The sequence below is a fragment of the Caldithrix sp. genome (genome assembly GCF_056497305.1).
The window spans coordinates 1-49,966 of sequence record NZ_JBSMDE010000023.1; the positions used below are offsets into that span (position 1 = coordinate 1).

General features: G+C 44.8%; 37 protein-coding genes. 32 read left to right on the top strand and 5 right to left on the bottom strand.

Annotated elements, in window-relative coordinates; translation table 11 throughout:
* The first annotated feature begins 477 nt into the window (after window positions 1–477).
* From ACWB0I_RS02115 to ACWB0I_RS02125, 3 genes are all read left to right on the top strand, one after another.
* Entirely contained in the window at window positions 478–1,584 is a 1,107-nt protein-coding gene (locus ACWB0I_RS02115; RefSeq protein WP_479386380.1) for a hypothetical protein, read from the top strand.
* A 369-nt stretch (window positions 1,585–1,953) separates the two neighbouring features.
* Window positions 1,954–2,805, top strand: a complete 852-nt coding sequence (locus tag ACWB0I_RS02120) for a metallophosphoesterase family protein (protein WP_479386381.1) — start codon at window positions 1,954–1,956, stop codon at window positions 2,803–2,805.
* Window positions 2,806–2,964: 159 nt separating this feature from the next.
* Window positions 2,965–3,195, top strand: a complete 231-nt coding sequence (locus ACWB0I_RS02125; RefSeq protein ID WP_479386382.1) for a hypothetical protein — start codon at window positions 2,965–2,967, stop codon at window positions 3,193–3,195.
* 707 nt (window positions 3,196–3,902) lie between these two features.
* Here ACWB0I_RS02125 and ACWB0I_RS02130 read toward each other — a convergent pair.
* A complete protein-coding gene (locus ACWB0I_RS02130; protein WP_479386383.1) occupies window positions 3,903–6,089 on the bottom strand; it encodes a glutamine synthetase III family protein in 2,187 nt (728 codons plus the stop codon).
* 438 nt (window positions 6,090–6,527) lie between these two features.
* On the opposite strand from ACWB0I_RS02130, the gene ACWB0I_RS02135 reads away from it, so the two are divergent.
* Both ACWB0I_RS02135 and ACWB0I_RS02140 read left to right on the top strand, forming a co-directional pair.
* The gene (locus tag ACWB0I_RS02135) at window positions 6,528–8,081 is read left to right on the top strand and encodes a sigma-54-dependent Fis family transcriptional regulator (RefSeq protein WP_479386384.1); all 1,554 of its coding nucleotides are present in this window, start codon (window positions 6,528–6,530) and stop codon (window positions 8,079–8,081) included.
* A 307-nt stretch (window positions 8,082–8,388) separates the two neighbouring features.
* Window positions 8,389–8,982 carry a hypothetical protein gene (locus tag ACWB0I_RS02140; RefSeq protein WP_479386385.1) on the top strand — a complete coding sequence of 198 codons (594 nt, stop codon included), beginning with the start codon at window positions 8,389–8,391 and terminating at the stop codon, window positions 8,980–8,982.
* A gap of 123 nt (window positions 8,983–9,105) precedes the next feature.
* On the opposite strand, the gene ACWB0I_RS02145 is transcribed toward ACWB0I_RS02140, so the two are convergent.
* Window positions 9,106–9,243, bottom strand: coding sequence for a hypothetical protein (locus ACWB0I_RS02145; protein WP_479386386.1), 138 nt, complete (start codon window positions 9,241–9,243; stop codon window positions 9,106–9,108).
* Window positions 9,244–9,592: 349 nt separating this feature from the next.
* Between ACWB0I_RS02145 and ACWB0I_RS02150 the strand changes: the two genes are divergently transcribed.
* The 8 genes from ACWB0I_RS02150 (at window position 9,593) to ACWB0I_RS02185 (ending at window position 17,467) form a co-directional block, all read left to right on the top strand.
* A complete protein-coding gene (locus tag ACWB0I_RS02150; RefSeq protein ID WP_479386387.1) occupies window positions 9,593–10,660 on the top strand; it encodes an N-acetylmuramoyl-L-alanine amidase in 1,068 nt (355 codons plus the stop codon).
* Window positions 10,653–11,198, top strand: coding sequence for a hypothetical protein (locus ACWB0I_RS02155; RefSeq protein WP_479386388.1), 546 nt, complete (start codon window positions 10,653–10,655; stop codon window positions 11,196–11,198). The genes ACWB0I_RS02150 and ACWB0I_RS02155 overlap by 8 nt, the downstream gene beginning before the upstream one ends.
* Window positions 11,199–11,280: 82 nt before the next feature.
* Window positions 11,281–12,693, top strand: coding sequence for a VanZ family protein (locus ACWB0I_RS02160; protein ID WP_479386389.1), 1,413 nt, complete (start codon window positions 11,281–11,283; stop codon window positions 12,691–12,693).
* A gap of 177 nt (window positions 12,694–12,870) precedes the next feature.
* Complete coding sequence (locus ACWB0I_RS02165) at window positions 12,871–13,227, top strand: LapA family protein (protein ID WP_479386390.1); 357 nt, start codon at window positions 12,871–12,873, stop codon at window positions 13,225–13,227.
* Complete coding sequence (locus ACWB0I_RS02170) at window positions 13,224–13,865, top strand: SPOR domain-containing protein (RefSeq protein ID WP_479386391.1); 642 nt, start codon at window positions 13,224–13,226, stop codon at window positions 13,863–13,865. The genes ACWB0I_RS02165 and ACWB0I_RS02170 overlap by 4 nt, the downstream gene beginning before the upstream one ends.
* A gap of 8 nt (window positions 13,866–13,873) precedes the next feature.
* The gene (locus ACWB0I_RS02175; RefSeq protein ID WP_479386392.1) at window positions 13,874–14,551 is read left to right on the top strand and encodes a Crp/Fnr family transcriptional regulator; all 678 of its coding nucleotides are present in this window, start codon (window positions 13,874–13,876) and stop codon (window positions 14,549–14,551) included.
* A 3-nt stretch (window positions 14,552–14,554) separates the two neighbouring features.
* Entirely contained in the window at window positions 14,555–16,633 is a 2,079-nt protein-coding gene (locus ACWB0I_RS02180; RefSeq protein WP_479386393.1) for an ATP-binding protein, read from the top strand.
* Window positions 16,634–16,687: 54 nt separating this feature from the next.
* Complete coding sequence (locus tag ACWB0I_RS02185) at window positions 16,688–17,467, top strand: sulfite exporter TauE/SafE family protein (RefSeq protein WP_479386394.1); 780 nt, start codon at window positions 16,688–16,690, stop codon at window positions 17,465–17,467.
* Here the strand turns inward: ACWB0I_RS02185 and ACWB0I_RS02190 are convergent.
* Window positions 17,438–18,373: a metallophosphoesterase gene (locus ACWB0I_RS02190; RefSeq protein WP_479386395.1), complete on the bottom strand. Its 936-nt coding sequence runs from the start codon at window positions 18,371–18,373 to the stop codon at window positions 17,438–17,440. The genes ACWB0I_RS02185 and ACWB0I_RS02190 overlap by 30 nt on opposite strands.
* Window positions 18,374–18,652: 279 nt before the next feature.
* On the opposite strand from ACWB0I_RS02190, the gene ACWB0I_RS02195 reads away from it, so the two are divergent.
* The 15 genes from ACWB0I_RS02195 to gcvH all read left to right on the top strand — a co-directional run bounded on the left by ACWB0I_RS02195 (window position 18,653) and on the right by gcvH (window position 34,706).
* Complete coding sequence (locus ACWB0I_RS02195) at window positions 18,653–20,686, top strand: OPT family oligopeptide transporter (protein WP_479386396.1); 2,034 nt, start codon at window positions 18,653–18,655, stop codon at window positions 20,684–20,686.
* A gap of 312 nt (window positions 20,687–20,998) precedes the next feature.
* Entirely contained in the window at window positions 20,999–22,105 is a 1,107-nt protein-coding gene (locus tag ACWB0I_RS02200) for a cyclic nucleotide-binding domain-containing protein (RefSeq protein ID WP_479386397.1), read from the top strand.
* Window positions 22,098–23,216 (top strand): cyclic nucleotide-binding domain-containing protein, encoded by a 1,119-nt coding sequence (locus tag ACWB0I_RS02205; protein WP_479386398.1) that lies wholly within the window; start codon window positions 22,098–22,100, stop codon window positions 23,214–23,216. The genes ACWB0I_RS02200 and ACWB0I_RS02205 overlap by 8 nt, the downstream gene beginning before the upstream one ends.
* Window positions 23,217–23,390: 174 nt before the next feature.
* Window positions 23,391–23,816 (top strand): arsenate reductase ArsC, encoded by a 426-nt coding sequence (locus ACWB0I_RS02210; RefSeq protein ID WP_479386399.1) that lies wholly within the window; start codon window positions 23,391–23,393, stop codon window positions 23,814–23,816.
* 72 nt (window positions 23,817–23,888) lie between these two features.
* Window positions 23,889–25,418, top strand: a complete 1,530-nt coding sequence (locus tag ACWB0I_RS02215; protein ID WP_479386400.1) for a sodium:proton antiporter — start codon at window positions 23,889–23,891, stop codon at window positions 25,416–25,418.
* A 548-nt stretch (window positions 25,419–25,966) separates the two neighbouring features.
* Window positions 25,967–26,260 carry a EutN/CcmL family microcompartment protein gene (locus ACWB0I_RS02220; protein ID WP_479386401.1) on the top strand — a complete coding sequence of 98 codons (294 nt, stop codon included), beginning with the start codon at window positions 25,967–25,969 and terminating at the stop codon, window positions 26,258–26,260.
* A 20-nt stretch (window positions 26,261–26,280) separates the two neighbouring features.
* Window positions 26,281–26,736, top strand: a complete 456-nt coding sequence (locus ACWB0I_RS02225) for an ACT domain-containing protein (protein WP_479386402.1) — start codon at window positions 26,281–26,283, stop codon at window positions 26,734–26,736.
* A gap of 2 nt (window positions 26,737–26,738) precedes the next feature.
* Window positions 26,739–28,103, top strand: coding sequence for a DUF711 family protein (locus ACWB0I_RS02230; protein ID WP_479386403.1), 1,365 nt, complete (start codon window positions 26,739–26,741; stop codon window positions 28,101–28,103).
* Between the two features lie 11 nt (window positions 28,104–28,114).
* On the top strand, window positions 28,115–28,975 hold the full coding sequence (locus ACWB0I_RS02235; RefSeq protein WP_479386404.1) for a nitrilase-related carbon-nitrogen hydrolase: 861 nt from the start codon (window positions 28,115–28,117) through the stop codon (window positions 28,973–28,975).
* A gap of 103 nt (window positions 28,976–29,078) precedes the next feature.
* Window positions 29,079–29,600 carry an acetyl-CoA carboxylase biotin carboxyl carrier protein gene (accB, locus tag ACWB0I_RS02240; protein ID WP_479386405.1) on the top strand — a complete coding sequence of 174 codons (522 nt, stop codon included), beginning with the start codon at window positions 29,079–29,081 and terminating at the stop codon, window positions 29,598–29,600.
* Window positions 29,601–29,935: 335 nt separating this feature from the next.
* Window positions 29,936–31,501 carry a sensor histidine kinase gene (locus ACWB0I_RS02245; protein ID WP_479386406.1) on the top strand — a complete coding sequence of 522 codons (1,566 nt, stop codon included), beginning with the start codon at window positions 29,936–29,938 and terminating at the stop codon, window positions 31,499–31,501.
* Window positions 31,494–32,429 carry a GGDEF domain-containing response regulator gene (locus ACWB0I_RS02250; RefSeq protein WP_479386407.1) on the top strand — a complete coding sequence of 312 codons (936 nt, stop codon included), beginning with the start codon at window positions 31,494–31,496 and terminating at the stop codon, window positions 32,427–32,429. The genes ACWB0I_RS02245 and ACWB0I_RS02250 overlap by 8 nt, the downstream gene beginning before the upstream one ends.
* Window positions 32,404–32,934: an outer membrane protein assembly factor BamD gene (gene bamD, locus ACWB0I_RS02255; RefSeq protein ID WP_479386408.1), complete on the top strand. Its 531-nt coding sequence runs from the start codon at window positions 32,404–32,406 to the stop codon at window positions 32,932–32,934. The genes ACWB0I_RS02250 and bamD overlap by 26 nt, the downstream gene beginning before the upstream one ends.
* 8 nt (window positions 32,935–32,942) lie before the next feature.
* A complete protein-coding gene (gene accC, locus ACWB0I_RS02260) occupies window positions 32,943–34,301 on the top strand; it encodes an acetyl-CoA carboxylase biotin carboxylase subunit (RefSeq protein WP_479386409.1) in 1,359 nt (452 codons plus the stop codon).
* 27 nt (window positions 34,302–34,328) lie between these two features.
* Entirely contained in the window at window positions 34,329–34,706 is a 378-nt protein-coding gene (gcvH, locus tag ACWB0I_RS02265) for a glycine cleavage system protein GcvH (protein ID WP_479386410.1), read from the top strand.
* 716 nt (window positions 34,707–35,422) lie between these two features.
* On the opposite strand, the gene ACWB0I_RS02270 is transcribed toward gcvH, so the two are convergent.
* Window positions 35,423–37,522, bottom strand: a complete 2,100-nt coding sequence (locus ACWB0I_RS02270; RefSeq protein ID WP_479386411.1) for a S8 family serine peptidase — start codon at window positions 37,520–37,522, stop codon at window positions 35,423–35,425.
* Between the two features lie 94 nt (window positions 37,523–37,616).
* Here ACWB0I_RS02270 and ACWB0I_RS02275 point away from each other — a divergent pair, with 94 nt between their 5' ends.
* Complete coding sequence (locus ACWB0I_RS02275) at window positions 37,617–39,344, top strand: sialate O-acetylesterase (RefSeq protein WP_479386412.1); 1,728 nt, start codon at window positions 37,617–37,619, stop codon at window positions 39,342–39,344.
* A complete protein-coding gene (locus ACWB0I_RS02280) occupies window positions 39,344–40,159 on the top strand; it encodes an HAD-IIB family hydrolase (protein ID WP_479386413.1) in 816 nt (271 codons plus the stop codon). Before ACWB0I_RS02275 ends, ACWB0I_RS02280 begins: the two co-directional genes overlap by 1 nt.
* Before the next feature lie 3 nt (window positions 40,160–40,162).
* Here ACWB0I_RS02280 and ACWB0I_RS02285 read toward each other — a convergent pair whose 3' ends face one another.
* The gene (locus ACWB0I_RS02285) at window positions 40,163–42,679 is read right to left on the bottom strand and encodes a choice-of-anchor B family protein (protein WP_479386414.1); all 2,517 of its coding nucleotides are present in this window, start codon (window positions 42,677–42,679) and stop codon (window positions 40,163–40,165) included.
* A gap of 667 nt (window positions 42,680–43,346) precedes the next feature.
* On the opposite strand from ACWB0I_RS02285, the gene ACWB0I_RS02290 reads away from it, so the two are divergent.
* The gene (locus ACWB0I_RS02290; RefSeq protein ID WP_479386415.1) at window positions 43,347–47,093 is read left to right on the top strand and encodes a PAS domain S-box protein; all 3,747 of its coding nucleotides are present in this window, start codon (window positions 43,347–43,349) and stop codon (window positions 47,091–47,093) included.
* A 12-nt stretch (window positions 47,094–47,105) separates the two neighbouring features.
* Window positions 47,106–49,916 carry a response regulator gene (locus ACWB0I_RS02295; protein ID WP_479386416.1) on the top strand — a complete coding sequence of 937 codons (2,811 nt, stop codon included), beginning with the start codon at window positions 47,106–47,108 and terminating at the stop codon, window positions 49,914–49,916.
* Window positions 49,917–49,966 lie beyond the last annotated feature (50 nt).

The window sequence follows — 49,966 nt, forward strand, 5'->3', positions numbered from 1 at the left end:
GCACAGGGAAGTATTTTTAAATTAAAAATTAAAAATTACGAATTACGAATTAATTTGCGAAGGGGCAACTTATGCCCAGGCGGTGAGGAACCGTGCCGGCATGTCATTCTGAGAATCCCTTACATTGGCAGACCCTTCGAAAGAGCAATGTAACTCGTACTTCAGTCCGCGACTTTGTACGGGCGAAGCATTTATGGCGAGCTTTTGTTTTAAAACCCATCCTCCCGGCCCTGTTCCCTTTAAAAAAGGGAAGGGGGAGTTATAATCTTTACAATGTAAAGATTGATTTTTAAATGTTCATCTACTTTAATTTTTGGGAGAGCTTAGTAAGAATGCAGCACAAAAATTTTCGCATCCCGCTAAGCGGGATGATAAGTTTTGAAGGAAGTATTCTAATGCCATCCTGTTTTTGGTAACTTTTGCTCACCATTTTCGTACCTGTGGAGAAAATACGCAAATAGATTGGAGGATTTCACGATGAAAAAATGGTTCTTCTTTTTGGTTGTGTTTTACCTGCCCTGGTTAGTCAACGCACAATCCATCGATTTTCCCAGCACTCATTTTGGTCTGAGTATCGGCAATTCCAAAAATTTTACCGGACTGCGCATTAACTTTAGCGATCAACAGGTTAAAAAAATCAACGGCATTAACATCACTTTGTGGAAAGCTAAACAAAACGAGCAGGCAGTGGTGAAGGGCCTTTCATTGGGATTCATTATGCCCCAGGCCGGCGAACTGTACGGCGTGCAGGCAGGCTTGCTGGGCGTTTCTGCAGAAAAAAAGATGGTTGGTGTAAACCTGGGCTTGATTGGTAGTGGATCTGGCGGGAGCATGGTCGGTCTTAATTTTGGCGGATTAGGGCTGGGTAGCGGAACCAGTATCACAGGGCTTTCCGTAGCCGGTTTTGGCCTGGCTGCCGGGCAGGACTTACAGGGTATTGCACTGGCAGGATTTGGCCTGGGCGCCGGAAAGACATTCTCCGGCCTTGGACTGGCCGCTTTCGGGATTGGAGCAGGGGAGACGCTAAGCGGCGTTACGCTGACAGGCTTTGGCACCGGGGCCGGGAAAAATCTAATTGGTCTGCACATTGCAGGATTTGGTGTGGGCGCCGGTGAGAATGTCAAAGGCATGAACATAGCCGGCTTTGGCGTAGGCGCCGGTAAAAATATGTACGGATTTCAGGCCGCTCTCTTTGGAGTCGGCGCCGGGAAGAGCATTGAGGGCGTGAGTCTGGCCGGCATCGGATTGGGGGCCGGCGAAAAACTGCGCTGGTTGAATGTAGCTGGAATCGCCCTCGGCGCTACACAAATTGAAGGCCTCAGTATGGCCGGTCTTTTTATGGGCGGAAAACGCGTAAGCGGCCTGGCCCTGGCTTCGGCGGCGATTAAAATTCCTCAGGATGGTGCGTTCAAAGGATTGAGTGTGTCTGCTGTGAACTGGAATAAAGGAGTTCACACCGGGATTGCCCTGGGCCTGTTCAATTATGCTCAAACCTTACACGGTGTGCAGTTGGGACTTTTGAATTACGCCGGAAATAATCCTGCCTGGTTACGAGTTCTGCCACTGTTCAATTTGAACCTGTAACATCGTAATAGGTGCTTTAAAACTTTTTGGGAGTGAGGGGATTCAAGGTTTTAGTCCTTCTCCCTCATCCCCTCTCCCGAAAATCGAGAAGAGGGGGCAATTTAGCCTGCCGGTGTAAGGGCTCCTTCTTCCCGATGAATCGGGATCAGAATGAAACGTGGGCACGGCCTATCGCCTGTCAGACACAACTTGCCGCTTCACAAAATAACTTATAATTCGTAATTGAAGATGGAGCGTCACATTACAGTTGCTATTACGTTCATTGAGCCCTTTTTGTCGTTCAAAAATTGCCTACGCTGAGCGGTTTTCAATCTTGTGTCTTTCTAAAAATTGAGTTGATTTGTTTTCTGCTGCCCTTTATTTTAAGGCATGCGTATTTGGATTCTTTCGGATATTCACGTTGATTTCAAAGAAAATCAACATTGGGTCGATCAAATTTCTGCCTTGGATTACCGGGAAGATGCGCTTATTCTGGCCGGCGATGTGACGCATCATTTTAATCGTTTTCAAACGGTTTTAAAAGACCTGCGACGTAAATTTAAACACCTGTTCTTTGTGCCCGGTAACCACGATCTGTGGATTCGGGACACGGCCTTCAGCCATTCATTGCAAAAATTTGAGGCTATTCTTGAATTTTGTCGGGATGCTGATATCCAATTTGAACCTTTTTTGTTGGACAATGAAACGCAAAAAATTGGGATTATTCCCCTATTTTCATGGTACCACTCCCGCGAAGAGATAGGCACGCTCTATTTGCCCAAACCCGGCGAGGAACCTGTGAACCGTTTGTGGAGCGATTACCATTTTGTCAGGTGGCCTGACCATAACTTTAAACCTGTTGAATATTTTGTGGAATTAAATTCCTGGCTGCCGGCTATGGCTGAGGCCCAGGTCATAATCACGTTCAGCCATTTTTTGCCCCGCCAGGAGACCATGTTTTCCAAAAACTACCAGCTGGACGGAGAGCGCTTGAAAAAGTATGACCGCCATCCACAGTTCAATTTCAGTCAGGTGGCTGGTTCCACATTGATCGAACAGAAATTACGCCAGTTTGGCTCTGAAATCCACGTCTATGGGCACCAGCATATTAATCGCGACCGAATGATCGAAGGCGTTCGATATGTGTCGCATTGTCTGGGCTATCCGGAAGAACGACGACGCGGTACCGTGCGGGGTATTGAACAGGGCCTGAAGTGCATCTGGCCTGATCATGCATCATGAGTAAAATTAAAATCCTTTTTCTTTCTGATACGCACATTGGCTGGACTGGCCTTTGCATCCAAGAATTAAACGTCCGCGGCGCGGCGATGATTTCTGGAATAATTATCTGAAAGCCCTCAAAACAGCCATGAACAGGGAAGTGCACCTGGCGGCGATTTGTTGTACCGCAGCAAAGTTGCGGATTGGCTAATACACAAAGCCTTTTCGCCCATCATTGAAATAGCGAAAAAAGGGGGCCTGGTTCACGTCGTGCCCGGAAATCATAAACGTTCTTATTTTAAGCGTTTCCTGTGTTTGAACGTCATGCCCGATTGTTCGTTTGTGAGCGCCCAGGAACCTTTCTCTTTGCCAAAAGATATTTGTTCGGCTAAACATCCGATCCAGGTTTAAAACAAAATTGTATGGAACAAACTGGCAAAAAGAACAGGCCGATATCCGAATTCTATGCCTGCATCAGACCTTTGAAGGCGGAAGTGGGCCTTCACCATTTTTAGTTTGGAAAGCGGAGTGATGCCATTAATCCGCACGACATCCCGGCCGCCATTCCACTCACTCTGGCCGGACATTTGCTTCGTTACCAAATTTTGCAAACACCGACTGGCGACAAAATTGTTTTTAGCGGATCGACTTAACGCACCTCCTTTGCCGAACGTCTGGAAACAAAGGGATATTGTGTACTTACCGTCGAACAACAAGGAGACGTTCGCGTACGGTTTAAATCGCTGCCCACACGTACCATGTTTCAATTTAAATTTGAACACCTGCCTTCTCAGCCCAAACTGGTCTCCATTTTAAAGAGCTTGCCTGCCCAGGCCCATGTTAAAATCCTGTTACCACAAATCCCTGAAAACTTCCGTGTTGCTGCAATGAGAAAAGAAGTATCCCCTTCAATGATCATTGAGATTCAACCTCTTAACCGATTGTCAGATAGTGGGCAAAGAGGGCAGGCCAATAAAAGATCGATTTGCTGAAGGTATTACAAACAATTTCAGTTGCAAACGGGCCTAAGGAAAAATTCAAAACGCTAAAAAAAACTGTCTGATGCGGATTAAAAAAAAGGCGGAAGCCGGGTTCCGCCTTTTAGTGAATGGCTTTGCTTAAAGCATGAACAGCATTTCAGAATATTTGGGCAATGGCCATAGTTCATCGGGGATTAAGCCCTCCAGCTGGTCGGCCGGCTGTCTGGTCTTTTCGATCTGATCCACAATATGATCGGCAAAAAAGCGGGCTTGCTTTTCGATGTTTTCAATGCTCAGCCCTTCCTTCATCAATGCCTCCAGCTTTTTACATTCTTCCTGCAGGGCTGAAAGGGCCGCATTCACCCGGGACAGACTTTCGATAATAGGTTCCAGGTTTAAGCCATTGGTAACACTGGCTACGGCGTGGGCTTCCCTAAGCGCGGTAGCCAATTGGGTCTGATATGTAAGGGCAGCCGGAATCACCTGTGTACGAATCAAATCGCAGAGCGTATCGGCTTCAATATCCAGGGTTTTGACGTATTGTTCCAGTTTGATGTGGTAACGCGCCTCGAGTTCTTCGCGGGAAAAGACCTTTTGCCTTTCCAACATGGCCACATTTTTGGGATCAATAAAAGCTGCCAGCGCATGTGCGGTTCTACGAATGTTAGGCAGGCCGCGCTTTTCGGCCTCTTTTTGCCACTCTTTACTGTAGTTGTTGCCTTCAAAGCGGATGCGTTCTGTTTCGATGATGAACTTGCGCAGTACATTTAAAACAGCTGCCTTGAATTCGGTGCCTTTTCCCAGTTCCTTTTGAATTTCTTTAACAATAATGTCAATGGAATCGGCTACCGCAGCGCTTAAAAAAGTGTTGGGCATGGAAATGGAAGCCGAGGAACCCACAGCGCGAAATTCAAACTTGTTTCCTGTGAAAGCAAAAGGAGAGGTGCGGTTACGGTCTGTGTTGTCCCTCAAGATGGAGGGCAGTTTGCTGATGCCCAGGTCGATGATGAACTCTTCGGTGCGCTTGATCTCTTTACCGGCCTTGATGTCTTCTAAAATTTCGGTCAGACGTTTGCCCAGGAAAACCGACATGATAGCCGGGGGCGCTTCGTTGGCCCCTAAACGATGGTCGTTGCTTGCGGAGGCGATGGCAGCGCGTAGCAGATCGCCATAATCGTTAACGGCCTTCAGCACGGCGACCAAAAAGACCAGAAATTGCAGATTTTCTTCGGGTGTTTTGCCGGGATCAAGCAAATTGTGGCCCTCTGAATCAGAAAGCGACCAGTTGTTGTGTTTACCGCTGCCATTGATGCCACTGAACGGTTTTTCATGTAACAGCAGAGCCAGCCCGTGGCGTTCGGCCGTTCGTTTTAAAACCTCCATGATTAGCTGATTGCGGTCGGCGCCCACGTTGAGTTCAGCAAAGATGGGGGCAATTTCAAACTGATGAGGGGCCACTTCGTTGTGCCTGGTCTTAGCCGGAACGCCCAGGCGATACAATTCATTTTCTGTATCTTGCATGAAGGCTAAAACACGTTCTTTAATCGAACCAAAATAGTGGTCTTCCATCTGCTGGCCCTTGGGCGGTTCAGCCCCCAACAGTGTTCTTCCGGCAATGCGCAGATCGGGGCGCTGATTGTAAAAGCGTTTGTCGATCAGGAAATACTCCTGCTCTGTGCCCACGGTAGGCAGCACGCGCTGGGCCGTTTTGTTGCCAAAAAGCTTAAGAAGAGAGAGCCCGGAGCGATTAATCGCTTCCATGGAACGCAGCAGAGGCGTTTTTTTGTCCAGCGCCTCGCCATTGTAACTGATAAAAACAGAGGGAATACAGAGGATGCCGCCGCCGTTTGGTCCTTCCATAATAAAAGCCGGACTGGAAGGGTCCCACATGGTATAGCCGCGAGCCTCAAACGTAGCGCGCATGCCGCCACTGGGAAAAGAGGAAGCGTCTGGCTCGCCCTGTACCAGCTGATCGCCCTTGAAGCGCTCAATGACCTGGCCATCCGATTCGATTTCAAAAAAAGAATCGTGTTTTTCGGCTGTTAAACCGGTTTGAGGTTGAAACCAGTGCGTGAAATGCGTAACGCCTTTGCTGATAGCCCACTCTTTCATGGCATGGGCTACGCTATTGGCAATACTTAAATCCAGCTTTTCACCGGCTTTAATGGTTTTAATTAATTTTTTGTACACATCTTTTGGCAATTTTTCGCGCATCACCTGATCGTTAAACGTGTTTTCGCCAAACTGAAAGGGAGGCAACTTCTCGTACGTTTTAGATGAAGGGGTGGTCAATTCAACAGAAATTTGTTTACGAATAGTGCTCATTATGAACGCTCCTTGTAATTGGTTTAACCATTTAATAGTTTGGATTTATTTTTGCATAAATCATGCCAGGAATCAACAGGAGAGCAAAATTGTTAGTAACTATTTAAATAATAACAGATTACGGCGATATGGGGAGGAGCGTGCGTAGACAGGGCGAAGGAAAAAAACTTCAAAAATGTAGTAAAAAATTTGTAATCTTACAAAAATGTAATTAAAATGGGATTGAGGTCGATAAAACGGTTGGGAATTAAGGGAAATAAATCGCTTTTTGTTGGGTAGGAGTTCAAAACCCAAACAAGACCCTTTTGACCGAAAGACCGTAAAAAACAAAGTCGGTTTTAAGCGCCTCTTTTGCCTGTCTGTTGCAAAAGGTCGGCGATCAAAAAATACAAGAATGTAGTTAGAAATGCAAAATAATACAAAAATGTAGGAAAAAATATGAGTCAGAACCATCTCAAAAAACAGCACGATACCCTGCTCCGTAAATTGTCCGTGCTTGAGGAGATCAATCAAACGGTCAGCCGGTCACTGAATTTAACCGATTCAATGAACGCGACTTTGAATATTCTGTTCAAACGCTCAAGAATCAAAGCCGGAGCCGTTTTGTTGGTGGATGACAGCGCTCCTGTGCTACGGATGGAGGCGCACATCGGTTACGACGTCAATCCAGAGCGTGTGGTTTATCAGTTTGGTGAAGGGTTAACGGGCAAGGTGGCCGATACCAAATCGCCCATTGTCGTTCCCCGGGTGAGTAAAGAGCCTCTGTTTTTAAATCGTTTAAAGGGATGGCAACCCAAAAAGGATCGGGAGCTGAGTTACCTGGGAGTGCCCATCATTAGTGATTATCAACTTTTGGGTGTGTTGAATGTTTTAATCAGCTACAGCGCTTCGCGGGATCTAAACACCACGCTCAAATTCTACAAATTGGTAGCCTCGGCTCTGGTGCAACCGATTCGCCTGTCCAAAATTTTACAAAATGAGCGCAAGGATTTACTCAATGAAAAGGTGCGGCTTGATACTCAGCTACGAAATGAATTCAATTTAAGTAACATTATTGGCAACAGTCACGGCATGCAAGAAGTTTTCGAAAAGGTATCGCAGGTGGCCCGCGCCGACACAACCGTGTTGATAAGAGGGGAGAGCGGCACGGGAAAAGAGTTGATAGCCCGAGCCATTCATTACAATTCCCTGCGTTCTCACAAACCTTTTGTTCGCGTAAATTGTGGGGCCATTCCGGAGACTTTGATCGAATCGGAATTTTTTGGCCATGAAAAAGGGGCATTTACCGGCGCTGTGGCTCGTAAAAAGGGAAAGTTTGAAATTGCCAATGGCGGAACTATTTTTCTCGATGAAATCGGCGAACTGAGTCCCATGACCCAGGTCAAGTTACTGCGTGTGCTACAGGAACAGGAATTTGAACGCGTAGGGGGCAATGAAACCCTCAAAGTCGATGTACGCATCATTGCGGCCACCAATGCTAATCTGGAAAAGAAGATGGAAACGGGGGCCTTCCGTGAAGACCTCTACTATCGTCTGAATGTGTTCACCATTTTTTTGCCCCCATTACGGGAGAGGAAGACTGATATCTTATTACTGGCCGATCATTTCTTGCTGAAGTACAACCGCAAGCACGGCAAGGCCATCCGCAGAATTTCCACACCAGCCATCGACATGTTGATGCGCTACCATTGGCCGGGTAATGTGCGGGAGCTGGAAAACTGCATTGAACGAGCCGTACTGGTATGTGAAGATCAGGTTATTCATGGCTACCACCTGCCGCCTACATTGCAGACTGCGGAGAGCAGCAATACGCTGCCACGACTCTCTTTGAAAGCGGCTGTAGAAAATTATGAAAAAGAATTGATCGTCGATGCCTTAAAGGCCAGCCGGGGTATTGTGGCCAAAGCGGCCCGCCTGCTGGATAGCACCGAACGCATCCTGAATTATAAGATCAAAAAATATGGGGTGGATACCAAACGGTTTAGGGGATGAGCCGGAGTTAACTACTGTAAAACCATTTCCGTCGTTATGGAGTTGAAAGTAAACGGATGATTTCGTTGCAGGCTACCAGGGGAGTGAAAGCTTGCCTTTCATATTTGCTGATTAAATCACCAGGTAGAATTTAATGCTCTTTAACCGTTTGCGCATGGCTTTGACCGAGTAAAAGAGAGTAAGAAAACGGCTACTGCGTATCCTGATTTTAAGGCCAGGTTTTCTGTTCTGTAACACCATTTAAATTTTGTACAGCCCGTCCGCTTTTATTAAATTTCGACATTGATAAGGAAAAGGATGAAAAGTCATGGATCTAAAATCATATATTAAAAAGAAAGAAATACAAAAATCAAAAAAGCGATACCTGCAGTTTAGTGAAAGCGAGCTGCAACAGTTGCGCCCTGATGAGATCGAAAGCATAATCGAACACTTTAGAGGGAATACGCTGGTCAAATTACCCCAGAGCGAAATCGCTTTTTTTGAATGGCTTAAGGAAAAAGATCGCCAGGTTTGGGACGATTTGTGGCAGGAAGAGGACGATGAAACTTACCTGGTCAGTATCGATTTTCTGCGGGAATTCATTCGTGAGACCCCTTCGTTTCCCATTTGTGATCTGGTGGATCAACCGAATTATTGGTTTTCCGTGCGCCACATAAAGCCAAAAGGCATGGAGTACCTGCAAAATGAACTAATGTTAAAAGTCGAGCTTGACGAACAGCTTACGCTTGAAGAACGCTTTCTGTTGGAGATTAGCGTAGCCTCCACAGACATCTGGCATTTTTGCCATCGCCATCAGATTGACATCCAAACGATGAAAGCGGCCATTGCTGAAATGGTTTATAAAGGCTGGCTGGTGCATTTGACAAATCGCGAAGACCTGGTAAAATACCTCGATTTTTAGAATACTTCCATCAGAAAATCTATCCCGCACGGCGGGATGCGAAAATTTTTGTGCTATGTGAGAAAATAAAATTGTTTAATTGTTGAATGGCCTGTCCCCGAAGATCGGGATTTCCGCTTTGCTTCAACCGGCTGGATGGCCGTCCAGACGGGCCTGTCCGGTGGCCAGACCTGTCAGGCTGCGCCTTGCCAGACTGGCGGGCCTGTCAGGCTGGTGCTGCCAGACTGGCCTGTCCTCGGGAATCGGAGTTTTCGCTTGCATGAGAACAACATTTGTGTAGGTGCTAAGGCAAGTCTTGAGCTGAAGCTCGAGTTACGTTGCGCTTGCGAATTGTCTGCAAGTGAAAGGGATTCTCAGAATAACATACCGACACGGACCTTCGCCGCCTGGTTACAACTTCCTCCTCCACAAAATAATTCGTCATTTTTAATTCGTTATTGAAAATAGAGCGCCATACTACAGTTACGCATTGCTTCCATTGTACTTTCTTTGTGGTCCAAAAATGGCCTCCGCTGAGCTGTCTTACAATCTCTGTTTTGTTTATTGCTTTTCTTTTATTAAATTAGCTCTGAAATTGCGCTTCGGATTCAGATGTAAGGGAAAGCTATTAATGAGTGAAATCGATTTGTACATTTCTGTTCTTCTCAAATTTTTAACAGCCTCCTTATTGTTGGAACGCATCATAGAATTCCTGGATAAAGGGCTCACTTTTGTCGGGATTTCCCTGGGCAAAAGGAATCAATTATTACGCCTGGCGGATATTCCTTTAGAGGAGTCAGAACAGACTAACCGCACTTTAAAGAAAGTCTTGATTGTGCAAACGGTGGGCATCATCATCGGCACAGCCATCTGTTATTTTTCCAATCTTGGTCTTTTAAAAGAGCTAAAACTCATAGCCACAAACCAGGTACAACCCTGGGATATCATTCTTTCCGGCATTTTCATCTCGGGCGGCAGTGAGCCCATTCATCAGTTAATTAATTTTCTTAAAGGCCATAAAAACCAGCTTGAACTGGAAAACAGCATCAAACTGAAACAGATTAAGAAACAAAGCTCAATTTCGGATCAACGTCCCGGCCACAAAATAGGCATTGTTTACGAAGGCGGTTTGTATCCGGACCAGCCTGGACACGGATTGCGTAAATCTAATCCAGGCTATGTGGTCATTCACCATTCAGGAACCACGATTCAGGCTTCATTTGAAGACGTGGTCAAAAAGGAAAAACAGGAACGCCGCAATGTGCGTGGCACCTATCGGCTTGATCCTTCTTTTCACGCTGTCATTACCTACGATGGCGTAATTCACAATTATTGCCGCTGGGATTCCATTGGCTGGCATGTGGCGAAAGGCCCCAGAGTGAGCAATGCCAATTCTCTGGGACTCTGTTTCGTGGGCAATTTCCACAATCGGGTGAGAGGCAAGAACAAACCATCAGAAGAACAGATCGAAGCTGGGGCCAGGCTGCTGGCCTTGTGGCGCATACTTTACAATATTGAAGAAAAGAATGTCATTCGACATAGTGAAGTGCGCCGGGGCAGAATTGTTTGTCCCGGAGAAAATTTTCCTATGGAACGCCTTGTAGCCAAGTCCACGCAATTGATCAAAACATGGCAACAGGACGAAGATATTTTAAAAGATATTCAACGATTTAAAAAACAACGGTATATCTATGTTTAACTCTGTTCCCAAAATAACGCTGTTTGTGTTTTTTACCGGCATATCCTTTGTGCTGGCTCAGGACGGCCAGAACTCAGCGCCTTTTTACACCTTAGACCTGATTCAGGTCTATTTTTTGCTGCTTCTGTTTGCCACCATATTGAACCGCATTCTAGAGTATTTTAAACTCTTATTAATCTTTTTAAACCAGAAGTGGCAATTTTTTACAGGCCTCTTTAACACTTTGTACAGAATGGCGGCCCGAAAACTGGATAATCTGGGCCTTGATTTTGATGATCAGCGACTAATGCAAAACATCCAGCGCTACACCATTTCTTTTATGATGCAATTGTTGGGCTTTGGGCTGGGCATTGGGCTGGCTTTTTTTCTCAGCCTCAATGTCCTCAAAAGCATGAATGTTCTACCGAAAAATCCCTTGCTGGGCGTGCTGTTAAGTGGGCTGCTCATCGGGGCAGGGGTTGAACCGGTGCATTCTTTCTTTCGCATTGTCCAGGAAAAACGTAAGCTGAAAAAACTTTTTGCTCAGCTACAAAAATAAATTGATCGGGAACACAAATTATTTTTATGCATTCCTTAAAATTGACCGAAAATTCAGGAAATAAACAGGCCAGAGCGTGATCATGGATGACAATAGAACAATACAGAATTTAAAAATACTGAGCATTTTAACGGTGCTTTTTATTGTTTACAATACTCTAATCCCTTTCAAACCCTACCTTGAGTGGTGGAAGATTGTCCGTAATTTAAGCCGTGTAGAATTAATACCTTTCATCGCCAAAGGTAAGCTCAATCCTTTAACCGATCTGGTAGGCAATGTGATCTTGTTTGTGCCTTTTGGATTTTTTGTGGCGCTGTACTTTATTCACCTTAAGCGCACCGTGCATGTTTATTTTGTAGTTGTTCTGGGTTTTTTACTCAGTTTAAGCATTGAAATTTTGCAGATCGGGTTTCGTTACCGTACGCCATCGGTTACCGATTTAATAACCAATACCAGCGGAACCTTTTTGGGTGTGCTGTTTGCCAGGGTTTATTTCAGGCGCCTGGAAGACCGCTTTAAACAGATTTTGCACCACATCTTACAAAATGAACCGATAACGCTCATCCTGCTTTTGATTTTATTGGTGCAGTTTTTTGCCTCCATGTTACCCTTCAATGTGACCATTACAGTTTCTGATCTTAAGAAGGCCATTGCTTACACCAATATTCAACCGTTTGGTTTCAAACCATTAGGGCAGCTTGTAGGGGCGCATGTGAAGCACCTGGAACGGTTTTCCTTTTCGGAAATTGATTTTGTGGGCAACATGCTTTTTTATGTCATTTACGGTTACCTGGTGATGTACGCCTATTATCAATACTGGAAAAAACAATGGTTCGGCAGGGGATTGGTCCTTGCTTTGTTGCTGATCTATTTTCCTCTTCTGGAGATGACGCAATTTTTTATTAAGTCGCGTTTTAGCGATGTGAATGACATCCTCAGCGGTTACCTGGGGGCCTGGAGCGGAGCCCTTCTCTTTTTACTAACCAAGCGTAATAGTTGGTTTAACAATGGCAAGCAGATTGTACTTGACCACTTTAGGCTACCAATCGTGTTTTATCTAATCTACATCTTTTACAAAGGATTAAGCCCTTTTAATTTCAGTTTGCATCCCGATGTGATCGGTCTTAACTGGAAAATCCGTTATCTGGTGCCATTTTACGCCTACTACAAGGTTACTTCACTTTGGAATATTTACGATTTACTGGAATCGTTTTTCTGGCTTATGCCTTTGGGTTTCATAATCGCTTACCAATTCAATGCCCGGGGCAGATTGTTTCTGGCTGGTAGAGTGGCCCTCGGAGTAGGCCTGATCATCTCTTCCATCATCGAAATCAGTCAGTTGTTTTTGCCCACGCGGACAGGCGACATTACGGATGTCATTTTTATGACTTTTGGCGCTATCTTAGGCGTCTATTTATTTCGTTATTACCATGATAACTACATGCTGGACTACCAACCATCCGAGTTTGTAAAATCGTTACAACAGGGTAATTGACTTTCCGTGTGTCGTTGCATTAGCCGCAAAAAACAATCCATTTTACTCACCGTAACATGAGGCGCCATTCCCTCTTCAATGGGGCTTTGCAGAATTAAAAGAATGTTAAGTATTGTATTTTTCTGTGAATATGTTTATTTTAGCCAGAACGCAATTAAAACATCAGGGTTTACGAATATGAAAATCATTTTAACTTTTTTCTGGATTTTAATAGGCGCTGCTTTACTGTGGTTCTTTGCGGAAAATCTGGATCAAAACGTGACCATTGATGTTTTTGGCCGCACTTTTGAACATATCAATCTGGTTACGGTCATTTTCATCTCAACCATGTTGGGACTGTTGCTAGGAGCCATTTTAATGACCTGGCAGGTCATCAAGACCAAAGCCGGCGCTTCTGCCTTAAAAAAAGAGGTCAAAAAATTGTCCCAGAAGGTTGAAGATTTGCAAAATACCGTTAGAGAAAAAGAGCTGGAAATTGAACGATCTAAAAAAGATTTAAATCAAGAGGATCCCAACAGCGGTTTGCAGATATGATTACATTGGTAGGCAAAAAACAATTTCAATGGTGCTGCGTTGTCATTTTACTTTTATTCAGTTCAAATGGTTTACTGGCTCAGGTCAATTGGACCAATCTTTATGTTAATTACCGACATGGACAATATGAACAAATACGTACGGCTTTAACAAAGGTCAGTGATCAGCAAAAACAGCAGCTTGAGTTTCTCTTTTTTAGTTCGCTATTCGAAAAAGACGGCGCCAGAGCCATTCAAAATTACCGGTTAATTTTCAGGAGAGCTGACGGCTGGTTAAAAAAAGCTGCTGCCAAAAAGTGCTATGAATATTATTTTGCCCGCGGCCTGTATCAACAGGCCGAATCGTACGCCCGGTTTTTAGAGACCATTTCTGAAGCAGGCCAGAGCTCAATGGAGGAACCCCAGGAAACGATTTACTGGATACAGTTGGGCGCCTTTAGCAGCGGAAGCAATGCCAGAAAGCGGCAGGAGACCCTCGAAAAAAATGGCATAAAAAGTATTATTAAGATACGCAAAATTAATAATCGAGATTATTATTGTGTTTGGGTAAAGGGTCGATCCACCCTGGCCGATACTGAACAAATAGCCAGACAGATAAAAAATCAATTAAAATTTAATTACCGTATTATTAAAGAATAGGGAGGAGTATGGACATTAAAGAATTGAAAACAATCCCTCTGTTTTCTGAGTTGAGTGATGAAGCGTTGAATGATATCGCACGCATGATGGTCAAGCAGACCTACAAAAAAGATAATATGGTTTTAATTGAAGAAGAAGTTGGCTCAACTATGTTCATCATTCTGAGCGGACGCGTAAAAATTTCGCGCATTAGCGATGAGGGACGGGAAGTGATTTTGTCCATTTTGGTGGACGGAGACTTTTTTGGCGAAATGTCCATCCTTGATGGCCAGACGCGTAGCGCGAATGCAGTTACCTTAGAAGATAGCGAATTATTATTGATTCATCGCGAAAATTTTTTAAGAATATTACACGATTATCCCCAGGTAGCCATAAATTTATTAAAAGAATTAGCCCACCGCCTGCGACGGAGCGATGAGCAGATCAAGAGTTTGTCCTTACAAAATGCCATGGGCAAGGTGGCCTCTACGCTTTTGCGCATTGCCGATGATTCTGGAATTATCAAACAGGGGCAGGTGGAAATTCCCCAATTGCCTCCCCAGCAAGACCTGGCCAACATGGCCGGCACCAGTCGAGAAACAATCTCCCGTGTCATCAAATCTCTGGGCCAATTAGGCTATGTCAAAAAAGAGGGCAGCAAATTAATCATTCTGGATTATGATAAATTTCGGGAAGATTTTTCATAAAAGATGAAAAATCAATCCAGCAGCATTGCGATTGCTTCCAAAAGTTCTGAACGTTTTCAGACTTTTAAAAACATTCTGAAAGAAATCTGTCCCCGAATTTTACCTCTGAATATTGATCAGCGTTTAGAGATCGGTTTCTTTCACGAGTCGTTTGATTTAATCCTTATTGATTTTGCAGCTGATCCGCTGGCCAGTGTTCATGATATTGAACATTTGATTGAGCACCGTAGTCTTAAAGGAAAAACATTTCTTTACATCATTAATTCCAGTCAAGAAGCCTTAAAACATCAGATTTATCGTTTTGAAAATGCTCTGATTTTGATGGATCCAGTTGATCGGTTTAGTCTTCTTACTCAGGCCAGGACAGGAATCCGTCTTTCGCAGATTAATCGCCGCGTAGAGACTTACCAGGAATTGCTCGAAGGGGAGCAAAAACTAATCAGCTACACGGACGAATTGCTGGATCTGGACCAAATTCATGAACTGGATAATTTTGAGGAGGTCAAACAATATCTACAAAATACGCTCCTTAAAAAAATTGAATTAACTCTGGCTGTGGAATCGGCCTTTTTTACCTTTTATGAAGAAACAGGAAAGAGACTTTGGATCCAGGAGCGCGCAGGGGGCAACCAGCTGGAAAAAGTGGTCTATTTTTCTATTGAAAAGAGCCATGTTCACCGTTTGTTACAGCAAAATAAAGCCCTGGTTTTCCAGCGTGCAGACCTGGCCGACCCTTTCATTCAGGAACTGGAAGAGTACCTGGGGTTTAAAATCTTCAGCATTTTATTTGCACCGGTCAATATTTTCCACCGTCCATTTGGGGCCATTGTTCTGGTTAACAAGATTTACAGAGATTCCTTTTATGAAAATGACCTGGCGTTTACCATGGTAGCTGCCCAACGCATCGCTTTCAATCTGGAATCGTTCCTGAGCCATAGCGATAGTAAAGAGCATTTAAAAAATTTACCATTCAATCTGTTTACTCAGGAAGAATTAGAACAATTTGAACTCATTCAAAACATTTTAAAGGCCGTTCATTTTGGCGTTGTGGTTTTTGACCGGGAACAAAGGATCAAGTTTGTAAATCCCAGCGCGAGACAAATTTTGAATATTGATCATTCCATTAAAAAAATTCGCTACTTAAAAGATATTTTGCAGCCCAAAAATATTCGGGAAATTCTGGCATTGATTAAAGAAAATCCGCTGCCGGTTGTGCGCCAGGAGATTGAACTGGCTCAAGGCCTTCTGTCCAATGTTTACATCGGTTTGTCCATCTACCCTTACCAGAAAAAAGAGGAAAATCAGGAATACATTATGGTATTCTCAGAAATTACGCAAACAAAGCGCATTCAGGCAGAAATCATCCGCATGGATCGCATGGCTTCACTTGGGGCTTTGAGCGCCGGCATTGCGCATGAAATTCGCAATCCGCTGGCTGGTATTAAAGCCATGGCTCAGTCTCTGGAAGACGAACTTAGAGATGATCCGGGGAAATTGGAATACATCAGCCGGATTTTGCGCCAGGTAAATCGTCTGGAAAAGCTGCTTAAGGCCTTTTTCTCCTATGCTCGTCCGGCAAGGCCGGATCCGAAACAGTGCTCTGTGAAAAAAGTGCTCAACGAAGTCTTTCCACTCATTCAAACCCGTTTGAAAGAAAAGCGTATTAAAGTGGAAACCTTTTACGCAGAGGATTTGTCCGATGTATTTATTGATCCCAATCAAATCCAGCAGGTCTTTTTGAATCTTTTTTTAAATGCCATCGATGCCATGCCAGATGGGGGCGTATTGAGTATCCATGCCCAGAATGCGCTGAACACGCAACCGATTCTGGACAGAAGAAAACGGATTCCCAATCTGCTCTCGGACCGCTTCATCAAAATTACTGTTTCGGATACAGGGATTGGTATTGAGCCCGACGCTCTGGAACTGATCTTTAATCCCTTTTTTACGACCAAAACACAGGGCACGGGGCTTGGCCTTTCTATTGTGTACCAGATTATTCGTGAACATGGAGGCCATATTGAGGTGGAGAGTACCCCGGAGAAGGGGACCTCTTTCCATATTTTTTTGCCAGCTTTGTAATAGCCGGTCTTGTCGCATTCCGTGTACTAACAAAAACGCTATGTTTGGGAGTCAATGATAAACCTTTTTTTATCTGCATTACTGGCCGGCGTTTTAGTCGGATTAATCAGCTCCGTTTTAGGTCTGGGGGGAGGCATTATTCTGGTACCCACCCTGAACATTTTTTTTCATCTTTCGCAAAACGAAGCCATTGCCACCAGTCTGGCTACAATAGCCATGGTAACGCTGTTAAATTCCATTCGTTTTGCTCAGCGTAAAGAAATCGATTGGTCGCTGGTTTTGATCATTTTACTTTTTTCAGCGATCAGTTCCTCTGTGGGCGGTTTATTGGTTACCATTTTGCCCGAAAAATTTCTACTGGCTATTTTCATCCTCTTCCTGCTGTACGTGTTTGTGCAGATGTTTCTTTCGCGGCAAAAAACAGGCCGCACATCAAAATACAGATCGCGCTGGTACTGGGCTTCTATAATCGGTTCGTTTAGTGGGCTAATCTCTGGGACGACTGGCGTAGGCGGAGGAGTGATTATTACGCCCTTGCTTTACAAAAGCGGGGTTGTTCATCCTAAAAAGGCCGTCCCGGTGACCAATGCCGTTATGTTTCTTAACGCATTTTTTGCACTGATTCCGCTTGCCCTGCGTCATGGTCCCGACCATTTTCCCTGGAGCATCGGGCTGATTCATTTCGACCGCTCCATCCTTATTTTTCTCGGTGCCATCCCGGCTTCTTTACTGGGCACCAAATATCAGGCTAAAATCCCTGTGCATGTAAAAAAGGCAGCCATTGGTTTTATTCTGCTGATTATTTTAATCCGCATGTCCCTGCGTCTGTTCTGAACCTGCTCGCAATTCGATGGTAACAAATTCAGCCGGACAATTAAAGCGTAAAGGTAAGCCTGAGGTGCCAACCCCAGTGGTCGTAAAGCCGACGATGCCATTAAATCGCCAGACTCCACGGGCCATTTTACGAGGCAGTCTGCTATGTACTAAAATGGGGCCAATAAAGGGAAAACAAATTTGTCCTCCATGCGTGTGACCGCACAAAAAGAGATCGCAGCTTTGCGGTTCCATTTTTAAAAGCGCATCGTTGGCATGGGTGAGAACCAGTTTAAATCCATCCTTCGGCACATTTTTACTGGCCCTGGCAAAGTCGGCGTTTTCAAAATAGTGCTCTTCATCCAGACCGATCAACCAGATCGACTGGTTCTTTTTTCTAATTTCTACGTTTTCATTCATCAGACAGCGGATTCCCAGGGATTCAAGAGGGGAGACAATATCCAGAGGGTCATGATTACCAAGAACTGCGAACCAGCCATGCGTACCTGTCACCGCCTGCTTTAAAGGGGCCAGCGCTTCCATTGCCTTTTCGTACAGGCCTTTTAATTTAAAGCGGTAATCGCCTCCCAAAAGGACTAAGTCAAAATGGCGTTTATTTAAACGATCGATCAGTTTTTTCATGGTTTGTTGATTTCGGTCTGCATGGAGATCGGACAAAAATAGTATTTTAAACCGATCAAAGTTTGGCGGCAGATTGGGAAAGTGCAAATACAGGTAGTGGCTTCGAATATTGCGGGCATGCTGAAGTCCTCTTTTGTACAATCCCATTATTTTTAAGAAAGGAATGAACGCCGAGAACAGGTACTCGTAGCGTTCGAAGTGAAAAAGACGCTGCCAAAAACTAAAGAGAAAGGGATTCAGTTCCCACTCTTTTAATCGTCGCCGGCTATTGGTAGGCGTTTTCAATGTTTGCAGCTCCTTTGTGTTGATGTTTTTAACTTCTGGTAAAATGCCAGAAAGGCCATCGCCATTCCCTATTTTTCCAGAAGGAATCAGTAAAATTCCATGGCTCTCTTTGTAATCATTGATCGGCCAAAATTAGTAGAGGTTAAATAGAACTAAAAAAGAATGATTCAGGGCCGTTAACCTGACAGAATTTTTAAAAAATAACTTTACTTGTAATTGATGATTAAGTATCTTTTGTTTTTACGTGGCTTTTACTGTTAACAAACAAAAGGAGAAGGTATGGAAGTATCAACAAAAGGAATGGGCCTTCCCGAAAATGCCTACCGTAAACTTAAGCCTGGCGAGGTTTACAAACCAGTTGTACCGGATGAGGCGCCGCTTCCGGAGGTCACAGGATACTCCCTTTTCTGGGGCATGTTTTACGCGGTCATCTTTTCAGCGGCTGCGGCCTATCTTGGTTTAAAAATAGGGCAGGTGTTTGAGGCTGCCATCCCCATCGCCATTTTGGCTGTGGGCTATTCAGCATTAACGCGGCGTAAAAACGCCCTTTCCGAAAATGTTATTGTCCAATCGATTGGAGCCAGCTCAGGCGTCATTGTAGCCGGGGCTATCTTTACCATTCCCGGGCTTTACATCCTGGGCCTGAATGCCTCCTTCTGGCAGGTCTTTCTGTCATCGCTGTTCGGCGGTTTTTTGGGTATTTTATTTTTGATTCCTTTTCGCAAATACTTTGTGAAGGACATGCACGGCGAGTTCCCTTTTCCCGAAGCTACGGCTACAACCGAGGTCCTGGTAACCGGTGAGTCCGGCGGTGAAAAGGCTAAGATTTTATTAAAAGCTTTGATTATCGGTGGGATTTACGATTTTTTGGTCTCCGGTCTGGGACTGTGGAAAGAGGTGGTTTCTACCAGCGTGTTTGATTGGGGTAAAAAACTGATCGAGCATACGCGGCTGGAATTCAGAATGAACATTGGCGCAGCAGTGATGGGCCTGGGGTACATTGTTGGCTTAAAATATGCCCTCATCATTGCCAGCGGTTCTTTTTTGGCCTGGTGGGTCATTATGCCCATCGTCTATTATATCGGGCAATTCAATCCCCAACCCATTTTAAATGCTGCTAAACCAATTGCGCAAATGATGCCTTCAGAAATATTCAGCACCTACATCCGGCACATCGGCATTGGCGGCATTGCCACGGCCGGATTGATTGGCATCATTAAATCCTGGCGGATCATTGCCGGAGCCTTTACTCTGGCTATTAATGAGATCTTCGGTAAAGTCGACGGCCCGGAAGATGAGAATAATCTGCAACGCACGCAAACCGATATTAAGATGAAATGGGTGGTCGTGCTGATTGTGAGCACCCTGCTGGGCATTTTTGCCTTTTTCTTGCTGCTGGTGGTCAATGGAAATGTACTGTTTGCCGTTACAGGATTGTTAATCGTCACGGTCATCGCTTTCCTTTTTACTACGGTGGCCGCTCAGGCTATTGCTATTGTGGGGACCAATCCAGTCTCTGGCATGACCTTAATGACCTTAATCATCTCATCGGTCATTCTTGTTTCTATAGGCCTGCACGGTAACGACGGAATGTTAGCTGCCCTGATCATCGGCGGTGTGGTTTGTACAGCTCTGTCTATGGCCGGCGGCTTTATTACGGATTTAAAAATCGGTTACTGGTTGGGTACAACGCCACGTACTCAGGAACGCTTCAAATTTTTAGGGACCACTCTGGCGGCTGCCTCGGTGGGGGCCGTGATCTTTCTGTTGCACCAGACTTATGGATTTGGCCCGGCCACACCGCAACATCCTAATGCCCTGGAAGCGCCTCAGGCTTCAGCCATGGCAGCCGTGTTAAAACCCCTGATGACCGGGCAGCCTGCCCCATGGTTAATGTATTTGGCCGGTGTATTCATGGCCTTAATTTTAGAATTTTTAGGTATTTCACCTCTGGCCTTTGCTCTGGGCATGTACCTGCCTTTGCATTTAAACACCCCAATTCTGTTCGGCGGAATTATTGCTCATTTTGTCAGCAAGAGTTCTAAGGACGAAAAGGTGGTCCAGGCGCGGAAAGAACGCGGTACATTAATTGCCTCCGGATTCATTGCCGGCGGCGCTTTAATGGGCGTTGTAGCTGCTGCGCTGGTCTATTTGGGCCAGAGCATCACCGGAAGTTCCAGCTGGAACCTGATGGTGGGTATTGGAACACAACACTGGGCAGAATCTGCCGGAGCAGAGATTTTAGGCTTTGTCATGTTTGTAATCTTGCTGGCCTACATGTATTGGGATTCCAAGAGAGCTAAGGTAGAATAAAAAGATTCTTTGTGAAATGGGCTGATCCTGTCAGCCCATTTTTTTTTTGACTGACAAAAGGCTTTTAAGTAAGTTTTATTGATAGATTAAACTTAAGATTTTGGTTTAACATGCGATTCTGGGGAATAAGAAAACATAAAACGTTTAATCTTTCTGATCGATTGCATGAAGAGGAGAAAGAAGACAGGCGTATTAAGTTCGAACGCCTGCCACGGCGCAAAGTACGTTCCTTGTGGTGGACGATTGCCGTTTTTATTATCGTGCTCTATCTTTATTTTTATTTAAGAAGGATTATGTAATGGGAGCCGGAGAATGATTCAACTTAGTAAAATATTAAAATCAGTGCCCATTTTTCACACCCTGGGCAAGGAGAGCATTGATTTTATTATCCAGCGTTTAAAATTTAAAACTTTTGGCCCTAATGAAACGGTTTGCAAAATTGGCGATCCCGGCGATGAGATGTACATCATTATTAATGGCCAGGTTAAAATTTGCATTTACGATGACCAGGGAAACGAGAAAGTGGTAGCTACTTTAAAAGGCGGGGACTATTTTGGAGAGATGGCCCTGTTAACTGGTGAACCGCGCTCCGCCTCTGTTATCACAACCGAAGATTCGGAAATGTTTGCCCTGCATAAGAATGATTTTGACGTGATCCTTGAAAAATTTCCTTCCATTTCGATCAGTATTGGAAAAATAATGAGCCAGAGATTGCGTGAAACCCTGGCTAAGGCTTCTCACTTGCCCAATGTCAACAAAATTGAAACCGGTCAGGAGGGGCCAAAAGGCAATCTGAAGGATGTTCCTCTGGTTGAGTTGATTAAATTCTGCGAATCAAATTCCCTGACCGGTACGCTAAAGGTTAAAAACAATGGGCAACAGGGACAACTAGAATTTAAAGCCGGGCAATTGCAGAATGTGCGCATGGGCAATTTAAGCGAGGATCAGGCTTTAGACACCATGCTTAACTGGACCGAAGGAGATTTTCTGATTGAACTGAAGCCCTTAAAATTGGATGAACTGGTCGAAGAAAAAACAGAAACAAAAGAGCAGCCCAGGATTCAACATATTCTCATTTTAAGCAATTCCCTGGTGGTGCAAAAGATTATTGAACGGGCTTTGTTAGGTCTGGGTTACAAAGTGTTTAAAGCGCGGAAAATAAGCGAAGGCCTTGATTTACTGGACAAAGAAGGCATACACCTGATCGTCTCCGATATTAAGTTGCCGGACGGGGAAGGCCCCAAATTAATTGAAGCGGTTCGTTCTCAGAGCAGTAATCCGATCATCTTTCTGGGCGAGCCCAATTTAAAGGAAGAAGTGCTGGCGCCCATCAAAGAGGCCAATAATGTAGAGATTACCAATAGCCATGAGGTGAGCGAAATCGTGCAATTAATTGAGCATTTTAATCAAAATGGATGAAGTACTCTTTAAACAGTTACAGCGTGTACCTTTGTTTTCTGAAGTTTCAGAAGAAGATCTGAAAGCCATTTACAATAAGCTAGAACGCGTTATCTTTCAACCAGGCGACATTATCATCCGTGAAGGAGACCTTGGGGATTGTTTTTACATAATCAAAAGCGGGACGGTTAGGGTAGAAACGCATCCCGAAGACGTTGAACGGCCGATTATTTTAGCCCGATTGGAAGATGGCGACTATTTTGGCGAAATGGCTCTGATCACCGGCGAGCCCCGGTCCGCCACAGTTGTGGCTGAAACAACCGTTGAGCTCTGGCGTTTGTTGAAGTCCGATTTTGACCAATTGATTCTGCACAATCCGAACATTACGTTAACTTTAACGCACATGTTAAGTCACCGCTTAATCAAAACCAACAAAACGCTTCAGGAAACTGAAGTTCAGTTTTTAAAGAAGATTCATCCCCGTGGCGACCTGGCATCGTTTGGCTTGATTCGGATTCTCAATTTTGCAGAACAAAATGCACTCACCGGGCGAATTGTCCTGAAGAGAGATGGAAAAACCGCCGTTTTCGAGTATGAAAAAGGTCAGTTGTTACATCTGGAATATGAAAATAAAAATGAAGATGAGGCGCTGGACGAGCTTTTGAGCTGGCAGGAGGGAACCTTCTTAATTGAACCCAAACTCTTTGATCTGAAAAACCAGCCGTTGAGCGAAAATCCCAACTGGTCTGCTGAAGAGACACGCATACTGAATACCTTTGAACGTTATTTCATGGAGAAGCTCTCTCAGCTGATTCAGATTGCCGGCAGTAAAAATTTACAGATTGCTTTAAACAAAGCCCAGAACAAATTAAAAGCTATTTTTGATGAAGTCCAGGGTATCAAAATCGATTTACAACCCGCCCTGACCATTGATTTGTCCAAAATAGACAGGCTCAACGAAAAGCATGTGCTGCTGTTTGCCCTGCTTTTGAGTCAGATCATGCAAAACCTGTCCCGCGATTTAATCGGTATTGAATTTTTCGATGTGCGTTCTTTCCAGCCAGAGATCGATGAAATGCTCGAACAGCAGCAATTTTACACCATATACCAGCAATCCGGCGATATGGTTTAAAGCAGCAGAATCGAGCGCGTTAATTTAGCTTTGATCTCCACTCCTTTTATCAGGCTCTCACTTAATTTTAAAAATAGGTATCCATTGAAAAAAGATAGCATTATAATTAAAGATTTTGTATTTTTATATGATAATGAAAATCGGTTTGAGATGAGTATTATTTGAGAGGGCGTCATGAAAAAAGTATTAGTTTTGGGCACACATAATTCTTGTATTAGCATTATGGTTGCTGCGCTTATGAAACATATCTCTTTTAATCGCATCGATGTTTACAGTGCAGGGCTGCGTCCACAAAAAATTAATCCTTATGTGCAAAAGGTGCTAATGGAAATTGGCATCGATATCTCCAAAGAAAAACCAAAATCCGTCAATGAATTTATTCATACCAAATGGGATATTATCATTACAACAACAGAAGAAGCCCGCGAAAAAGCGGCAAATTTTCTTATTGGAAACACGAAAATACACAAAACGTTTGATGATCCGGCTAAAACAAAAGGCGGCGAAATTGAAAAGATGAATGCCTTTAGGGAATTACGGGACGAAATCAATGAATGGTTAAATGAGTTTATCCCCAGGCATCGGCTGATTCCTGCTTAATTTCCTTTAGTTTTAAACCATGAAGCCGAATAAATGAATCTTGACCTATTTATCCAACTTGGAGGTTTTGAAATGGACAGAAGAAAGGCCCTGGTTGTTGTAGCGAGTTTGTTCTTTGCACTCCTGTTTTCTGGTGTCGCTTTGCCACAAAAAGCGTTCGCACAAGATTCTACCGTGATTACCCAGCATCAAACGACTGTTCAATCCTCTCATGACCAACAAATTACTTCAGAAGAAGAAAATGCACTCGGTAGTGAATTACCTCTGTGGACGGTAATTCCTTTTATCGGAATTTTACTATCCATTGCCATATTTCCTCTGGTGGCTCCAAAATTCTGGCACCACCATTTTCCAAAGGTCAGCGCGGCCTGGGCCCTCATTTTTGCCCTGCCTTTTTTGTTCGTTTACAAGATGGTGGCTGTGGAAAGTATTTTGCATATCTATCTGATCGATTACATTCCTTTTATTATTCTGTTATGGGGACTGTTTACCATTGCTGGCGGTATTTACGTTCGGGGAACCATGCAGGGCAGCCCCCCAATAAACCTGCTGTTGATCTTAATTGGCACGCTGCTGGCTTCATGGATCGGAACGACCGGGGCGGCCATGGTCATGGTCAGGCCATTGCTGCGCGCCAACAAGCACCGCAAACACAAAGTGCATCTTGTAGTTTTCTTTATCTTTTTAGTAGCCAATATCGGAGGATCGCTTACGCCGCTGGGAGATCCTCCCCTGTTCCTGGGCTTTTTACACGGTGTCAGTTTTTTCTGGACCTTGCATCTGGTGCCCGAGATGTCCTTTGTGGCATCTATTTTATTGATCCTTCTTTATCTCATGGATTCCTATTATTATCGTCAGGATAAACAGTTCATACCAAAAAATACGGAAAAAGAACCGATTAAAGTAGAGGGCGCTTTCAATTTTCTGTTTTTGCTGGGCGTTGTGCTGGGTGTCATTTTTAGCGGCGTGGCCCATCTCGGCCACTTTACTGTTCTGGGCGTCCACATGACCGTACAAAACGTTGTACGCGATTTCTGGATCATTTTGATGGGCTTGTTGTCATTAAAGTTAACCAGGAAAGAGATTCGAGAAGGCAATGAGTTTGATTGGTTCCCGATAAAAGAGGTGGCCTATTTATTTGCCGGTATTTTTATGACCATTATCCCTGCCCTGGCCATTTTACAGGCTGGTGAGCACGGAGCCATGGCCGGTTTGATTCGCGCCGTGAAGCATCCCTGGCACTATTTTTGGATTACGGGTTCGCTGTCCAGTTTTCTGGATAACGCGCCTACTTACTTGACCTTTTTTAATTCCGCGCTTGGGAAATTGGGTATTCATGAAAGTGAGCTGCGCGCTGCTTTTGCCGCTGGAACAGCTGCTGAGCAGTTCCCTGAATTTATCAAATATCTGACGGCCATTTCTACCGGAGCCGTCTTTATGGGCGCCAATACCTACATCGGAAATGCGCCGAATTTTATGGTCAAATCGATTGCCGAAGAATCGGGTGTAGCCATGCCCAGTTTTTTTGGCTACATGTTAAAATATTCTATTCCCATTTTAATTCCAACCTTTATTCTGTCAAGTATTGTCTTTTTACGATAGAAGTTTAGGGCTGCCTCTCTAAAAATCAGCGGGGCAGCCTTTTTCCTTTTAAGACAGGACTCTGGAAAAAATATTTGTCCCTTGTAATGTCTCCATAATATTCAAACGTGTTGTTCCAGCCGGACTCGGGGAAAAGCGGAATCTCTTTAATATGGAAGGGATTCCGCACCCCAATGAATTGGGATTCAGGATGGCATAAAGTCTCGAGTTAAAGCTCGAGTTACGCTGAGACTGACAATGTAAGGAACTCTGCTCACGATAAATCGGGGAATCGGAATGACAGACCTATGGCCATTTAATAGTACCATTCAGCAGGCCACTGGTTGAAGCGAATCGGAAACCCCGATTTTCGAGCGCAGGTCAATAACGGTTTTCAGCCTGAGGCAGCAAAAACAATTTCGCACGCTATTGCATTACAGCTTTTGAAGATACTATTCTGATGAGCGAGACGAGAAAGATTTATTTTTAACAATCCTGATTCATCCATTGAAAATATTTGTTAAAAGTGTTAGATTAAATCAATCAAAAAAAGTCGGGAAAGGATTGACTTGTTTTTAGGGAAAGTCGTTGGTTCAGTCTGGTCAACTAAAAAAACAGATAATTTACAAAACTTGCGGTTTTTAATCGTCAATCCCATCAACCTAAAGGCCAAGCCATTAACCGACGTTGTTATTGTAGCCGACGTATTGGGAGCCGGTGTGGGGGAGACGGTGATCTGTGCCTATGGACATGCCGCCCGAAAGGCCATCTGTCCGGAAAATCCATCCGATTTGAGTATTGAGGCTGCCGTGGTGGGCATCGTCGATCGTATGGATGTTGATCCCTCCTTTTATGAAGAATAACCAACAAAGAGAGAAATAGTATGGCATTGAGTGAAGAAGACATCAAAAAAATAGCCCAGGAAGCATTGAAACAATTAGGGCATAGCGCCAGTCCGCAGGCCGTAGAACAGGTGGTTAAAGCCACTTTAAACCGGCTGCAAACCGGAGCTCAGGAACCGGTTAAGGAGTGGAAAACCATTACTTCGGCCCAGCGGAAGCCAATGGCTGAGCGTATTATCATTACGGCCTTTGGTAAAAATCGCGTGGGCATTCTGGCTAAAATGACCGATGCTCTGGCTAAAAACGATTGTGACATCCTGGATCTGTCGCAAAAGTTGATGCAGGATTTTTTTACCATCATGATACTGGTCGATATCTCCGGCAGTTCCCAATCGTTTGAGCAGATTAAAAACGATTTGATCCAGGTAGGCGAATCACTGGATTTAAAGGTTGTTGTTCAACACGAAGAAATTTTTAACGCCATGCACAGGATTTAGTTATGCCGATTGCTTTAGAAGAGATTTTAGAAACCATACGCATGACCGAAGTCGAGCATTTTGACATCCGCACCGTAACCATGGGGATTAATTTGCGCGACTGCGCTACCGACGATCTGAAAAAGCTGAAACAGAATATTTACGAAAAACTGATGCGTGTGGCTGCCGAACACGTAAAAGCTGCGCAAAAGGTTGAAGCCGATTACGGCATTTCCATTGCCAACAAAAGAATTTCCGTAACGCCCATTTCCATGATCGCCGACGGTTTCCGTAAAGAGGATATGGTAGAGGTGGCCGAGGTTCTGGATAAAGCCGCCGATGAATTGGGCATCGATTATTTAGGAGGATATTCCGCCCTGGTGCAAAAGGGCTGTACGCATGGGGAGCTGGCCTTCATTCAATCCATTCCCGAGGCGCTGGCCAAAACCAAACATGTTTGCTCTTCTGTAAACGTGGCTACCACCAAAGCCGGCATTAACATGAAAGCGGTTAAGATGATGGGCCAGATTGTTAAAGAAACCGCTCTGCTTACTGCCGACCGCGATGCCGTCGGGTGTGCGAAACTAGTCGTTTTTGCCAATGTGCCCGAAGACAATCCCTTTATTGCCGGAGCCTTTCATGGGCTTTCAGAACCGGAAGTAGTCGTCAATGTGGGCATTAGCGGCCCGGGTGTTATTTTACGGGCCATTCGGGAAGCTCCTGAAGACCTGGACATAGCTCAACTGAGCGATCGCATCCGCAGGATGGCTTTTAAAATTACACGCGCCGGTGAATTTATTGGTAAACGTGTGGCGGAATTGCAGAATGTCCGTTTTGGCATTGTGGATATTTCGCTGGCGCCCACCCCTATGGAGGGCGATTCCGTGGCCGATATTCTAAAGGCCATGGGGTTTGAAGATGTGGGCGCGCCCGGCACAACGGCGGCCCTGGCTTTGCTGACCGATTCTGTTAAACGCGGCGGGATGATGGCCTCTTCGCACGTGGGGGGAATGAGCGGCGCCTTCATCCCGGTCAGTGAAGATGCCGGTATGATAGCCGCTGCTGAAAAAGGACACATTACTATTGAAAAATTGGAAGCCATGACCAGTGTTTGTAGCGTAGGCCTGGATATGATTGCCGTTCCCGGAGAAACCAGCGCTGAAACCATTTCCGGCATTATTCTGGATGAGTGCGCTATTGGTATTATGAACAACAAAACCACCGCGGTACGCATCATTCCGGTGCCAGGGAAAAAAGCCGGTGAAGTGGTCGATTACGGCGGATTATTGGGCAAGGCGCCCATTATGCCGGTGTCCACGCTGCGCAATTCGATCTTTGTAAATCGCGGGGGACAATTCCCTGCGCCATCCCGGGGATTGAGAAATTAACATGGAGTGCTATGAAAAATACGTTGAAACTGACCATTGCCCAGCAGAATTGCGTGTTAGCCGATCTGGACCGTAATCTGGAAAAACATTATCAGGCCATCGAAGAAGCCATCAAACAGAAGAGTCAGCTCATTGTCTTTCCCGAGCTGAGTTTAACCGGCTACTTTTTGCGTGATGCGGTTGTGGATGTTGCCCTGCATGTGGAAGACCATAAGCTGGATCGCTTGCGCTCTTTGAGTGAACACATTGCCATCGATGTTGGTCTGGTTGAGATGGGCGATAAATTTGAGTTTTTTAACACGCAACTGATTTTCTACAAAGGGGAAGTGATAGCCCGCCACCGCAAGGTTTACCTGCCAACTTACAGCCTGTTTGAAGAGAAACGGTATTTTAATGCCGGCACGCGAATTCGGGCCTTTGACACACCTCTTGGCAAATTGGGTCTGCTCATCTGTGAAGATATGTGGCATCCGACCTCCGGTTTGATTCTGGCCCACGATGGAGCTTCCATCATTGTAGTGTCGGCCGCGGGTGTGGCCCGTGGAATTAACGAAAGCGAAAAGCCGCAAAATGTCCAGGTCTGGGAAACGCTCAATCGCTCCATGGCAGTCTTTACCACCTCTTTCATAGTCTTTGCCAATCGCGTAGGCGTGGAAGACGGCGTACCTTTCTGGGGCGGTTCAGAGATCATTCATCCCTCCGGAAAGTCCCAGATTCAAGCTCCTTATTTTAAAGAGATTAATTTACATGCCGAAATCAATTTACTCGAACTGAAACATGCCCGTGTGAATACGCAACTCCTGAAAGAAGAGAAATTTGACCTTTTACAATACGAATTTAAAAGATTAGCCGAACAAAACCGACACTATTAAATAAATGTTAATTTTTGGCTCAATAATTTAATTGATTGTGCAAAGTTAAAAGTATATATTACTATTTTTAATAATGAGCCAGAAGGAAAAAAAAGGAGGTAAGATGGATTTAAAAGAGGTTAGACAATTAATCAAAATGGTTGAAACATCGGATATTAGTGAAATTGAAATAGAAGAAGAGGGAAAGAAACTACGCATTACCAAACGCTTTCCCTCAAAAAATGGTGAAACCGTAGTCATGCCCACCTATCCTCAGGCCATGCCGGTCATGCCCATGCAGCAAGGCGCTCCACAGATGTTGCCGCAGACTCAGGAACAACCGGCGGTTGTTGCAGAATCGGCGCCAGCCGGCGAACAAAAAGAGGAAATGGCTGCTGGTAAAAACATCGTAGAAGTTCGTTCCCCTATGGTCGGTACATTCTATCGTGCGCCTTCCCCGGACGCTGACCCATACGTGGAAGTCGGGCAAACGGTGGCTGTGGGCCAGACCCTCTGTATTATTGAAGCCATGAAACTCATGAATGAAATCGAATCGGAAGTCAATGGTAAAATAGTCGACATTCTGGTAGAAAACGCACAACCTGTGGAATTTAATCAGGTCTTGTTTCTGATTGAAAAAGCCTGAAAGAGGGCTACGATCAGTCCATTGTAAACAATCTTTTTTAAGGCTTTGAAATAGAAACGGAAAATTTGGCTCGTAGTACAGCCATTTCTGAAAAAGTTGTTTTGACAGGTTTTTAGAACTCTTGCTGATGGCCTCCCTTTGGTGTTCGGTCTGAATCCTGAAATGGGAGGGACGCCAAGCAATGATTCAGCACAAAGTCCTTTTAAAGCAGTTTTTTGATCGTTTAAAACCAGGCAGGTCTGTTAATGTACTAATCCGGATCAGGACTTTGCAACAAATGGCTTGAATCTGGTTCTTACGAAATTCAAAATCAAAAAGCATGTAAAAGAATTTCATTGAAACTAAAATACAAGTTACTTTTCAGCTATTTGTTTCTCATTTTCTTGTTTACCATTGCCTTGCTGGGTCTGCTTTTTGAAGTCAGACAGGTTTCCGTTTCCATCAAAAATCACGCCCGCTATGATATTCATTCCATCATTGATCTCTCACAGCAGTTACAGTACCTGGAAAATTTGAACGCTCATTACATTCTTCTTTTTATTCCAGGGAACACCATACAAAAGATAATCAACCTGGAAAAAGCCCGCCAGCAATTTCACGCCAATTGGGAAAAGGTAAGCGCCAATCTGCAAAAATCAATGCAGGTGAGAGCCTTATTTTTTAGCCCCTGGGAACATTTACCTCTTTTAAAGAAAAAAACAGCCCGGTTTCAGAATAAAGAAGCACAGCCTCTCATTCAAAGGGTGCGCAAAAAATGGCTTGCTTTAGATCAGAACATTAAAAAATCCATCGAATATGTGCGGCTGAAACAATTTAATCAGGCCCGATACCTCAGAGAAACCCGTGTGTTAAACACCTTACGCGATTTAAGGCAGGAGCTGATTCAACTGAATCAGGTGATTGGCCGGAGTAGCATTGATCGGGCTTTACAGATGGCGCGCATGGTGGAAGAAACACAGTCTGTTCTGTTGTACACAGAAGTCTTTTTGTTCATGGTGGCCATTCTCAGCGCTTTTGTCATTGCCCGAAAAATTACACGTCCGGTGGAAGCTTTAAAAAATGGCATTCAACGGATGGCCATCCAGGATTTTTCGGTGAGCATTCCCAATAAACCCAACGATGAAATAGGCGATTTAAGCCGCGCCTTTGAAGAACTGAGCCTGCATCTAAAAGAGGCCGACCGTTTTAAATCCGCTATTCTGTCGCAATTCACCCATGAGATGAAAAGTCCTCTGGGCTCCATTAAACAGGCCACACTGTTGCTGGAGAGTTCCCTGCAGGGCAAAGTGACGCCCACCCAGCAGCGATTTTTAGAGATCATCAAAGGCAATTACCAGACCCTGCAAAATCTGATCTCCACTATTTTACAGAGCGCTTCCTACGATTTAGGCGCCATTCAGTTGAAATATCGGCGGGTGAACGTCGTAAAAGTGGTGACCGAAGTATTGATTAACCTGTCTCCGGTGATTAAGGAAAAAGATTTAAAGGTCAGGATTAATTTTTCTTCTAAAACCATTGATTGTGAATTGGATGTGGAGCGCTTTAAAGAAGTGGTTCAGAATCTTGTGAGCAACGCTGTAAAATTTTCCGATGCAAAAAAGGAGATTGAAATCCGGCTCAGCGAGCGATTTTCTGCCATTCGCCTGACGGTCAAGGATCAGGGCATCGGCATTCCGGAAAAGGAGATCCCCTACATTTTTGAAAAGATGTACCGCGCTTCCAATTCGGAAAAGATCAGCGTTAAAGGTACCGGACTCGGATTGTACATTGCTTCGCAAATTGTTAAGGCGCACGGCGGACAGATTAAGGTCAGGAGTAAACCAGGGAAGGGCAGCGTCTTTACCATCATCTTACCAAAAAATCGTAGAATAGCTGAAGAAGGAGGATGGCTGGATGCCTGAACGCTACAAAATTCTCATCGTAGATAATGATCCGAATGACCTGTTCCTCTGGCAAATGATTGTTGAAGGATTCGGGCATGAGGTGTTCACCTTATCGGCTGGAGAACAGGTATTCGATTTTTTTAAAGGGCAGAGACCGGACCTTATTCTGTTGGACCTCAAAATGCCCGGTCTTTCCGGCATTGACATCAGTAAACGATTACGGGCTACTCCTGCTTACCAGAATATTCCCATCATCATGTTAACCTCGTCCGACGATCTGGGCGACAAGCTGCAAAGCTTTGAACAGGGCGTGGATGACTACGTAACCAAAGAGATGGAGCCTTTAGAAATTTCCAAGCGTATTGAGGCCGTGCTCAAACGTTATCATCAATCGATGGATACCAATCCTCTGACGCACTTACCCGGGAACAATGCCATCCAGCGTGAATTACAAAAACGCATTGAAAGCGGTGAAAAATTTGCCATTGCCTACGCCGATCTGGATCATTTCAAAGCCTTTAACGATGTCTACGGCTTTGTAGAAGGCGATCGTGTGATTCGCTTTACCGGCCAGTTGATTCAAACTGCGCTCTCAGAACAGGGTAATCCCAATGATTTTTTAGGACACATCGGCGGTGATGATTTTGTCTTCCTGTCAACTCCGGACAAAATGCCGATTTTATGCCAGACCATAGTGGATCGCTTTGCAGAACAGATCAGCCAATTCTACAACCAGCAAGATGTTGAGCGGGGTTACTTTGTGGCCCTGAATCGTAAAGGCCAGAAGGAACAATTTCCTTTAATGTCCATTTCCATTGCCGTAGTGACCAATGAACAGCGTTCGTTAAGCAGCGTTGCCGAGGTGTCGCGTGTGGCTACGGACGTTAAAAAACGGGCCAAATCCATATTGGGGAACAGTTATGTGGTTGATCAACGAAAAGCGTAATCAGATCTTTTTGATGGCGGGCGTTCTGTTTTTGCTGAGCTGTGCCGTGCAAAAGCAACTGCGCCCTAAGCCAGAGGGAAAAGAAGCCGCTCAGCGGAAGGTGGTTCTGACCATCGACAGCCTGCTCAAAGCGCGTGATTACACTCGAGCCGAGCAATTTAGCCGTCGTTTTCTGGAACGCTATCCCGGTTCAATTTATGCGGACGATGTGGCTTACCGAATAGCCTACCTGCGTGTGATTGCCGATGAACAAAACCCCTTTTTTGACTATTCCCGAGCGCGACTGGCCTTCCAGCGCATTTTACAAAAATTTCCTGCAAGTCAATATGCTTTGGCTTGTAATAATTGGCTAAAAGTTCTATATTTAAACTCTCAATTAGAAAAAGAAAAAGCCCGATTGCAACGCGAGCGAAAAAGACTGGAGCAGGAACTCAAAGCCAGGATTGAAGAACTCAATCGCTTGCAAAGCACGTTAAACGACCTTGAAAACGTCATAAAGAGATAGGAGGAGGTTTGTTCAAAAAGATTTTAATAGCCAATCGTGGGGAAATCGCCTTGCGCATTATTCGCGCCTGCCGGGAGTTGGGAATTCAGACTGTGGCCGTCCATTCCGAGGCTGACGCCGACTCCCTTCATGTTCGATTAGCTGACGAAGCGGTGTGTATTGGTTCGGCGCAGAGCTCGGAAAGCTATTTGAATCCGGTGCGCATCATTGCGGCTGCAGAGATTACGGGTGCCGATGCTATTCATCCGGGGTATGGTTTCTTGGCTGAAAATGCCAATTTTGCCGATATGTGTGAATCGAGTAATCTGGTTTTTATCGGGCCTCCGGCCAGTGTGATTCGTGATATGGGTAATAAATCACGGGCCAAGGAACTAATGAAAAAAGCCGGGGTGCCGGTGGTGCCCGGCAGCGAAGGCGTGGTTAACAGCCTGGAAGAGGGCATTGAAATTGCTAATGCCATAGGCTACCCGGTCATTTTAAAAGCAGTGGCCGGCGGTGGGGGCCGCGGCATGCGCATTATTCGCTCCGAAGAGGAATTTGAGAGCAATTTTCAGATGGCCCAGGCTGAAGCGCGCGGAGCCTTTGGCGATCCTTCCATGTACATTGAAAAATACATTGAAGAACCCCGACACATTGAAATTCAGATCGTGGCCGATACCCATGGCAATGTGATCCATTTGGGGGAACGCGAGTGTAGCATTCAGCGCCGACACCAAAAATTAATCGAAGAGGCCCCTTCGGCTGTGGTGGATGAGGCCCTCCGTCAAAAAATGGGACAGGTGGCAGTTAAGGGCGCCAAAGGCGTTGGCTATGTGAGCGCCGGTACCATCGAATTTTTGCTGGATAAAGACAAAAATTTCTACTTCATGGAAATGAACACGCGAATCCAGGTTGAACACCCGGTAACGGAAATGGTTACCAATACCGATTTATTAAAAGAACAAATTTTGGTGGCCGCCGGAGAAAAACTGGATTTGACCCAGGAAGAGGTGAAAATTGTGGGACACGCCATCGAATGTCGTATTAATGCCGAAGACTGGGAAAAGAATTTTATGCCCAATCCGGGTCAAGTCGAGTTTTTCCATTTACCTGGCGGACCGGGCATTCGCGTTGATAGCCATGTGTACCAGGGCTACAGCATCCCGCCGTTTTACGATTCTTTGATTGCCAAGCTGATTGCCTATGGACGGAACAGGGAGGAGGCCCTTAAACGCATGAATCGCGCCCTGGAAGAATTTGTAATCGAAGGCCTGAAAACCACCATTCCCTTTCATTTAAGATTAATTAATCATCCAAATTTCATCTCTGCCGAATTTGATACCGGCTTTTTGGAGCGCGTCAATCTTTTAGAAGAAATAGAAGAATAACCAACATTTAAAACATTGGAGGTTCCTATGAATGTACCGGAAACACTGAAATATACGGAAGATCATGAATGGGCTAAAATTGATGGCGATGTGGCAACCATCGGCATTACCGATTATGCACAGGGTGAATTAGGCGATGTAGTTTTTGTCGAATTGCCAGAAGTTGGTAGCACCGTTGAAAAAGGGGAGACCTTTGGCACCATCGAAGCCGTTAAAGCTGTAGCCGATCTTTTTGCTCCGGTTTCCGGCGAAGTTGTTGAAGTGAATGAAAAATTGGGAGCCGAGCCTGAAACGGTCAACAAAGATCCTTATGGTGAGGGCTGGATGATCAAAGTGAAGCTGTCTGATCCAGCTGAAGTAGAGACCTTGATGGATGCCGCGCAATACCAGGAAAAAATAAGCTGATTGCTGAGCAAAACGGGAGGCGTAGGCTTTAGGCCCACATTTAAGTGCAAACCTTAAGCCTGTGCCTACCGGCAGCATCAATTTTATTCCCACTCCGCTTTGCGGGGAGAGGGGGTTAGGCGGTGAGGGGCGATGCCGACTGTCAATCTGAGAATCCCTTACACTGGCAGGACAAATTTTCCGCTGGCGCGGAAAAGTGTATGTGTGTAAGAGTTAAGAGTGTAATAGAATACTTCCCTTAAAAGATCTAGCATTTTAGCGTGCAAAAATTTTTGTGTTAAAGATCCTAACCCCCCGGCCCCCTTCCCTTCTTTTAATAAAGGGAAGGGGGAGCAAATTGTGCCGCTTTGCTGAGTCCTAGCCTTACATGTCAATAAATTTTATTTTTTTCTAAATCTTTGTGCTCTCTGTGGTTGATTTTGGTTGCGGCTCTGCTGCCTTAGTTAATTAGTTTAATGGTTGAAAAGTTAAATGGTGCTGAGTGTCTTTCTGATCCCGCTTTAGCGGGAGAAGAATCCCTCCCACTTGCAGACAATTCGCACGCGCAACGTAACTCGAGTTTCAGCTCGAGACCTTTGTAAGACAGAAGAAACCTTTTCACTGTAAAGTTGAATTTCCCCCTCGCCCCGCTTTTCAGGAGAGGGGGTTGTGAGGCAAGGACTACTTGCCCGCCTTGCAGCTGAAGACTCCTCTTAAAAATCGCTCAGCGCACCCATTTATTTAATTAAAACGAGCTTACGGGCCTTTTTAAAATCCTGTCCCCGGAGCACACAAAAATAGATGCCGGAGCCAATCAGGCGACCATTGTCGTCTCTACCATCCCAGATGAAGCGCTGCCAGCCATTTTTAATTTTTCCGCCGGCCAGCCTGCGGATCATCTGGCCTTGCTCATTAAAAATCGTCAAACGAAACGTTCCGGAGTTAAACGATTGCGGAATGAACAAACGGATGCTGGTCTGTTGATTAAACGGATTGGGATAAGCGGGCTTCAGGATAATCTGTTCCGGAACGGCCATAGGCGGAATGAACACAGAGACAGGGCCGTGTTTTTGCGTTTGTCCGTTAAAGGACACGTCTTCTAACAGGTAAAAATAGGTGTGGCTGGCTTGCAGAGACGAGCTATCCGTAAACAGATAGGTCTTCCCGGTTGAGGAATTTCCCAGTCCTTTTAATTTGGGATGGGTTTCGTAACCGGCAATCCACCGCCAGGTAGAATCGCTCTGGCTCAATCGGTACACATTAAATCCCAGATTCTCAATTTCAGAAGCCGTTTGCCAGCTTAATTGCACAAGCGCTCCGTTCCATTGAGCGGTGAAGGAAGTTAAAGTAACTGGCAAGGATTGATCTGCCAGCTGCACGGCTGTTGTGGCATTCACCCGGCCTGCGCCCAATTTTCCCGCGTACGAAGGGTTTAATGCGTCCAGATCATCGGCGCTGTCAAAAAGCATCTGTTCAACCTGGGGCGCGGTTAACGAAGGATTGTGCGACCAGATGAGCGCGGCTACGGATGCCGCGATGGGCGTGGCCATGGAAGTTCCGCTAAGAGAGGAATAGGCATCTGTTTCTGGCGAAGCGGAGTTGTGATAGGTGCTGTAAATATTATTGCCCGGAGCCGAAATGTCGACCCACGTGCCGTAATTGGAAAAGCTGGCCTTCTGGTCGTTTTCATCCGTTGCCGCCACCGAAGTGATATCATTCCTGCCGTTTAGGTAATCGGTTTGGTCGGCATTGTCGTTCCCGGCTGATTTAAAGATTAATCGCACCCGATTACTCGGGCCTAAGTTGGAGGTTGTATTGTAAAGGAAATAATTAACCGCATCGGTTAAGATAGTTATTTCAGAACTGCCCCAGCTGCAGCTGGCGATTTTGGCCCCGTTATCCGCCGCATAAATAAAAGCGTTGGCTGCAAACTCCATGTCGACCCGACCGCTGGGAAAGTCATCCCAGCCGATGCGTAAGGCCATAACCTGCACGCCATTGCCCCGCGCTTTTGCGTCTTCGCCCCAGCCGCCAGCAACCGAACAAACGCCCAAATTGTTGTTGTTGATGGCGCCCACATTTCCTGCGCAATGGGTGCCATGCCCGTTAAAATCCCGCGGATCGTTATCTTCCACATCATAGTCATCGCCTAAATTAAACAGTTGAGGATTGCCGGTTACGAAATCCCAGCCGATCCAGTCATCGATTTTTCCATTACCGTCGTCATCCACACCGGCCGTGCCAAACTTTTCTGACCAGTTGATCCACATATTCCCCCGACTGTTACCGGGATTTGTGTACGATGCGTTGGCACCGCCCAAATCCTGATGGAAGTAGCGAACCCCGGTATCCAGCACAGCAACGATAATACTGCTGTCACCGGTGTCAACATCCCAGGCGGTGTAAGCATCGACATCGTGATCATTACTTTGTTCAATATGCCATTGCGATCCAACAGAGGGGTCATTGGGCGTTTTATCCAGTGGCATAATGACCGACGGATCGGCGAACAGGACAACATCCAATTGCTGATAGGCCGTAATTAAAGCGGGAATGTCCTGTTGCCTTTTAAATGTGATTTTCAACCACTGGTCCAGAGTGACCGGACGATCGACCGTTCCCTTATGCTTAAAATACGGAAACAACCGTTGCACCTGGCGGGCCTGATAACGCTGATTTAATGAATCGATGGTCGGAATTCCGGTCAATCCTGCCGAAAATTGAGCTGCATCCAATTGGGCCAGCGAAGCACGTTTTATTTTAATGAGCACAACATCGGGCAGGTAGGATTGGGCATACAGGGAACACGCGATTAAAAAGGAAAGGATTAAACGCATTTTACCCTCAAAAAATGATTAAACCACTTGTAATTTGATTAAAAAATTATTAAATCGTTTTAAGATATGAAGATCTTTGTCCAGGAGAAGCATCATGAATCACATTTTAAGTATTTTTTTCTTTCTTGCCAGCCTGGGATCGCTTTTGGCGCAGGATGTTACGTTCAGCCAATTTCCGGCCCATTTGCAGTTGTTTGCCAGAGACCATCAGGATTCTGCGGTCGTGGAAATCAAAGGTTGGGTCAGTAGCCCGGGCCATCAAACCATTACGCTTAATGTGTTCCGGAACGACTCTTTGTGGAAAGAGCAAGATCAATCCTTGAACTATATCACGAATCGAGCCGATTTTTCCTTTGCTCCCAAAATTTATGCCGGAATGTTTGAATATCGCTTCGAGGTCTTTTTGGACGGACAAATGGTAGCACGGGAAGACAGCATCACCTGTGGTGACGTGTTTTTGATCAATGGCCAGTCCAACTCACATCCCAATGCTTCCACTTACAATTTTAGAAGTGAATTCTGCCGTAGTTTTGGAAAACACACCAATTACGATGATTACAATCCCGCCGATACTACCTGGGGCCTTTCCACTCCTCGGGGCTGGTGCAATGATTGTGATTACGCGGTGGGCACCTGGGGGTTAAGACTGCAGCAACTGATTTTAGAAAAATACCGAATGCCAACCTGCTTCATCAATGGCGGAAGCGGCGGCTCTTCGATCAGTTACAATCTACCCGATTCCAATGACCATATGAATTTAAGCACCACTTACGGCCGATTGTTGTACAGAGCCACTAAAGCGCATGTCCAAAATGCGGTTAAAGCCATTTTCTGGCACCAGGGAGAATCGGATTCCAATACGCCTGACGCCGATTATTACGCTGCCCGATTCGATACCCTGTACAGGGCCTGGCAGCAAGATTACCAACCACTAAACAAGGTGTATGTGTTCCAGCTACATCCCGGCACCTGTGGCAGCGACCGTCAGTCAGACCTGCGGGAGATCCAACGTCAATTCAAAAAAACTTACGACAACGTCCATGTCATGGCTACTTGCGGCCTGGTGGGCCACGATGGCTGCCATTACAATGACGATGGCTATCTGCAAATGGCCGCCTGGGTTTTTCGACTGGTCGAACGCGATTTTTACCAGGCTACGGATACACTGAATATTGAAGCGCCGGACATTGAAGAGGTCTATTACCAGGATGCCAATCATCGATCCATTGCCATCCACTACGATCAGCCGGTCATCTGGCCGGACGATACACTGAATCATTCCATGAAAGATTATTTCTACCTGGACGATGAATTCGGTTATGTTAAACAGGGATACACCATCAACAACGGCTACACCGTTGTACTCGATTTAAATACCTCGATGAATGCCCAGCTTTTAACCTATTTGCCCAACGCCACCTACAATCGGTTGCCCACCCAGGCCTATGAAGGGCCGTGGATTCGCAATAAACGCGGGGTTGGCGCGCTTTCCTTTTTTCATGTACCGATTGAATCGGGCCCTTCACGCGTATCTCATCAGAATCAAACGTTAAGCGCTCCCATCTCCGTCAATACCTTTCCCAATCCATCCAATGCGGGCGTGCGGATTGAATTTAAATTAGACAAACCGCTCAAAATGACCATTACTGTTTTTGATGTAACTGGCAAAAAGGTGAGCACCCTGGCTTCCCAAGTCTTTTCAGCAGGAAAACACCACCTAACCTGGGAGGCGGCTAAAAAGAATATGTCTTCCGGAACCTATTGGCTGCAATTTAAATCCGATGACTTTACCCTTGTCAGGAAAGTTGTATGGATTAAGTAATGGCCGAAGCAATGAAAAAGATGTTGTTGTTGGATTTTGACGGCACCCTGTTCCAGCCGGGGCGTTTTATTTCAGAGGAAGATGTAAACCTTCTGAAAGAATGCGATGGACGCCTGGTGCGCGTGATTGCCACCGGACGTTCCTTGTATTCGCTGAAAAAGGTCATCGATGAAGACTTTCCCATCGACTATTTAATTTTTTCTACCGGCGCAGGCATCATGGATTGGGCAACCAAACGCCTCATCCATGCCAGCCAACTCAACGGCTCGCTGGTCGATAGACTGATTGAGGTATTGAAAGCAAAGGGCCACTCTTTTTTTGTCCATCAGCCTTTACCAGACAACCACATGTTCTATTATCACAGCGCAGAGCAATGGCCTCCCGATTTTAAAAGACGGTTCGAGCTCTACCGCTCTTTTGCCCATTCTTTATCGGAAAGAAACTGGCAGGAGCCTGCCAGCCAGATTCTGGTTATCTCGCCTCACCTTAAGCAACTTAGCGGTGAACTCAAATCGTTCGAAGATCAAATTCGCCTTATCCGCACCACTTCTCCGCTGGATGGGAAAACCATCTGGCTCGAAATTTTTGAAAAGAACACCAATAAGGCCCTGGCTGCTCAGTGGCTTTCTACGAGATTAAAGATCGCGCCTGAAAATACCGTCGCCATAGGGAATGACTTTAATGATGTGGCTCTGTTGGAGTGGGCCGGTCAAGCCTTTGTAGTAGAAAATGCTCCGCTTAACCTAAAAAAACGTTTCCGCATTCTCAAAAATACAGAAACGGGCATTCTGGCCACTATTAAAAACCGATTGTAACGTTTACCGGATCAGCAGCAGTTTTTGTTCCTGACGCTCCGCTCCTTGTACAACGGTCAGCAAATAGATTCCCGAAGGCAGTACTTTTGCCCGCCAGGTAAAAATCAAGGGATTCGTTGTACCTTCCGTTTGGGCGAAAGTCTTAATCAGCCGCCCCCGAATATCAAAAATTTTAATGTGCAAAGGCTGGTCATTGACTTTAAGTTGTACAGTAATGGTAATTTGTGAGTTAAAGGGATTTGGAAAACAGCGGACCAATAATGGCTTTCGGGCAACCTGAACATCATTTTGGGGTATGACTTTAATCGTGTCGTGTAGCGTCACGCTGCCATCGACCGCCACACTTCCCAGAATGTACTGGTAACTTAAACCAGGCGCAATCGTAGAATCAACATAAGCGTATGGATGCCCCAATGCGCTGCTCCCTTTACTTTTTAATAAGGGGCATGTTTTGAAATCATCGATCAGAGAAAATGTCTTTTCCCGATCTGATTTTCTCAGGAGTAAAAAGCCCAGATTATCTGATTCGGAAGCCGTTTCCCATTCCAATACCACCTTTGATCCTTCAAAACGCGCCCGAAAAACGATTAAGTTTACTGGTAAAGACTGGTCGTTCCCCAGAGCGCCTGGCGTAGCACTGGCCCGATCGCTGGTCACCAGCCAGTTGCCAGGCGACTGCTGATAAGCGTATTGATTTTCGCCTCCTACGTTTGTCGGTGTCTGGTCCATAATAATGCCATCAAATTGATTGGCGTTTCCTCCGCTCAGCAGAACCCAACGCGTGCCACTTCCCTGCCCCAGATGCAGGTCAGAAGAACCTGGATTAAAGTTGGTGTTCGGGGAAAGAGTTCCCCATTCATTTTCAAATGTACTTCGATCGCTACCATTAGCCACAATAAGAAACCCGTAAGCTGGCACCATGGTGGAAAAGGAGGGCTGACTCTCATCGGCATTAAAATCGAACACATAGGCTGCCAGTTGAAATGCATTGTCGCTACCGGCTGCACAACGGACTACTTTTGCTGCAGACAGATCAATGTCTGTTCCGCTGGCGTTATAAATTTCTAGAAAGGCATTCTGACTAAGAGTACCGTCGCTGATCTCACTCAGGTAGAGCTCTGGAATCGTAGTACCAGCAGATTTTATTTTTACACGGTAAAAATCAAGAAATGGAGCCAGCCCCGGGCTGCGCGTCTTCTGGCCCTGATCATCTTTAAGCTGTAAATAATAATCCAGATAACCATACGAAGCAGACAGGGAGCCGATTTCAAAATAAAAGGAATCCGGCGCCCCCTGAGATCTTATTTTTGTTTTTTGCCAGAAATTTTGCCCGGCACATCGATAATACACGTAAGAAGCGCTGGTATCAATGGGATTGCCGTTGATTGCGGAAAGGGTGCCTCTCAATTTATCCCCCAGTAAATCGACAGAGTCAATAGGATTGGTGAAGATGCCCGGTCCATCGTTCACGTAATCCAGAACAATCAAGCCCACTTGGGGGTCTGTAACCAGCACATTGCGGGATGGCAGATAAGGGTAACAGCCCCAGAATCCCCGGTACAGAGTGTTTGGATTGGGCTGAATGGTGTCGTAAACAGCGACTTCGAGTAAATTATTAGCATCCGAGGCATCAACAACTCTAAAGCAATCCTGCCAGTAAGACATGTAGATGAGATCAAAGTACCATCGCGAGTGATGCAGGCTGGTTTCTCCTTCATTATTGGTTGAGGTACTGTATTCCGACACAACAGAGGCCATGGAAAGCGGATCAACATTCCAGAGCGCCAGGTGTCCACCGGGCGTTTCATGGTCAACGCTCAGCAATGCGCCCGAATCATGCAACCAGCCGCTGTGTGTTTTGGAGCCGGTATTTTCGATGGTGTAAATGTTCTGGATATTTGATGGATCGGAGACATCCAGAAAATCGACTTCGCCCTTTTGCACAAATCCAATGAGCGTGTCATTCCTGACAAAAATGTGGTGGTAAGTTCTCGACCAGGTTCCCAATTCGAGCGGATTTTGCGGATCACTGATGTCCAGGGCAATCAGATTCACCCCTTCGCGGTCGCTGTCCACATCGGCCAAAAACAACACCGTGTCCGAAATAAAATCGACATAAGCCCCGGAAAAACCTGTTGCATATTCATTAACAACCTGCGCATTGTACGGATCACGAGCATCAATAATTTGCAGAGGCCCCGGGTGAGCAATAGCATAAATGTAGCCATTGTAATATTTGGCATGAAATAGATTACTTGCCCCAGCGGGAATAGGCAGGAAACTGGCCATTACCGGGCGCTGAGGATCAGAGACATCAACAAGGCTGATCCCGGCCTCTGTTCTGGTAACGATTGCGAATTCCCGTCCTTCGCTGTCCGTAAATCCCCAGACATCGGCCACCACAAAATTTTCACCAGCAACCGGACTAAAGTTTGTTGTCGATAACCGGCTAACGTTCAGGATCGATTGAGCCGTCAGGGGAACAATGAGGAGGAATAAAAAAAGCATCCGCAGCAGCAAAGCAAGTCCTCCACTTAAAAGAAAAGAATAATGCTAAAATTAGGTTAATTTGATTCTCATAATATGATTGTAGTCACAATTACCATTAAAATTAACCTGCTTTGAAAATCGTTTACCATGAAAATAAGCTGGAAGGTAAAAGACCATACTTTAGAATACTTCCTTCAAAAGACCTTTCCCGCCTTTTGTGCTGTGTGAGGAGGTAAATTTGTTGAATTGTTGAAATGGTTGCGGCTCTGCTTCATTAAAAACATACATTGGAAGCTCCTTATCCCAAAGAGCTGTGCCGCTAAAGCTGTGAGCTGAACATTTAAAAAGTCCCGTAGGGACTGAATGAAATTAGCCCGCTGTTTCAACGGCGGGGAAAATAACACACAAAACATTGAGCCTCCCCACAGGCCGAAAAAGGAAACCGTTTCAACGGTTTACATGAATGAATATTGAACAAAATCATTACGGTTATTTTACTAAACGTTACTGCTCCTACACGTGCCCACACGCTCGTTTGAAGTTTAATTCATAAAGGGTTTTGCACAGGCCGCATTCCAGACATCTTTGTTCCGGCCAAAAGTTAGTTAACAGGCTGTAAATACTGATAATTCAATAAAGAAAAGAGATAACCTGCCGAAAATTAAGGTTATTAATCAAGAGTATTAAAAACAGATATATGGAAAAAAAAACAGGAACAAGGATTTTTGGAAGAAAAGGATTTTCACTGATTCCATCCTTAATCCTTTTTCTTTTACTGGCTTTCATTCTCAGTTTCCTCTGGTTTCATGATCGGCAGCAAAATCAACAGGCTCTGGAAGATTTAACCGGGGTCATGGCCGATCAGGTTACCTTTCGATTGGAGACCTGGATTAATCAAAGGCTTTCTCTGGCCGATTACCTGGCCCTCAACTGGGTCGATCAATACGCCCATTCTGCAGAAAAATTTAAAAAAGATGTGTTTAACCTGCTTAAAATTTACCCGGGTATTCAGGCTATTAACTGGATCGATCCTTACTGGGTAATTCGCATCGTTAATCCTTTAAAAGGCAATGAAGGCGCCCTGAATAAAGACCTGCACCATCACCCGGCGCAGGATGTAAAACAAGCCATAACGAAGGCCATCAAGAGCCGTTCACTCACCTGTACCCCCGTCATTCCTCTTTTACAGGGGGGCAAAGGCTTTGCTTCCTACAAACCGGTCTTTGCCAACGAAGACCTAATTGGATTCATTAACATCGTTTTCAAAAGCGACACCTTAATTCGCTACTGTCTTAACAATCCCTTTTTACAGGAACATTTTAACGTAGTTATTGAAAGCATCCGCAACGACACCCTTTACCAATCTCACTCACCCGCTGCACCAAGCGATTTCGTAAAGGAAACGCGCGCACAGATCGGTGATAAAATCTGGAAAATTAAAATCAGCCCTACTGCAAAGTTTACCAACAATCAGTTGTCCGTGCGGCGCAACAAATACTTTGTCTTAAATCTGTTCTTTATCCTGACCATCTCCTTTTTGATCTGGATTTTATATCTACGCCATTTAAAATTAAAACAGAATGAAAGACAGTTCCGTTCTTTATTCGAGTCGGCCAATATCTGGATTCATCTGCTGCAAAAAGATGGAACCATCCTCCAGGCCAATCCGATCTTTTTTCAACAGACCAACACTCCGCCTCAGAAGGTAGAGGGGCAAAATTTTGTCCATTTTCTGAACGCCCGATCTAAAAAAATATTCAATCGCTGGCTGGAAACCATCGAAGAGAACCCAGAATTTCGTTCGGAACTGGAATTCAAATTAAACGGACGAACTTCGGGAATTATTGACTGCTCTGGGGTGGCTATCCAGAACGAATTAGGCAAAATTGACTCCATTGTTTTGTATTCGAACAATGTAACCGATAAAAAGAAATTTGAAAAGGCCTTGAACGAGAGCGAAGAGAAATATCGGCAAATCGTAGAACAGAGTCACGATGCTATCTTTATCTATCGCAACAACAAATTCCTGTTTGTAAATGAAAGTTTACAGGACCTTTCCGAATACTCCCGCGATGAACTCTACAGTATCGATATTTTTACACTCATCCATCCGGACTACAGAGAAAAACTGACCCAATTTGCCCGGGCCCGCAAAAAGGGCGACTTTGCCCCACAACAATACACCGCTCAAATTGTCACCAAAAGTGGCCAGATACGAATCTGTGAATTCAATATTAACATTATCAGCTATCAGGGAAAAACAGCATTTTTAGGCACCGTACGCGATATTACCCGAGAACGTGAAGCCTATTCTGCTTTAATCGAAAGTGAAAAACGCTATCGCAATCTTTTTGAAAATGTACCGGTTGGCCTGTACCGGATCGATCAGCAGGGAAAGGTTATTGCCGCCAATCCCACGTTGTTAAAATTATTGGGGTTTGCTTCCCTTGAAGAATTGCAACGGATCAATTTCTTCTCTCTTTATGTTGACGAAAAATCCTACATACTCTGGAAAAATCTGTTGAAATACAGCGAAAAACAACATACCCACGAAACCAGGCTACGCAAAAAAGATGGCACCATCATCTGGGTTCGGGATACAGCCAAGGTTTATCAGGATCCGGAGACGCAACAATTGTTTCTCGAGGGCGTTTTAGAGAATATTACGGAACAAAAGCGGGCACAGGATCAGCTCGTTGAAAGCGAACGGCGTTTCAAAGAAATGGCCAATTTACTGCCCCAGTGCATTTTTGAGACCAATGAAAAATTACGACTTTCCTATGTTAATTCTTTTGCCACCCGTCTTACCGGCTACAGCCAAACCGAAATGCTCAGCGGCATGAATATTCTGGAATGGTTTCCAAAAGGACAACAAACAAAGGTGGAAGCATTTTTTAAAGCCTTAATGCAATTGAAGCGCCCACCGCAAAACGAATTTACCGCTTTGCACAAAGAGGGTCAATTACAGCCTGTGCTCATCTTTGCCGCCCCGATTCTTAAACGGGACGAAATCATCGGCATTCGTGGCGTTTTAGTTGACATTAGTGAACGCAAACGTTTTGAACTCGCTCTGCGGGAAAGCGAAACGCGTTACCGCAGTCTGGTTGAACAGTCTCCAGACGCCATCGTTGTACATGAAAATGGCCGGCTGCTTTTTGTTAATCAATCCGCTGTAAAAATTTACAGGGCCAGAACGGCCGATGATTTAATCGGACAGTCCGCTTTAAATCTCGTGCATCCTGAATATAAAGAGATTGTCAAACAACGCATCCTGATGATGTTAAAAACGCAAAAAAGTGTGCCTCTCATTCAGGAAAAACATATTGCACTCGATGGAACAGAACTGGACGTGGAAGTTGTGGCCACCCCCATCGAATATCAAGGCCGAAAGGTAAATTTAGCAATTGTCAGAGACATCAGTGAACGAATTAGATACCAGCATGCTTTAAAAGAATCCGAAGGCCGTTTCAAAAGTATTTTAACCAGTATGGTCGACATGGTATTCCTGTTTGATCCCAGAGGTAGGCTGTTGTTCTTTAACATGCCCGATCCACAAGAATTTCATATTGAATTAAAAAACTATTTAGGAAAGCCCATTTTTCGCCTCTTTCCAGAAACCCTAAAACTGCAACTCAGAACAACTATTCAAAAACTAAATCAGGGTAAAACTGTAAAGCTGGAATTTAACCATCTGCCCCACGGCAATCAGCTAAAGTGGTTTTCAGCTAATGTCACTCCCATGATAATCGAAGACCAGATTCACGGCTATGTAGCCGTAGTGCGCGACATTACGCAACGTAAAGAAAGCGAACTTAAACTCAGCCAGGCTTTGAATGAAAAGGAGATTCTCCTGCAGGAGGTGCATCATCGGGTTAAAAACAACCTGCAAAGTCTGTTTTACCTGATTCAAATGAACAAGGAACAGGTGAAAGACATGAACAGTATTGAAATTTTCAATAATTTGCAAAATCAATTACGCGCCATGAGCCTGGTTTACGAACAACTGTACCACTCCACCAATCTGGCGGCCATAGACATGAAACACTATTTTTACACTCTTCTTACCAATGTGCGCCATTCGTTTGCCAATAGCAGAGAAGTAAACATTGTATCAGAAATTGACGATATTACTTTATCGGTGGATCAAGCATTACCCTGTGGTTTAATCGTCAACGAATTGTTGAGTAATGCTTTTAAGTACGCATTTAAAGACAAAGTACATGGTAAGAAAGAAATCTTCGTCGGTTTTAGGAAACAAAATGATCAGTACCATTTAATCGTTCAAGATACAGGAATGGGATTTACTTTGCCTAAAGATTTAAGTTCTCTTAAATCTATGGGATTAAAACTTGTACATTTGTGGGCAACACACCAATTAGGCGGAGAAATCCAATTTTCCGGGGAAAAAGGTACTAAAATTAGCATCCAATTTTCAATAAAATAAGGGTGGGGATCAATGGACGCGACAAACATATTTATTGTTGAAGATGATGCGCTGGTCGTTTCGCATTTAAAACAAATTTTGCAGGAGTACCAATATGAGGTAGCCGGAATAGCCGCTTCAGGCCAGGAAGCCATTTCTTTAATCGATGCTACAAAACCCGATCTGATATTGATGGATATTCGGCTTCGGGGCCCTATGACCGGTCTGGAAACGGCCAGTATCATTTCACAAAAACACAAGATTCCCATTATTTTTCTCACGGCTCACCTGAACAATGAATACTTAAACCAGGCTAAGATGGACGGGGCATTTTCTTACCTCCTAAAACCCGTACGGGGCATCGACTTACACACCAATATCCAAATGGTCTTATTCCGTCACAAAACCGAAAAACGACTTCAGATCGTAAATACCATTTTAAATACGCGCCAAAAATTAAACCGCTTTATTCTGGAAAAAACTGATCGCGAATCTTTGCTCTCCGAAATTGGCCAGTTACTGGCTGAATCCGGCGTCTTTGCCTCCAGCCTGCTTATTACCGATATTCACTTCAACAAGCCAAAGTTCTACTTTTATCCTGAAGATTGTGGGGAAATAATCGACATAAAAAATTCAGTTAGTCAAAACGAAATCCCCCTATGCATTCAAAAATCTTTAACAGCAAATGATGTGGTCATCTTTCAAAACAGCGAAGAAATTTGTTCTCTTTGTCCCTTTAACAGCTTCCATTCTGACCACTATCACTTAAGCTATGTTTTAAAATACAGAGAGCAACGATATGGCGTACTGACTACTTTTCTCACCCCAGATTTTTCTCCAGAAAAGAAGATCGTAGAGTTGTTTAAGGAATTAGGGGACGATCTGGCTTTTGCCCTCCATAAATTTGAATTAGAAGATCTGCAACAAAAAGCGCAAAAGGCTCTGGAAGAGAGTGAGTACAAATACAGAATTTTGAGCGAAAACGCCCTGGTAGGCGTATTTTTAGTGCAGAATAATAAATTCAAATATGTTAATCCTCAAATGGCTAAAATTTTTAAATATCAGAGTCCTTCAAAAATACTGCATTTAAATTCCTTTCTGGATTTATGCCATCCTGACAACCGGCCATTGATCAAAAACATTTTTGATCAAATTCTAACCCAAAAAGATAAACCGTTGCACATTGAGTTTACCGGGAAAGATAAAAATGATAAAAACATTGAAATCGAATTACTGGCTTCGCACATTAACTACCAGGGCCAATCAGCCATTTTAGGTAGTCTCCTTGATATTACAGAAAAAAAGGAAAAAGATCAGATTATTCATCTTCTTTCAATAGGCATGGAAGCCAGTCCGGTAGGAATTTTCATAACTGATATTGGAGGAAAAGTCGAATATGTGAATCCAGCTTTTTGTAAAATTACCGGTTATGAAAGGGATGAAATCATTGGACAAAAGACCAGTATTTTAAAATCGGGCGAAACGCCGGACGAGCTTTACTCCCTGTTGTGGAATACGATTTTAAAAGGAGAAACCTGGACAGACGAAATCATCGATCGCAAAAAAGATGGCAGTATGTTCTGGGTAAAGATGTTGATTGTACCGATTAAAGATGAAAAAGGAACGATTACTCATTTTCTGGCCATTCAAGAAGACATCACGGACAGAAAAAAGCTGGAACAACAGTTATTACAATCCCAAAAGATGGAAGCCATAGGCCGATTGGCCGGCGGAGTAGCCCACGACTTTAACAATTTACTCACCGTGATTAATGGCTATGCTCAGCTTTTGCTGTACAACCTTAAAGAAGATGATCCGCACCGCAAAAAAGCGGAACAGATTTTTCAGGCTGGTGAAAAGGCCAAAAATCTGACCAGTCAGCTACTGGCCTTCAGCCGCAAACAAATGCGTCAGCCCCGCGTTTTGAATTTGAATGAGGTTATTAACGGTTACATGCCGATGCTAAAAAGTTTATTGGGAGAAAATATCATCATAGACATGCAACTGGAAAACCAATTATGGCCCATAGAAGCCGATGCCCACCAGCTGGAGCAAATTTTGCTCAATCTGATCGTAAACGCCAAACAGGCCATGCCAGATGGCGGCAAGCTATCGATTATTACACAAAATTTCACCATTGATAAGTCTTTTGTAGAAGAAAATGCCGGTGCTCGTCCCGGCGATTTTGCGCAACTCTCAGTCGCCGACACAGGAATAGGTATGGACGAAGAAACATTAAAACACATCTTTGAACCTTTCTTTACCACTCGCGGTGTGGGGGAAGGTACCGGTCTGGGCCTTTCCACAGTTTACGGGATCGTTAAACAGAATGAAGGTTTGATTTACGTAAGCAGCGCTCCACAACACGGCACCATCTTTGATCTCTATTTTCCCAGAGTGAAAAATGGGAAAGTCATCAACCCGCAACAGGAAAGAGAAGATCAGGAAATTCTGCGTGGTAGTGCCACCATTTTATTGGTAGAAGATGATGCTGATGTGCGCAAACTCACTGCCCGCGCCTTATCTTATTTTGGTTTTAAGGTTTTTACAGCCCGCGATGGCAAAGGAGCCTTGCAACTGTTGAACACTCATCCCCGGAAATTTGATTTGCTGATTACAGATCTGGTGATGCCCAATTTAGATGGCAAAAAACTGGCGGCCATGATTCACGAAAAATTTCCTGATCTGCCAGTGCTGTTTATTTCTGGTTACAGCGAAAAAGAATTTAGTGAAGAAAACAGAGATGAACTGCCTAATTTTCTCCAGAAGCCCTTTTCACCGCTTGATCTGGCACGAAAGGTAAAAAGGATATTAAAAGAAGGGCTGAATCCAGCAAAAAATTAGAGGCTTTCCTAAGGCGCTAGATCTTTTAAGGGAAGTATTCTAAGGCAGCA

What these genes read in the sequence shown, in the direction of transcription:
- ACWB0I_RS02280 (WP_479386413.1), top strand. Translation starts at nt 39,344, where the DNA reads ATGGCCGAAGCAATGAAAAAGATGTTGTTGTTGGATTTTGACGGCACC.
- ACWB0I_RS02155 (WP_479386388.1), top strand. Translation starts at nt 10,653, where the DNA reads ATGTTTAACTCTGTTCCCAAAATAACGCTGTTTGTGTTTTTTACCGGC.
- ACWB0I_RS02145 (WP_479386386.1), bottom strand. Translation starts at nt 9,243, where the DNA reads ATGCAAGCGAAAACTCCGATTCCCGAGGACAGGCCAGTCTGGCAGCAC.
- ACWB0I_RS02185 (WP_479386394.1), top strand. Translation starts at nt 16,688, where the DNA reads ATGATAAACCTTTTTTTATCTGCATTACTGGCCGGCGTTTTAGTCGGA.
- ACWB0I_RS02235 (WP_479386404.1), top strand. Translation starts at nt 28,115, where the DNA reads ATGAAAAATACGTTGAAACTGACCATTGCCCAGCAGAATTGCGTGTTA.
- ACWB0I_RS02290 (WP_479386415.1), top strand. Translation starts at nt 43,347, where the DNA reads ATGGAAAAAAAAACAGGAACAAGGATTTTTGGAAGAAAAGGATTTTCA.
- ACWB0I_RS02275 (WP_479386412.1), top strand. Translation starts at nt 37,617, where the DNA reads ATGAATCACATTTTAAGTATTTTTTTCTTTCTTGCCAGCCTGGGATCG.
- ACWB0I_RS02200 (WP_479386397.1), top strand. Translation starts at nt 20,999, where the DNA reads ATGATTCAACTTAGTAAAATATTAAAATCAGTGCCCATTTTTCACACC.
- ACWB0I_RS02175 (WP_479386392.1), top strand. Translation starts at nt 13,874, where the DNA reads ATGGACATTAAAGAATTGAAAACAATCCCTCTGTTTTCTGAGTTGAGT.
- ACWB0I_RS02160 (WP_479386389.1), top strand. Translation starts at nt 11,281, where the DNA reads ATGGATGACAATAGAACAATACAGAATTTAAAAATACTGAGCATTTTA.
- ACWB0I_RS02115 (WP_479386380.1), top strand. Translation starts at nt 478, where the DNA reads ATGAAAAAATGGTTCTTCTTTTTGGTTGTGTTTTACCTGCCCTGGTTA.
- ACWB0I_RS02165 (WP_479386390.1), top strand. Translation starts at nt 12,871, where the DNA reads ATGAAAATCATTTTAACTTTTTTCTGGATTTTAATAGGCGCTGCTTTA.
- ACWB0I_RS02230 (WP_479386403.1), top strand. Translation starts at nt 26,739, where the DNA reads ATGCCGATTGCTTTAGAAGAGATTTTAGAAACCATACGCATGACCGAA.
- ACWB0I_RS02225 (WP_479386402.1), top strand. Translation starts at nt 26,281, where the DNA reads ATGGCATTGAGTGAAGAAGACATCAAAAAAATAGCCCAGGAAGCATTG.
- ACWB0I_RS02295 (WP_479386416.1), top strand. Translation starts at nt 47,106, where the DNA reads ATGGACGCGACAAACATATTTATTGTTGAAGATGATGCGCTGGTCGTT.
- ACWB0I_RS02205 (WP_479386398.1), top strand. Translation starts at nt 22,098, where the DNA reads ATGGATGAAGTACTCTTTAAACAGTTACAGCGTGTACCTTTGTTTTCT.
- ACWB0I_RS02140 (WP_479386385.1), top strand. Translation starts at nt 8,389, where the DNA reads ATGGATCTAAAATCATATATTAAAAAGAAAGAAATACAAAAATCAAAA.
- ACWB0I_RS02135 (WP_479386384.1), top strand. Translation starts at nt 6,528, where the DNA reads ATGAGTCAGAACCATCTCAAAAAACAGCACGATACCCTGCTCCGTAAA.
- ACWB0I_RS02180 (WP_479386393.1), top strand. Translation starts at nt 14,555, where the DNA reads ATGAAAAATCAATCCAGCAGCATTGCGATTGCTTCCAAAAGTTCTGAA.
- bamD (WP_479386408.1), top strand. Translation starts at nt 32,404, where the DNA reads ATGTGGTTGATCAACGAAAAGCGTAATCAGATCTTTTTGATGGCGGGC.
- ACWB0I_RS02195 (WP_479386396.1), top strand. Translation starts at nt 18,653, where the DNA reads ATGGAAGTATCAACAAAAGGAATGGGCCTTCCCGAAAATGCCTACCGT.
- ACWB0I_RS02270 (WP_479386411.1), bottom strand. Translation starts at nt 37,522, where the DNA reads ATGCGTTTAATCCTTTCCTTTTTAATCGCGTGTTCCCTGTATGCCCAA.
- ACWB0I_RS02150 (WP_479386387.1), top strand. Translation starts at nt 9,593, where the DNA reads ATGAGTGAAATCGATTTGTACATTTCTGTTCTTCTCAAATTTTTAACA.
- ACWB0I_RS02120 (WP_479386381.1), top strand. Translation starts at nt 1,954, where the DNA reads ATGCGTATTTGGATTCTTTCGGATATTCACGTTGATTTCAAAGAAAAT.
- gcvH (WP_479386410.1), top strand. Translation starts at nt 34,329, where the DNA reads ATGAATGTACCGGAAACACTGAAATATACGGAAGATCATGAATGGGCT.
- ACWB0I_RS02215 (WP_479386400.1), top strand. Translation starts at nt 23,889, where the DNA reads ATGGACAGAAGAAAGGCCCTGGTTGTTGTAGCGAGTTTGTTCTTTGCA.
- accB (WP_479386405.1), top strand. Translation starts at nt 29,079, where the DNA reads ATGGATTTAAAAGAGGTTAGACAATTAATCAAAATGGTTGAAACATCG.
- ACWB0I_RS02250 (WP_479386407.1), top strand. Translation starts at nt 31,494, where the DNA reads ATGCCTGAACGCTACAAAATTCTCATCGTAGATAATGATCCGAATGAC.
- ACWB0I_RS02170 (WP_479386391.1), top strand. Translation starts at nt 13,224, where the DNA reads ATGATTACATTGGTAGGCAAAAAACAATTTCAATGGTGCTGCGTTGTC.
- ACWB0I_RS02130 (WP_479386383.1), bottom strand. Translation starts at nt 6,089, where the DNA reads ATGAGCACTATTCGTAAACAAATTTCTGTTGAATTGACCACCCCTTCA.
- ACWB0I_RS02210 (WP_479386399.1), top strand. Translation starts at nt 23,391, where the DNA reads ATGAAAAAAGTATTAGTTTTGGGCACACATAATTCTTGTATTAGCATT.